The organism is Nocardia tengchongensis (assembly GCF_054781395.1).
The window spans coordinates 2,388,006-2,445,676 of record NZ_BAAGUM010000006.1 but is presented as its reverse complement, the minus strand read 5'-3'; the positions used below and the strand labels follow the sequence as shown (position 1 = coordinate 2,445,676).

Annotated in this window: 43 protein-coding genes, 1 tRNA gene and 2 pseudogenes (2 of these 46 cut by a window edge); 27 read left to right on the top strand and 19 right to left on the bottom strand. The window is 69.7% G+C overall.

Annotated elements, in window-relative coordinates:
- On the bottom strand, positions 1-1,681 hold the 5' portion of the coding sequence (locus tag ACYVKL_RS22275) for an IniB N-terminal domain-containing protein (RefSeq protein ID WP_379165595.1). It extends 368 nt beyond the left edge of the window; 1,681 of the gene's 2,049 nt are visible here — the first part of the coding sequence; it begins with the start codon at positions 1,679-1,681; its stop codon lies off the left edge, out of view.
- Positions 1,682-1,995: 314 nt separating this feature from the next.
- Between ACYVKL_RS22275 and ACYVKL_RS22270 the strand changes: the two genes are divergently transcribed.
- From ACYVKL_RS22270 to ACYVKL_RS22245, 6 genes are all read left to right on the top strand, one after another.
- Positions 1,996-3,807, top strand: a complete 1,812-nt coding sequence (locus ACYVKL_RS22270; RefSeq protein WP_379165593.1) for an Hsp70 family protein — start codon at positions 1,996-1,998, stop codon at positions 3,805-3,807.
- Between the two features lie 490 nt (positions 3,808-4,297).
- Entirely contained in the window at positions 4,298-6,793 is a 2,496-nt protein-coding gene (locus ACYVKL_RS22265; RefSeq protein ID WP_379165828.1) for a LuxR C-terminal-related transcriptional regulator, read from the top strand.
- A 43-nt stretch (positions 6,794-6,836) separates the two neighbouring features.
- Positions 6,837-7,979: a hypothetical protein gene (locus tag ACYVKL_RS22260; protein ID WP_379165592.1), complete on the top strand. Its 1,143-nt coding sequence runs from the start codon at positions 6,837-6,839 to the stop codon at positions 7,977-7,979.
- Between the two features lie 119 nt (positions 7,980-8,098).
- Complete coding sequence (locus ACYVKL_RS22255; RefSeq protein WP_379165591.1) at positions 8,099-9,448, top strand: S1 family peptidase; 1,350 nt, start codon at positions 8,099-8,101, stop codon at positions 9,446-9,448.
- Between the two features lie 169 nt (positions 9,449-9,617).
- Positions 9,618-10,961, top strand: coding sequence for a S1 family peptidase (locus tag ACYVKL_RS22250; RefSeq protein ID WP_379165590.1), 1,344 nt, complete (start codon positions 9,618-9,620; stop codon positions 10,959-10,961).
- Between the two features lie 163 nt (positions 10,962-11,124).
- Positions 11,125-11,949, top strand: a complete 825-nt coding sequence (locus ACYVKL_RS22245; RefSeq protein ID WP_379165589.1) for an NRDE family protein — start codon at positions 11,125-11,127, stop codon at positions 11,947-11,949.
- Positions 11,950-12,036: 87 nt separating this feature from the next.
- On the opposite strand, the gene ACYVKL_RS22240 is transcribed toward ACYVKL_RS22245, so the two are convergent.
- Positions 12,037-12,762, bottom strand: coding sequence for a DUF8020 domain-containing protein (locus ACYVKL_RS22240; protein WP_357189250.1), 726 nt, complete (start codon positions 12,760-12,762; stop codon positions 12,037-12,039).
- A gap of 376 nt (positions 12,763-13,138) precedes the next feature.
- Between ACYVKL_RS22240 and ACYVKL_RS22235 the strand changes: the two genes are divergently transcribed.
- The 3 genes from ACYVKL_RS22235 (at position 13,139) to ACYVKL_RS22225 (ending at position 17,634) form a co-directional block, all read left to right on the top strand.
- Positions 13,139-16,315, top strand: coding sequence for a (Fe-S)-binding protein (locus ACYVKL_RS22235; protein ID WP_379165588.1), 3,177 nt, complete (start codon positions 13,139-13,141; stop codon positions 16,313-16,315).
- A 223-nt stretch (positions 16,316-16,538) separates the two neighbouring features.
- Positions 16,539-17,300, top strand: a complete 762-nt coding sequence (locus tag ACYVKL_RS22230) for a copper homeostasis protein CutC (protein ID WP_379165587.1) — start codon at positions 16,539-16,541, stop codon at positions 17,298-17,300.
- Positions 17,301-17,349: 49 nt separating this feature from the next.
- On the top strand, positions 17,350-17,634 hold the full coding sequence (locus ACYVKL_RS22225; protein ID WP_379165586.1) for a carbohydrate-binding protein: 285 nt from the start codon (positions 17,350-17,352) through the stop codon (positions 17,632-17,634).
- A gap of 564 nt (positions 17,635-18,198) precedes the next feature.
- Here the strand turns inward: ACYVKL_RS22225 and ACYVKL_RS22220 are convergent.
- The 3 genes and pseudogenes from ACYVKL_RS22220 to ACYVKL_RS22210 all read right to left on the bottom strand — a co-directional run.
- A pseudogene (locus ACYVKL_RS22220) lies at positions 18,199-19,482 on the bottom strand (YibE/F family protein); the annotation flags it as partial.
- Positions 19,483-19,912: 430 nt separating this feature from the next.
- Positions 19,913-21,124, bottom strand: coding sequence for a pyridoxal phosphate-dependent aminotransferase (locus ACYVKL_RS22215; RefSeq protein ID WP_213560714.1), 1,212 nt, complete (start codon positions 21,122-21,124; stop codon positions 19,913-19,915).
- 76 nt (positions 21,125-21,200) lie between these two features.
- A complete protein-coding gene (locus ACYVKL_RS22210) occupies positions 21,201-22,562 on the bottom strand; it encodes an ABC transporter C-terminal domain-containing protein (RefSeq protein WP_213558466.1) in 1,362 nt (453 codons plus the stop codon).
- Between the two features lie 256 nt (positions 22,563-22,818).
- On the opposite strand from ACYVKL_RS22210, the gene ACYVKL_RS22205 reads away from it, so the two are divergent.
- Positions 22,819-23,268, top strand: coding sequence for a hypothetical protein (locus tag ACYVKL_RS22205; protein ID WP_379165585.1), 450 nt, complete (start codon positions 22,819-22,821; stop codon positions 23,266-23,268).
- A gap of 81 nt (positions 23,269-23,349) precedes the next feature.
- Here ACYVKL_RS22205 and ACYVKL_RS22200 read toward each other — a convergent pair whose 3' ends face one another.
- The 3 genes from ACYVKL_RS22200 to ctaD all read right to left on the bottom strand — a co-directional run bounded on the left by ACYVKL_RS22200 (position 23,350) and on the right by ctaD (position 27,289).
- On the bottom strand, positions 23,350-24,744 hold the full coding sequence (locus ACYVKL_RS22200; RefSeq protein WP_379165584.1) for an Hsp70 family protein: 1,395 nt from the start codon (positions 24,742-24,744) through the stop codon (positions 23,350-23,352).
- Between the two features lie 205 nt (positions 24,745-24,949).
- Positions 24,950-25,522, bottom strand: a complete 573-nt coding sequence (dcd, locus tag ACYVKL_RS22195; protein ID WP_357189261.1) for a dCTP deaminase — start codon at positions 25,520-25,522, stop codon at positions 24,950-24,952.
- Positions 25,523-25,537: 15 nt separating this feature from the next.
- Positions 25,538-27,289, bottom strand: a complete 1,752-nt coding sequence (gene ctaD / locus ACYVKL_RS22190) for an aa3-type cytochrome oxidase subunit I (protein WP_213558470.1) — start codon at positions 27,287-27,289, stop codon at positions 25,538-25,540.
- A gap of 259 nt (positions 27,290-27,548) precedes the next feature.
- Between ctaD and ACYVKL_RS22185 the strand changes: the two genes are divergently transcribed.
- Positions 27,549-27,622, top strand: a tRNA-Gly gene (locus ACYVKL_RS22185).
- 48 nt (positions 27,623-27,670) lie between these two features.
- Here the strand turns inward: ACYVKL_RS22185 and ACYVKL_RS22180 are convergent.
- The 4 genes from ACYVKL_RS22180 to ACYVKL_RS22165 form a co-directional block, all read right to left on the bottom strand.
- Positions 27,671-28,114, bottom strand: a complete 444-nt coding sequence (locus ACYVKL_RS22180) for a hypothetical protein (RefSeq protein ID WP_379165583.1) — start codon at positions 28,112-28,114, stop codon at positions 27,671-27,673.
- Between the two features lie 141 nt (positions 28,115-28,255).
- Complete coding sequence (locus ACYVKL_RS22175; protein ID WP_246598213.1) at positions 28,256-28,606, bottom strand: hypothetical protein; 351 nt, start codon at positions 28,604-28,606, stop codon at positions 28,256-28,258.
- 32 nt (positions 28,607-28,638) lie between these two features.
- The gene (locus tag ACYVKL_RS22170) at positions 28,639-28,935 is read right to left on the bottom strand and encodes a hypothetical protein (RefSeq protein WP_213558472.1); all 297 of its coding nucleotides are present in this window, start codon (positions 28,933-28,935) and stop codon (positions 28,639-28,641) included.
- Positions 28,922-29,146: a hypothetical protein gene (locus ACYVKL_RS22165; protein ID WP_357189266.1), complete on the bottom strand. Its 225-nt coding sequence runs from the start codon at positions 29,144-29,146 to the stop codon at positions 28,922-28,924. Before ACYVKL_RS22165 ends, ACYVKL_RS22170 begins: the two co-directional genes overlap by 14 nt.
- Positions 29,147-29,244: 98 nt before the next feature.
- Between ACYVKL_RS22165 and ACYVKL_RS22160 the strand changes: the two genes are divergently transcribed.
- From ACYVKL_RS22160 to ACYVKL_RS22145, 4 genes are all read left to right on the top strand, one after another.
- Positions 29,245-30,021 carry an alpha/beta fold hydrolase gene (locus ACYVKL_RS22160; RefSeq protein WP_379165582.1) on the top strand — a complete coding sequence of 259 codons (777 nt, stop codon included), beginning with the start codon at positions 29,245-29,247 and terminating at the stop codon, positions 30,019-30,021.
- A 3-nt stretch (positions 30,022-30,024) separates the two neighbouring features.
- Entirely contained in the window at positions 30,025-30,789 is a 765-nt protein-coding gene (locus ACYVKL_RS22155) for a crotonase/enoyl-CoA hydratase family protein (protein WP_379165581.1), read from the top strand.
- Between the two features lie 157 nt (positions 30,790-30,946).
- The gene (locus ACYVKL_RS22150) at positions 30,947-32,053 is read left to right on the top strand and encodes a DUF4185 domain-containing protein (protein WP_379165579.1); all 1,107 of its coding nucleotides are present in this window, start codon (positions 30,947-30,949) and stop codon (positions 32,051-32,053) included.
- 80 nt (positions 32,054-32,133) lie between these two features.
- Positions 32,134-32,862: a class I SAM-dependent methyltransferase gene (locus tag ACYVKL_RS22145; protein ID WP_379165578.1), complete on the top strand. Its 729-nt coding sequence runs from the start codon at positions 32,134-32,136 to the stop codon at positions 32,860-32,862.
- Here ACYVKL_RS22145 and ACYVKL_RS22140 read toward each other — a convergent pair.
- Positions 32,856-33,461, bottom strand: a complete 606-nt coding sequence (locus ACYVKL_RS22140) for an alpha/beta hydrolase family protein (RefSeq protein WP_379165577.1) — start codon at positions 33,459-33,461, stop codon at positions 32,856-32,858. The genes ACYVKL_RS22145 and ACYVKL_RS22140 overlap by 7 nt on opposite strands.
- Before the next feature lie 264 nt (positions 33,462-33,725).
- On the opposite strand from ACYVKL_RS22140, the gene ACYVKL_RS22135 reads away from it, so the two are divergent.
- On the top strand, positions 33,726-35,552 hold the full coding sequence (locus ACYVKL_RS22135) for an acyl-CoA dehydrogenase (protein ID WP_379165826.1): 1,827 nt from the start codon (positions 33,726-33,728) through the stop codon (positions 35,550-35,552).
- A gap of 58 nt (positions 35,553-35,610) precedes the next feature.
- Here ACYVKL_RS22135 and ACYVKL_RS22130 read toward each other — a convergent pair whose 3' ends face one another.
- Positions 35,611-37,314 (bottom strand): VanW family protein, encoded by a 1,704-nt coding sequence (locus tag ACYVKL_RS22130; RefSeq protein WP_379165575.1) that lies wholly within the window; start codon positions 37,312-37,314, stop codon positions 35,611-35,613.
- A gap of 353 nt (positions 37,315-37,667) precedes the next feature.
- Between ACYVKL_RS22130 and gnd the strand changes: the two genes are divergently transcribed.
- From gnd to ACYVKL_RS22110, 4 genes are all read left to right on the top strand, one after another.
- A complete protein-coding gene (gnd, locus tag ACYVKL_RS22125) occupies positions 37,668-38,696 on the top strand; it encodes a phosphogluconate dehydrogenase (NAD(+)-dependent, decarboxylating) (protein ID WP_379165574.1) in 1,029 nt (342 codons plus the stop codon).
- A 164-nt stretch (positions 38,697-38,860) separates the two neighbouring features.
- Complete coding sequence (locus ACYVKL_RS22120) at positions 38,861-40,027, top strand: glycoside hydrolase family 3 N-terminal domain-containing protein (RefSeq protein ID WP_379165572.1); 1,167 nt, start codon at positions 38,861-38,863, stop codon at positions 40,025-40,027.
- Between the two features lie 130 nt (positions 40,028-40,157).
- The gene (locus tag ACYVKL_RS22115) at positions 40,158-40,766 is read left to right on the top strand and encodes a TetR/AcrR family transcriptional regulator (protein WP_357189285.1); all 609 of its coding nucleotides are present in this window, start codon (positions 40,158-40,160) and stop codon (positions 40,764-40,766) included.
- An 84-nt stretch (positions 40,767-40,850) separates the two neighbouring features.
- Positions 40,851-42,137, top strand: coding sequence for a DUF5685 family protein (locus tag ACYVKL_RS22110; protein ID WP_379165571.1), 1,287 nt, complete (start codon positions 40,851-40,853; stop codon positions 42,135-42,137).
- A 215-nt stretch (positions 42,138-42,352) separates the two neighbouring features.
- Here the strand turns inward: ACYVKL_RS22110 and ACYVKL_RS22105 are convergent, their stop codons facing one another.
- On the bottom strand, positions 42,353-43,219 hold the full coding sequence (locus ACYVKL_RS22105; protein ID WP_379165825.1) for a MaoC family dehydratase: 867 nt from the start codon (positions 43,217-43,219) through the stop codon (positions 42,353-42,355).
- The gene (locus tag ACYVKL_RS22100) at positions 43,219-44,577 is read right to left on the bottom strand and encodes a 3-oxoacyl-ACP reductase (RefSeq protein WP_379165570.1); all 1,359 of its coding nucleotides are present in this window, start codon (positions 44,575-44,577) and stop codon (positions 43,219-43,221) included. The genes ACYVKL_RS22105 and ACYVKL_RS22100 overlap by 1 nt, the downstream gene beginning before the upstream one ends.
- A gap of 149 nt (positions 44,578-44,726) precedes the next feature.
- Between ACYVKL_RS22100 and ACYVKL_RS22095 the strand changes: the two genes are divergently transcribed.
- Positions 44,727-46,049 (top strand): acetyl-CoA C-acetyltransferase, encoded by a 1,323-nt coding sequence (locus tag ACYVKL_RS22095; RefSeq protein WP_213558483.1) that lies wholly within the window; start codon positions 44,727-44,729, stop codon positions 46,047-46,049.
- Between the two features lie 243 nt (positions 46,050-46,292).
- On the opposite strand, the gene ACYVKL_RS22090 is transcribed toward ACYVKL_RS22095, so the two are convergent.
- Together ACYVKL_RS22090 and ACYVKL_RS22085 are read right to left on the bottom strand one after the other, a co-directional pair.
- The gene (locus ACYVKL_RS22090; RefSeq protein ID WP_379165569.1) at positions 46,293-47,438 is read right to left on the bottom strand and encodes an ADP-ribosylglycohydrolase family protein; all 1,146 of its coding nucleotides are present in this window, start codon (positions 47,436-47,438) and stop codon (positions 46,293-46,295) included.
- Between the two features lie 10 nt (positions 47,439-47,448).
- Positions 47,449-47,889, bottom strand: a complete 441-nt coding sequence (locus ACYVKL_RS22085) for a hypothetical protein (protein ID WP_379165568.1) — start codon at positions 47,887-47,889, stop codon at positions 47,449-47,451.
- A 389-nt stretch (positions 47,890-48,278) separates the two neighbouring features.
- Here ACYVKL_RS22085 and ACYVKL_RS22080 point away from each other — a divergent pair, with 389 nt between their 5' ends.
- From ACYVKL_RS22080 to ACYVKL_RS22065, 4 genes and pseudogenes are all read left to right on the top strand, one after another.
- On the top strand, positions 48,279-48,773 hold the full coding sequence (locus tag ACYVKL_RS22080; RefSeq protein WP_379165567.1) for a universal stress protein: 495 nt from the start codon (positions 48,279-48,281) through the stop codon (positions 48,771-48,773).
- Positions 48,774-48,960: 187 nt separating this feature from the next.
- Complete coding sequence (locus tag ACYVKL_RS22075; protein WP_379165566.1) at positions 48,961-50,052, top strand: isochorismate synthase; 1,092 nt, start codon at positions 48,961-48,963, stop codon at positions 50,050-50,052.
- A gap of 80 nt (positions 50,053-50,132) precedes the next feature.
- The gene (locus ACYVKL_RS22070) at positions 50,133-50,303 is read left to right on the top strand and encodes a DUF2613 domain-containing protein (protein ID WP_071812209.1); all 171 of its coding nucleotides are present in this window, start codon (positions 50,133-50,135) and stop codon (positions 50,301-50,303) included.
- 88 nt (positions 50,304-50,391) lie between these two features.
- Positions 50,392-54,701 (top strand): annotated as a pseudogene (locus tag ACYVKL_RS22065) (alpha-(1->3)-arabinofuranosyltransferase).
- Here the strand turns inward: ACYVKL_RS22065 and ACYVKL_RS22060 are convergent.
- On the bottom strand, positions 54,602-55,753 hold the full coding sequence (locus tag ACYVKL_RS22060; RefSeq protein WP_379165565.1) for an acyltransferase family protein: 1,152 nt from the start codon (positions 55,751-55,753) through the stop codon (positions 54,602-54,604). The pseudogene ACYVKL_RS22065 and the gene ACYVKL_RS22060 overlap by 100 nt on opposite strands.
- A 187-nt stretch (positions 55,754-55,940) precedes the next feature.
- On the opposite strand from ACYVKL_RS22060, the gene ACYVKL_RS22055 reads away from it, so the two are divergent.
- Complete coding sequence (locus ACYVKL_RS22055) at positions 55,941-57,080, top strand: cell envelope lipid trafficking protein PgfA (RefSeq protein ID WP_379165564.1); 1,140 nt, start codon at positions 55,941-55,943, stop codon at positions 57,078-57,080.
- Between the two features lie 151 nt (positions 57,081-57,231).
- Positions 57,232-57,671 carry the 5' end (the start) of a polysaccharide biosynthesis protein gene (locus ACYVKL_RS22050; protein ID WP_460772590.1) on the top strand. Its footprint extends 919 nt past the window's final position, so 440 of the gene's 1,359 nt are visible here — the first part of the coding sequence; the start codon lies at positions 57,232-57,234; the stop codon falls past the right edge of the window.

The following is a 57,671-nucleotide window of genomic DNA, read 5'->3' as shown; positions in this document are numbered from 1 at the left end:
CATCCAGGCCCGACCCGATCTGCGTTCCGGCCCCGACCGCGCCGTGGAGTCCGGCATCGAGCCCGCCGCCGACCTGGGTACCGATCCCGGTCGCCGCACCGCCCACACCGGAAATGCCCGTCTCCAAACCACTTCCGACCTGCGCGCCCAGCCCGGTGCCCACATTCGCGGCACCACCCAGCCCGGTCTCCAGACCCGCGCCGACCTGAGTACCCGCCCCGATCGCGCTGTGCAGTCCGGTATCGAGCCCGCCACCCAACTGCGTTCCCAGATCCGCACCCGTGTGCAGACCGGCGTCGAGGCCGGTCCCGAGCTGTGCGCCCGCGCCGACGGCGCTGTTCACGCCCGCACCGAGCCCGCTACCCAGCTGCGCACCCAGATCCGCACCCGTGTGCAGACCAGCGTCGAGACCGGTCCCGAGCTGCGCGCCCGCACCGACCGCGCTGTTCACGCCAGCCCCCAGCTGCGAGCCCAGATCCGCGCCCGCGTGCAAGCCGGTGTCCAGACCGCCGCCGAGCTGTGCGCCCAGTCCGGCTCCCGCACCGGCGGCGGTGTTCAGGCCGGTCTGCAAGCCCGCGCCGATCTGGGTGCCCGCACCGATCGTGGTGCCGAGGCCCGCGTCGAGTCCGCCGCCGAGCTGGGTGCCGAGATCCGCGCCCGCGTGCAGGCCGGTGTCGAGGCCCGCGCCCAGTTGGGTGCCCGCGCCGAGGAGGGCGTCGGCCGCGCCGGACAGTCCGGTCTCCAGGCCGCTGCCGACCTGCGCGCCGAGGCCCACTCCCGCGTTGGCGGCGGTGCCGAGGCCGGTCTGCACACCGAGGCCCGCGTTGAGCGCGCTGTCGATACCGGTGGCGAGGCCCGCGCCGGAGCCGGTGTTCAGTGCACCCCCGAGGCCGGTCTGCAGGCCCGCGGCGGCGTTGACGGCGGCGTTGATGCCCGCGCCGAGGCCGGTCTCGAGATCGGCGGCGGTGGTGAGGGCGCCGGTCAGGCCGGTGGTGAGGCCCGCGCCGCCCTGGGTGACCGCGTCGATGGCGCCTTCGAGGCCGGTTTGCAGGCCCGCGCCCGCGGCCAGGCCGCCGGTGAGGGCGGAGGTCAGGTCGGCGGCGGCCTGGGCGCCGAGGACGCCGCCCAGGTTGGCTTCGACGCCGGTGGCGACGTCACCGGCCACGCCGAGCGCCCCGCCGAGCCCGGCGGTCAGGCCCGCGCCCAGGCCGGCGGCCGCGTCCACGACGCCGCCGATTCCATTGGAGATGCCCAGCTCGAGGCCGGTGCCGGCGTCGCCGGTCAGGCACACCTGGGTGGCGGTGACGGTGGCGGCGCCCAGGTTCAGGCCCGCGTTGTCGCCGACCGCGGCGGTACCGCCGAGGCCCACGTTCGCGCCGGCTCCGGTGGTCGCGCCGAGTCCGGCGCCCAGGCCGGCGTCGGCGCCGAGACCGGCATCTGTGCCGAGGCCCGCGCCCAGGCCGGTGGCGCCGCCCGCGGCGATGATGCTCGACAGCTGCGAACCTCCCGCAACCAGCGCGGATTCGGCCACCATCGGCGCGACGGCCGCGATGTCCTCCGGGGTCACGGTGTCCAGGCCGGCGGCGGTGAGGGCCGCGCCCGGGTTGTTGCAGTAGCTGACGGCGGCTTCGTGGTCGCGCAGCAGGTTGAGGATGAACTCGAGAATCGCGTTGGGGCTCATGTTGAATCGTCTCCCTGGTGGGGCGGGCCCCGCTGACCCGCACTGCTCGAATTGCCTTTCACGTTAGGAAGACGAGTTGTTACGCGTAAGGGGTGAACTCCCCCGATTTCCCCATCGCCGACCTTGGGGGTCGGGCAAACATTAGGGGAATTTCCCCAAACCTGCCGGGGAATCGGTAACGGTTGCCCCCCAGCTACCGACAGGCTCGGTGGGCCGCCCGGCCTAACAGCGGGTTTTCAGACATATCGGACCAAGAGCTTTCGAGCGGCACGCGAATCACCCACCGCGTGTCCGGTAATGACAGGGGAACTCGAATGAGTCAGGGGCTGGCGCTCGGCATCACGGTCGGGTCGTCGAACACGGTTGCCGTGACAACTTCGGGGGGACAACACAAGCTGCATACCCGGCCCAGCACGCTGGGCTCGGAGACGGAGCTTCCGGACAGTTTCCTGTCCCGGGTCGGGGATCCCGTGGACATCCGCACCAGCGACGGTTCCGCCGTCCGCGCCGCCGACCTGGTGGCGGGGGCCATCGGCCGCGTGGTGACGGACATGGGCCCGGCGGGCGCCGCGGTCGCCTGCTACCCGGCCTGGTGGTCGCAGCACACCGTGGAGGTGCAGCGGACCGCGCTCGATTCGGCGGGCCTGGAGGACGTGGCCCTGGTCCCGGAACCGGCGGCGGCGATGCGCTGGCTGCAGGATGTCCACGGGTCCAGCCGTGACGGCGCGATGGTGGTGTACGACCTCGGCGCGACCGGACTGACCGTCTCGGTGGCCCGGACGGGCGCCATGTCGGGCCTGCTCGGGGAGCCGGTCCGGACCACCACCGTGGCGGGTTCCGAATTCGATCTGCTGACGATGCGTTATGTCCTCGCCTATGCGGTCGGCGAAAAGGATTTCGATCCTTTCGACCCGGTGGTGGAACAAGAATTGTCGGAGCTCCGGATTCGCTGCAAAATTGCGAAAGAAACTCTTTCCACTAATACGGCAACCATGGTGCCGGTGCGTTTGCCCATGCTCGGTGTCGCCGATGTGCGACTGGTTCGCGACGATATCGAGGAGCTGCTGCGGGGTCCGCTCCTCGGTTCGACCGACCTGGTCCGCGAGGCGCTGCGCCGGGCCGGACTCACCACCGCCGACCTGGACGGTTTCCTGCTCATCGGCGGCGGCGCGAGCATCCCGCTGGTGACCGAGGTGCTGTCCACCGAATTCGGCGTCCCGGTCGCGGCCGCCGCCGATCCGGCGCACCTGAGCGCGCACGGCGCCGCCCTGCTGGCCGCCGACCTGCTCGCCGACATCACCGAAACCGAGGCGCACCCGGCCATCGCGATCGGCGGTCCGATCCACGCCGAGGCCGACACCGCCCTGGCGCCCCCACGCACCACGGCGGGCCTGCCCCGCCGCGTCCGGACCGGCTCCCTACCGGAGCCTGCCGCCGAACCGCCGACCGCGGCCCCCCGCGTCGAGCAGACCGCGGAAACCACTGCCGCGCCGCGCATTCCGGTGCTACCGGAACTGCCAGAGGCGGAAGCCGAGGGCGGCTTCCGGCACTGGAAGCGGCTGGCCGTGATCGGCGCCGCCGCCATCGCGGTGGCCGCGGTCGCGACCGGCTCGCTGGCCATGGGCACCGGCGCCCAGTCCACGCCCGCGAATACCGGAGGGACGCAATCCCCTTCGACCTCGGCGGTCGCGTTGAACACGCCCGCGCCGAACGGCGGGGTCACCCCCTCCGGCACGCCGGGCACGCCCGTGCAGGGCAGTCCGATCGCCGCGGTGAACTCGCCGCAACAGCCGGGGGCCACCCAGCCGGGCGGCACCCAGCCCGGCTCGCCCGCGCAGGCCACCCCCGCGGGCGCACCGGGCGGGCAGTCGGACACCCCTGCCCAGCAACAGAATCCGGCGCCCGAGCAGTCGCCCCAGACTCAGCAGACGCAACCCGCGCCCCAGCCGCAGCAGCCCGCCCCGGCGCAGCAGCAGCCGCCGGTGCAGACCATGCAGCTGCCGTCCAACCCGGTCCCCGCCCCCGTGCAGGTGCCGGCGCCCCAGCTCCCCACGGGAGCCTTGAACAACGCCGTTGACGGACTCGGGAACGCGATTCCCCCGATCGCTCCGCATACCGGCCGCTGAGAGTTGGTTCCTCGTGACAGGCGTTAACCCAGTCGCGCTCGATTCCCTTCCGGGCGCGCGAGAGATATTCCGGGACTTGGATTCCGGCGATTCCGGTGCGGTGCTGTATCTGATCCGCGGCCGCTCCGGCACCGGTAAGTCCACCCTGCTGGGCGCGATCCGGGCGCGGTTGCGCGCCCGCGGCGTCGCGCTCACCGACCATCCGGCGCAGGCGCCGCGCCCCTCGGGCGCGGACCGCGCCGAGGACCTCACCGGCCGCCCCCGGATCGCCCTGATCGTCGACGACGCGCACACGCTCGGCCCGGCCGAGTTCGATCAGCTGTGCGCCGCCGCCGAAGCCGGGGAGTTCCCGGTGGTGATCGGACTGCGTCCGCGCCCGCACGACCCGCGCCTGCGCGGGCTCACCGATCTGGTGGCCCGCCGCGGCCGGGTGATCGATCTGCGCGCCCTGGGCGCCACCGAGATCGCCCCGTTCGCACGGGAATTGGGCATGATGGTGCCGCGCGGCCTGGCGCAGCACATTCATCGGCAGACCGGCGGCATCCACGGCGGCGTGGTCGCCGCCCTGACCGCCGCCTGCGCGACCCGCCTGGACGCGGGCGTGACCGCCGTCGATCAGGCGGTGACGGCGTGGGCGCGGACCCGGCTCGACGACGCCGACCCCGACCTGCTCGACGCCCTGGTGGTCGCGGCCATCGGCGCGGGCCTGGACACCGGGGAACTGACCGAGGTGCTCGACATCGCCCCGGCCGCCGCGCAGGGTCTGGTGGACCGGGCCCGGGGCAGTGCCCTGGTCACCGACGCCGACCTGCTGCTGGCCCCGGCGGTCGCGCCGCTGCGCACCCTGGTGGGTGACCGCCGCTTCCTGACCGTGGCCCGCCGCCTGCTGCACGCCCGCCTGGACGCCGGACTGCTGCGCGACCACACCGCGCTGTTGCTCGCCGAATCCGGTGTCCGCGACGAGCGGTTGGCCGGGTTCCTGTGCGCCGCCGCGGAACGGGCCGGTGACGAGGCGGTCCGGTATTACGCGGCCGCGGCCGCCGCCGGCGCCGATCCGGAGGCCCTGGCCGTGCGCTGGGCCGATGCCGCCGCCCGCCACGGCGACGGCGACACCGCGCTGCGGCTGGCCGAACCGAGCCTCGCGAATCCGGCGATCGCGCCTGCCGACCTGGCCGTCGCGGTCCGCGTCTGCGCCGGCGTCTGGACCCGGCGCGGCCTGGCCGATCGGGCCGCGCAGCTCTACACCTGGCTCGGGCCCGCCCGGGTGGGCGCGGACTGGGCGGTCGCGGCAACCGTGCTCTACCTGTCCGGCGATGCCCGTGGCGCACAGGAGCTCTCGGTCAATGCCGGGCAGTGGCCGCCCACCGAGGCCACCTCGCGGGCCGGGTCCATCGCACACGCCCTGTCCGATTCGATCGGATTGCCCGGCGGTCCGGGGTCCCAGCGGACCGGCGCGACGCAGACCGGTGCGAACGCGCACGGAATCGGGCACGGCCACAACGGAATCCAGTACCCGACACCGTCCGGCGCTGCGGGCAACGGCCGCGGCGGCACCGGATACCCCGCTGCCCCAGGCGCTCTCGACCGCTCCCGGCCCGGGCCGAACCCGGCCACGACCGGGGCCTCCGAACGAGGAGCCTTCAACGCGGTCGCAGAGCGCAATGGCGGTACGGGCATGCCGGGCGGCGACGCGCGCCCCGCGGTCACCGCCGCGCCGTCCACCGCCACCACAACGCAGGCCAATGGCTTCGGTACCGCGTCGGCCCCAACCGGATTCACCGCCGAGATGCGGGCGGTCCCGCCCGCGACCCTGGCCGGTCAGCGTTTCGCGAACCCGGCGCAGGCCCGCCGCGGCGCGGCCGTGTCGGCGGCGTCGGCGCTGATTCACGCCGCGCACTCCGGCCCGGCGCCGGCCGATGACGGCGGCGATCGTTTCCTGCCCTGCTCGGCGGTGTCGATCGCGGTGCTGTTGTGCCTGAGCATGGGTGATCCGCGGCGCGCCGCCGACGCCCTGCGCGGCGCGTCCCGCGATCCGCAGTCCCTGGTACTGGGCGCGTGGGTCGCCATGCTGGGCGGCGACGAACACGGTGCGGCGACGCTGATGTCGGAAGTCCGGGTGGCGGAACTGGATCCGCGGGATCGGCTGCTGGCGCACGGCGTGATCGTCGGCCTGGCCCGCCGCAGCGGCGACCATGCCGCCCTCGCCATGACCTGGCAGGCGGCATACCCGCTGTTCGACGAAGTCGGCGCGGACCTGCTGGCGCTGCTGCCCATCGGTGAACTGTGGCTGGCCGGAATCCGTTTGCGGGACGAGGCGCGGATGACCGCGCTGGTGACCGCCGCCGACGAACTGCTGCGTCAGCTCGGCGAACCGCCGGTCTGGTCGAATGCCTTCCACTGGTACGCGATTCAGGCGGCCATCGCCCAGGAAAGCCCGGAAGCCCTGCTGCCGCACGCGCATCGGTTGAAGACGGCCGCGTCCGCGGGCGATCCGCAGGCCGCGGTGCTGGCCGACGCGGGCCGCACCTGGGTGCTGGTGTTGCGCGGTCAGGTGGTGCGGGATCGGGTGGAGGGCGCGGTGTCGCGACTGGCCGGGCTCGGCCTGCGCTGGGATGCCGCCCGGCTGGCCAGTGAGGCCGCGCTGGCGGCGGGCGATTCGGCCACCGCGACCGCGCTGCTCAAGCTGGCCCGCACGGTGCGTGCGCAGTCCCGGCCGTCGGAATCGCCGGTGCGGGCGCCCGAGCCCGCGGCCCCGCAGGCACGCCCGGAACCGGTCACCGATACCGTGCTGAGCGAACGCGAACGTGAAGTGGCCGAACTGGTGCTGCTCGGTTTGACGTACCGGGAGATCGGGGCTCGGCTCTACATCTCGGCCAAAACCGTGGAACATCACGTGGCCCGGATGCGACGTCGAATCGGTGCGAGCTCGCGTTCGGAGTTATTGTCAATGCTTCGCGCCATGGGTCACGGTTCACTCCTCGTCTGACCTCGGCGCGGAGAGACCGGACGCACCGAGTGAGGTAACGACGATGGCCACTGGCGTGGGCCTGCGGATCGCGGACGACGAATCCGTCGTCGCCGTGGTGACGGGCGACGACGCCACGCTCCCGGTGCACTACACCGTCCGCGAATCCGTGCTGCACATGTCCGACGACGGGGACGCCGTGCTCGGCGGCGAGGCGCCGGAAGGCTATACGCACTCCATTCGCGGCTTCGTCGGCGCGGTCGGCGACCCGGCCGGGCTGCCGGTCGACGACGGCGAGGCCTACCGCGCCGAGGACCTGATGGCCACCGCGGTCTTCTGCCTGATCAGCCAGGCCGCCGAGCATCTGAACGGTCCCGCCGAGTTCTATCTGGCCCACCCGACCGGCTGGACCGAGGCGCACGCGCGTTCGTTGCGCGAGGCACTCGACTATCTGGGCCTGAAGTCGGTGGTGCTGGTCAGCGAGCGCGACCTACCGCAGGCGGACGCGGAGACGGGCAAGACCCTCGCCTACAACGCGGCCCGTGCGGCCCTGGCGGCGGTGCTGTCCACCCCGGCCGGGCTGACGCCGCCCGATGCCACCGCGTCCGCCGTCAACGCCGCCGATGTCACCGATGTGCTGCCCGCGCTGAAGGCTTCCGACTCGATGGCCCAAGCGTATTCGGCCGCTGTCGCCGCGGTCCCGGCCGCGACCGCCGCCGAACCGGCGGTGACCCGTTCGATTCCGGCGCCCGCGGTCCGGCACGCGCCGCGCGCCAGTCGTGGCCCGTACATCATCGCCGGGATCGCCGCGCTGATCGGTTTGCTGCTCGGTGGCATCGGGGTGGCTGCGGTGTTGCGCCAAGACGACTCGACGCCCGGCCCGCCGCGCGGCGAGGTGCGGTCGGAGCCGGACGCCGCCACCGCGGGGGTGGCGCCGCCGCTGCTGCCGCCCACCGGTTCGCTGCATCCGACCGCGGCCGCGCCCGTCGATCCGGCCGACGCCCCCGCGACCTCCGAAGCGCCGGCCACCACCACCCCGCCGACCACCACACCGGAGCCGACCACCACCCTGCCGCCGGTTCCGGCGACCACGCCGCCCACCACGACCCGTCCGTATCCGCCGGTCTACCAGTACCCGCCGGTGCCGACCTTCGGTCTGCCGCCCGCCCCGGTGCTGCAGGACCCGTGGGGACAGAGTCAGCGCTGATTTCGTAGCGACCTTCCGAGGTTTGTGCCCTAAAGTGGTGCGCTGACCGACCTTCCGGAAGGTAACCGGATCCCGGGCCTGGAAGGGTCGGTCTGCTGGGTGCACTACGAAGGGACTCCATGCGCAAGTTCACGGCGCGCCGCGCCACGGTCCGAGCAGCCACCGTCGCCGTTGCCTCGACCGTCCTATTGGGTCCCCTTCTGAGCACCGCCGGCGCCGAGCCGGCGTCCCCGGATCAGCTTGCCGCCGAAAGTCTTCCGGCCGAGCTGGTGACCGCCATCCAGCGCGATCTGAAGATGACGCCCGCCGAATATCTGGACCGGTCGGCCAAGGCCCAGCAGTTGCGGAACTACGCGACCGACTTCCGCACCCAGCGCCCCGATGATTTCGCGGGCGCCTGGATGGGCACCGACGGCAAGCCGGTGCTGGCCGTCACCTCCCTCGACGCCGCCAAGATCGCGGCCGCCGACGGCTACCAGACCCGGCTGGCCCCGATCAGCGCGGACGGCCTGGAGAACTCGGTCGATCAGCTGAACCAGTGGATCACCGGGCTGCCGCGCGAGATCTCCGGCGCCATCAATTCGGTGGCCATCGACTTCCTCAACAGCCAGCTGGTGCTCAGTGTCGCCAACACCCCCGGCGGCCATTTGCTGAATCTGCCCACGCTGATCGCCAATATCAAGGTGATCCTGTCGCCGAACTCGGGCGGCCCGGTGGAGCGGCGGCCGATGGGCGGCGACACCTACATCACCGCGCCGACACCGCTCGACTCGTCGCTGCACGGCGTGGATGTGTGCTCGTTCGGATTCAACAGTGTCGATTCGGCCGGTAATGCCCTGAACATCAGTGCCGGGCATTGCAATCCGAATGTCGACAAGGGCACCGGCGCCGACGTGTATCTGCCGAATGTCAAAAACCTGTTGGCCAGCCCGAAGGTCGGCAGTTTCGTGACCGCGAACCTGGGTGGTCGCAGCGCGCTCGACTATTCGGTGATCAAGCTCAATGACGACGCGGTGCGGGCCGGCATGGATCAGCCGTCGGTGCGCGGCGCCAATGGCACCACCCTCACCATTACCGGTGTGGCCGACCCGATCACCGGCGCCCCGGTCTGCAAGTCGGGCCAGTCGTCCACCTTCACCTGCGGTTTCGTGGTGGCGGATCGGGTGGAGACGCAGCTGTACACCACCGAGGGCCAGTCGAAGACGATCCGCGGTTTCGCTTCCAGCGCCTGCACTCTGGGCGGCGACAGCGGTGGCGCGATCGTGACCGGCACGCTGGCGCTGGGAATCACCAGTGGTTCGAATGCGGCGGACGCTCCGAACTGCAACGAAGCCAACACACAGCTGGCGCAGTACGGCGGCACCGCATCGCTGGGTATCCCGCTGCGCCCGATTCTGACCGATATCGACGCCAATTCCGGTGGCGGTGTGGGCAGTGGAATTCAGGTGCGCACGCGCTCGCACGCGTGAGTGATCGGCACTGAGTCGCGGATTCGCGGCCCGCGGCGACGGGCCGCGAAAATCGGACATCCATCTCATTGGGTGTCAATCTGACATGCCCGCTGTTTGCCCTGCGAATACCGAAACGTCACCTGGCAATAAGTAGGCATAACGGTCCCGACACCATATAGTCGGGGCCATGCTCCTGCCACGTATGCGCTCCTCCATGCCTGCCGCGGGCCGACGGCCGCGGTCCCTTGTCCGAACTGCGGCGATCGCGGCCACCGCGGTACTCGTCGCCGGACCCTTGGCGGCGAGCGCGCACGCGGAGCCCGAAACCCCCGCGACCCCGAATCTGCCGGCCGAACTGGTGGCCGCGATCACCCGCGATCTCAAGATCTCTCCGCAGGACTACCTGAACCGCGCCGACGTCGCGCAGAAGGTGGCCACCTTCGCCACCACCGCGCAGCGGCAGTTCCCGGATGTCTTCGGTGGCGCCTGGCTGGACGAGACGGGCAAGGCGATCGTGGCGCTCGCTCCCGGCGATGCGCACGAGCAGGCCCGCAAGGCCGTGCAGGACGCCGGCTTCGTCGCCAAGGACGTCGCCAAGAGCGAGACCACGCTGCGCGGCGAGAAGAACGCCTTCCAGCAGTGGCTGAAGGATCAGCCGGAGTCGGTGTCGAAGTCGGTCCGAGGCGTGGCCGTCGACACCCTGAACAACAGCATCGCGGTGCGGGTCGACAAGGCCGACATCCCGCTGCCCGGTTTCGTGGACCCGGCCCGGGTCATCGTGATGGCCGCCCCGCCGGTCGGCGGCGAGGGCCAGGACGTGCCGAAGGCCGCCGAGATCGCCGGCGCCGGCCCGCGGGCCATGGCCGCCGGTGACGCGTTCGCCTCGGTCGCCGGTCGCATGTCGCTGCGCTGCTCGCTCGGCTTCAACGGCGTGGACGGCAACGGCAACGTCGTGAACATCACCGCGGGCCACTGCAACCCGAACATCCCCGCCACCGGCGGCGCGAACTCCCCGGGCGTGTTCCAGCTGGTCGGCGAGAGCCTGGGCCCGCAGATGGGCTCGTTCCAGAAGTCGGTGCTGGGCAACCAGGACTACTCGATCATCGGCATCAACGACCAGTTCCGGGACAGCTTCTCCAACCCGCTGGTGAGCGTCCCGAACGCGGCCCCGATCACCGTCACCGGTGTGGCCGTCCCGGTGGTGGGCGCTCCGGTCTGCAAGTCGGGCGCGCGCGCCGGCTTCAGCTGCGGCGTGGTGAACGCAGTCGACCAGTCCGTCCAGGTCGGCGACCGCCTGCTCACCCAGTCGTTCTCGTCGAATATCTGCGCCCTGCCCGGTGATTCGGGCGGCCCGCTGGTGACCGGCACCCTGGCCCTGGGCATCTCCAGCGCCTCCTCGGTCGCCGACTACCCGATCTGCGAGATCCCGAACCTGATCGGTCTGATCACCGGCAACACCCCGCAGCTGTTCGCGCAGCCGATCAGCACGGTGCTCTCCGACAACCCGGGCCTGCGGGTGCGCACCAGCTAGGCACAGCATCCTCGGAAAGGCCGGTAGCTCAACCGCTACCGGCCTTTTCGCATTCTTGGGTACGGGGGGTTCCCCGGAGGGCAGTGCTGGGGCGGCGGGCAAACAGTGGGACGGGAGTGGTCGGGCGTGGTGGCGGCGCCATCGGTTCGGGCATTCTGGAGTTATGTGTTTGGCGTTGCTCGGCTGGCGGGCGCATCCGGAATATCGGTTGATCCTCGCCGCCAATCGGGACGAGTTCTTCACCCGCCCAACGGAATCGCTGCGGCGCTGGGACGAGGTTCCCGGCCTGCTGGCGGGCCGGGACCGGGGCGCGCCGGGTCCGGTACCGGGAACCTGGCTCGGCGTGCTGCCCGACCGGCACCGGTTCGCGACCGTCACCAATGTGCGATTGCCCGGCGAATTCCGCACCGACGTCCGCTCGCGGGGCGCACTGCTGATGGACTTCCTGCGCGGCGATCAGGTTCCGGAGAAGTTCGCGCGCGGGATCGCCGCCGCCCCCGACGATTACAACGGCTTCAATCTGCTGGTCTCGGATCTGGAAACGCTGTGGTGGCACAGCAATCGGGGCAACGGCCCCCGGGAGCTGGCGCCCGGCTTCCACGGTGTGTCCAACAACGCACTGGTCGGCTCGCTGGCCCCCGACGGCGCCGTGTCGACGGACGCGGCCGGACCGGTGTGGCCCAAGGTCCGCGCGGGCGTGCGCGCCCTGGCCGCGGCCGAGCCCGGTGATGTCGCGGGCTATCTCGCGGTGCTGGCCGACCGCACCATCGCCCCGGCCGCCGAGCTGCCCCGCACCGGACTGGACCGGCTCACCGAGCGTTCCGCGTCGGCGCGTTTCGTCAATCATCCGATCCATGGAACCCGCTGCAGCACAGTCCTTCTGGTGCGCGAAGACGGCAGCTACACGATGACCGAGCGCACCTTCGCCCGCTTCGGCCGCCGCCGTGACACGGTGTCGCTCGAGGGCCGGATGGAACTCCCGGCCTGATCCCCCGGAAACGCGCTCGGCCCGCCTCCGACGAGCGAGGCGGGCCGAGCGGGTGGAGCATGCCGGGGTGGATACCCCGGCGATTCATCAGTTCGGCGTGACCGCCGGGGTGGTGGTGGCGGCGGGGGCCCACTTGGTGGTGCCGTCCGGCGCCTGCATGGTGTTCAGCAGGTCGATGCCCGCGGCGAGCAGGGTCGGGCCACCCGCGGCGATGGTGCCGAGGATGCCGCCGATGCCGGCGCCCGCGACCAGACCCGGCACGCAGCCGGCGACGATGGTCACAACGCAGCCGATGATCGCGCCGAGGGCGGTGCCCACGAAGCTGCCGATGCCCAGCGCGAGGCTGAACTGGGTGGAGAAGTAGCTCATCGCCTTCTGGTTCTCGTCAGAGGAGGCGATCGGCTTGGCCGAGGCGATCGGGGCGACGGCCAGCGGCTGGGCGGGGTTGAAGTCGGCCGGCTTCTCCGGAACGACCTCGAGCACCTTGCCGTCTTCCTTGACCTCGGACTTCACCGGAATCTGGGTGCCCGCGGCGGTGTAGGACAGCGGGAACGAGATCACGACGGCGCCCTGCTGGTCCTTGACGTTGACCACAGTCTGCTTCGGGTCCTCGGGCGTCGCGCCGTCCTGCTGCGCGAGTTCGAAGGTGCCGTTCTTCAGGGTGGAGACGATCGTCTTGCCGTCGACCAGCTTGGTGGAGTAGTTGATTCCAGCAGGCTGTGCGGGAGCATTGTCGGCGTGAGCGGTAGTCATCCCGATGGTCATTGCGCCGATGACCAGGGCAGCAGCCGCAGTGGTACTGCGAAGCTTCATTCGGTTGGTTTCCAATCCGTCATCAGGTATATCCGCTGTGCGCTCTTCGCCACGCGAGGCCCGGCTTCCCTCGGGCCATGCCTACGCGCTAGGACGAGTCCTCCCCGAGCATGTGAAGACGCGCACAGCTGTCGGACAGCGTGAGCCTAGTCGATCACATTACGATTTGCGAGATTCGTTTCTCTCTGCACGCCAGCACGTTTCGAAGTAAGCCTGCCCTTGGTTACGACTGCGATTTGCCGGGATTTACGGTGTGGGAAACCCTGGACAGTTAAGTTACCGGCGGGTAACTTACCGTCCATTAGGATACGAGCAACTCGAGGCGGAACCAGGCTGCCTCGCGAAACGCTCGTAGAACCGTAAGAGAGGTCGCGACATGAATGCCCTGACAGTGACACTGGGCACGATTGGGGCGGTGTTCACAGTCTTCTGTTGGGCATCGTTCATCGGAGGCGTGCGAAATATCGTGCGCACCGTCATGGTCGGGCAGTCCGCGCCCGATCGCTGGCGGCCGTTCTTCCCCCGCTTCAAGACCATGCTCGTGGAGTTCCTCGCGCACACGCGGATGAACAAGTTCCGCACGGTCGGCTGGGCGCACTGGCTGGTCATGATCGGCTTCCTCGCCGGGTTCATCCTGTGGTTCGAGGCCTACGGTCAGACCTTCGACCCCGAATTCCACTGGCCCATCATCGGTTCCTGGGGCATCTACCATCTGGTGGACGAATTCCTCGGCATCGGAACCGTGATCGGCATCGTCGTGCTGATCGTGATCCGCCAGCTGAACCACCCGCGCGTGCCGGCGCGGCTGTCGCGCTTCAGCGGTTCGAAGTTCGCGCCCGCCTATGTGATCGAATCCATCGTCCTCGTCGAGGGCCTGGGCATGGTCTTCGTGAAGGCCGGCAAGATCGCGACCTACCACGAGTCCCACACCTGGAGCGACTTCTTCACCGAGCAGGTCGCCAAGCTGCTGCCCGAGTCGATCGCCATGGTTTCGATCTTCGCGTTCATCAAGCTCTGCTCCGGCGCGCTGTTCCTGCTGCTGGTCGGCCGCAATGTCACCTGGGGTGTCGCCTGGCACCGTTTCGCGGCGTTCCCGAACATCTACTTCAAGCGTGAGAACGACGGCGACGTCGCGCTCGGTGCGGCCAAGCCGATGATGTCGAACGGCAAGCCGATCGAGATGGAGACCGCCGATCCGGACAACGACACCTTCGGTGTCGGCAAGTTCGAGGACTTCTCCTGGAAGGACATCCTCGACGTCACCACCTGTACCGAGTGTGGTCGTTGCCAGTCGCAGTGCCCGGCCTGGAACACGGGCAAGCCGCTCTCGCCCAAGCTGCTGATCATGTCGCTGCGTGACCACGGTTACGCCAAGGCCCCGTACCTGCTGGCCGGTGGCCGCAAGGACATGGGTGGCGACGAGATCGGTCTGGTCGACGCCGAGGGCAAGCCGAACGAGCGTGCGCTGGCGCAGATCTCGGAGGCCGCGCGCGCCGAGGCGGAGCGTCCGCTGGTCGGCGGCGAGGACGTCAACGGCATCATCGATCCCGAGGTGCTGTGGTCCTGCACCACCTGTGGCGCCTGCGTCGAGCAGTGCCCGGTGGACATCGAGCACGTCGACCACATCATCGACATGCGCCGCTACCAGGTGCTGATCGAGTCGGAGTTCCCCTCCGAGCTGGCCGGTCTGTTCAAGAACCTGGAGAACAAGGGCAACCCCTGGGGTCAGAACGCCAAGGACCGCCTGAACTGGATCTCCGAGGTCGACTTCGAGGTTCCGGTCTTCGGTAAGGACGCGGACAGCTTCGACGGCTACGAGTACCTGTTCTGGGTCGGTTGCGCCGGCGCCTACGAGGACCGCGCCAAGAAGACCACCAAGGCCGTCGCCGAGCTGCTGGCCACCGCGGGCACCAAGTTCATGGTGCTCGGCCAGGAGGAGACCTGCACCGGTGACTCGGCTCGCCGCGCGGGCAACGAGTTCCTGTTCCAGCAGCTGGCCATGCAGAACATCGAACTGCTGAACTCGGTGTTCGAGGGCGTCGAGCAGGCCAAGAAGAAGATCGTCGTCACCTGTGCGCACTGCTTCAACGCGCTCAACAACGAGTACCCGCAGGTGGGCGGCACCTACGAGGTCGTGCACCACACCCAGCTGCTGAACCGCCTGGTGCGGGGCAAGCAGCTGGTGCCGGTGTCGCCGGTCGCGCAGAACGTGACCTACCACGACCCCTGCTACCTGGGCCGGCACAACAAGATCTACAACGCGCCGCGTGAGCTGATGGAGGCCTCGGGTTCGACCCTGGTCGAAATGCCGCGGCACGCCGAGCGTTCCATGTGCTGTGGCGCCGGTGGCGCGCGCATGTGGATGGAAGAGCAGCTCGGCAAGCGCATCAACATCGACCGGGTCGACGAGGCGCTGGACACCCTGAAGGGCGGCAACGAGCCGTCCATGATCGCCACCGGCTGCCCGTTCTGCCGCGTCATGCTGACCGACGGCGTCACCGCCCGCAAGGACGGCGGCGAAGTCGGCCAGGGCGTCGAGGTCGTGGATGTCGCGCAGCTGATGCTGCAGTCCATCGACCGCGTGGACGCCGCGATCCTGACCGAGAACCTGAAGGTCGTCCAGCAGCCCAAGGCCGAACCGGAGCCCGAGCCCGAGCCCGTCAAGGTCGAGGCCGCTGTGGCCGAGGCGCCCGCCGCGGCCGAGCCGAAGGCCGCTCCGGCCGGTGGCGGCCTGGGTATGAAGGGTGGCCTGAAGCCGCCGGGTGGCAAGGGTCTCGCCATGAAGGGCGGGCTGAAGGCTCCTGGCGCGAAGGCTGAAGCCCCGGCCGCCGAGGCCGCTCCGGCCGCGGCCGAGGAAGCCGCCGCACCGGCGCCGGCCAAGGGTCTCGCCATGAAGGGCGGCCTCAAGGCTCCGGGCGGTAAGGGTCTGGCCATGAAGGGCGCCGCCAAGGCTCCCGGTGCGAAGGCCGAAACCGCTTCCGCCGCTGCGGCTCCCGCCGAGGCCGCGCCGGCCGAGGCCGCCGCCGCTCCGGAGGTCCCGGCCGCCAAGCCGGGCGGGCTCGCCATGAAGGGCGGCCTGAAGGCTCCCGGTGGCAAGGGTCTGCAGATGAAGGGCGCCGCCAAGGCTCCGGGTGCGAAGCCCGCCGCCGAGGCCGCTCCGGCCGAGGCTCCCGCTGCCGCCGCTCCGGCTCCGGCCGCGGAGGCTCCCGCCGCTGCGGCTCCGGCCGCCGAGGCCAAGCCGTCCATCGCGCCCAAGGGTCTGGCCATGAAGTCGGGCCTGAAGCGCCCCGGCCCGAAGGCTCCGGGCGCCGCGGCTCCGGCCGCCGCTCCGGAAGCGCCTGCGGCTCCGGCCGATTCGACTCCGGCTCCGGCCGCCGAGCCGGTCGCCCCGGCCGAGCCCGCCGCCCCGGTCGAGCCGGCCGCGACGGAGAGCAACGGCACGGCGGAAGGCAATGGCGTGGCCGAGGCCAACGGCGCCGCCAATCCGCCCGCCGCGAAGCCGGGTGGTCTCGGCTTCAAGTCGGGCATGAAGGCTCCGGGCCGGAAGAACTAGGCTCCCGGCCCGAAACACCGGGCTGCCGAACCTGATTGACCAGGGCGGCGCTACCGATTCGGTAGCGCCGCCCTGGTCGTTTCACCCCGCGGCCGCCGCTGCCGTCGCGGTGATCCACCGCCCGTCGCACGCGAGCGCGGTGTGGCACGGTTCACGCGGCGTTCACCGTCCTGGGGCAAATCTCGGGCAACAAACTTGGCGGGAGTTCGCCATACTGCAAGGTATGACGGATGCGCGGGCGGTGCGGGTCGAGATCGGGGTGGAGTCTCTGGGCGGGGTCCGGATCGCCGAACAGGCGGGGGCGGCGCGCGTGGAGCTGTGTTCGGGTCTCACGGTCGGGGGGCTGACACCGGGTCCCGCGCTCATCGAGGCCGCGGTGGCGGCGGCCGGGCACACGCAGGTGCATGTGCTGATCCGGCCGCGCCCCGGTGATTTCCGCTATACGGCCGACGAGGTGGCGCTCATGCGCGCCGATGTCGAGCGGGTGCGCGCGGCGGGCGCGCACGGCGTGGTGGTCGGCGTCCTCGACGAGGACGGTCACGTCGATCCGGCCGCGAACACCGAACTGCTGGCCGCCGCCGACGACCTGGAGGTCACCTTTCACCGCGCGTTCGACGTGTGCGCGGATCCGTACGCGGGTTTCGACCAGTTGCTGGAGTTGGGTTTCACCCGGCTGCTCACCTCCGGCCGCCAGGAGTCGGTGCTGGACGGCGCGTCGCTGATCGCCCGGATGGTGAGCCTGTCCGACGGCCGCATCGACGTGATGGCCTGCGGCGGCCTGCGCGCCGACAATGCCCGCCGGGTGATCGAGTTGACCGGGACGCGGGATCTGCATGCGGCCGTGCGCATTCCGGTGCCCGGTCGCGCGCAGCCCGATACCGAGGTCTCCTTCGCCGAGTTCGGGGTGCCGACCGGCTTCGATCATTTCGCCACCGACGCCGATGGCGTCGCGGCGCTGTGCGAGGCGGCGCGGACGTCGCTGTAGGAGCGTGGACAACGCCTCCGCCCCTTGACTTTTCCCGCCGATCCCTCCCGTGACCACCACCCCACCGGTCACGACACCGCCGGTCACCACGACCCAGTCGCCGCCGACCACCACCCACAGTCACCAGCCGCCGCCCAGCACGACCCACAGCCATCAGCCGCCACCCACCACCACCGGCCAACCGACCAGCGGCACATGGACGGTCGGCGCACACTACGGCGTGGGCGACATCGTCACCTACGACGGCAAGCGCTACCGCTGCCTGCAGGCGCACACGGTGTACGACCCCGGCTGGACGCCGACCGCCGCGCCCGCGCTCTGGCAGGCGCTCTAGACCCCCGCCGCCGCGGGTGACGGGTTCGGTTCCGCCGAATCCGAACACCGTGCACTCACGGAGACGGGTGAGGGGCGTGTTTCCTCGGAGCTGAACCGATGGAAACACGCCCCTCACAACATTTCTCGCTCAGGAGTCGGGCCGGGAGTGCCGTCCTCCGCCGCGGGGCGGCTCGGGCGGTCGACGCGGGCCCGGCATCCCCGGATCCGTCCACGGTTCGTCCGGATGGAACCAGGACGAGGTCGTGTACCGCGGATCCTGCTGTCCCCCACCGTCGAACTGGGGGGGATTCGCCGGTGCGGGCTCGACCGGCGTCGGACCCGGTTGCACCACACTGGTTCTCGGCACGGTCGGGTCGCCGTCCCTGGACCCGGACGGTGGCCGCGGCGTCACCGGCTGCGACCCCGTACGCGGATTGCCGGTGTCGCCGCCGACCCGCACCACGAACTGCGAGCCGGTGCGCGGACCGTTCGGGTCGCCGCCGCGCCGCGCGGCCGGCTGCGCACCCGTGCGCGGCCCACCCGGTCGGCGTGGCGTATTCCGTTGCGCCCCACCGCCGCGCGGCCGGTTGCCGCCCGCGGCGGCCGCCGCTCGCGCGGTACGCGGCGGCCGCGCCAGCAGCACCGCGATGGCGGTGGTCAGCGGCACGGACAGGGCCAACGCGATACCGCCGACCGCGGACCGCGCGATCTCGATGCCCACCGCGTCACCGGTCAGCACGTCCCGCATGGACCGTCCCGCCACGCTGAACAGCATCAGAAGCGGCAGTGCGCCACCGGCGTAGGCGAGCACCAGGGTGTAGACGGTGCTGGCGATGTGGTCGCGCCCGACCCGCATGGCGGCGGCGAAAATGCCGCGCCGGGTGGCCTTCTCATCGAGCTCGGCCAGTTCGAAGGCCGCCGACGCCTGGGTGATGGTCACGTCGTTGAGCACACCGAGGGAGCCGATGATGAACCCGGCGAGCAGCAGCCCGGTGATGCTGACATGCTGGAGATAGGTCGCGACGTTGGTGTTCTGTTCTTCCGAGAACCCGGTCAGATGGGTCATCTTCAAGGCCGCCCAGGACAGCACCGCCGCGACGATCATCGCCGACAGCGTGCCCAGCAGCGCCGAACTGGTGCGCAGGTTCACCCCGTGCGCGAGATACAGCACGGCGTAGAGGATCACCGCGCCGGCGACGAGAGCGGTTGGGATGGCGGGTTTTCCGTCCAGCAGCGCGGGCAGCAGGAATACCACCAGCACACCGAAGGCGACGACGAGTCCGAGCAGCGCCCGCAGTCCGCGCCACCGCGCGACGGCGATGATGACGACGGCGAACACGATGCCGATGATGGTCAGCGGCAGTCCGCGCGCGTAGTCGTCGAACGAGTAAGTGGTCACCAAGCTGGGGTCGGCGTCGGGGGCCGCTTTCGGATCCACCTGTCGCACGATGCGGATCTTGTCGCCCGCGCGCAGGTCGGGCTGTCCCGGCCCGGGTGCGATCTCGAACAGCGTCTTGCTGCCCTGGCTGGGCCCGGAGTCGATGGTGACGATGCTGCGCTGGCAGGTGTAGCCGTTGGCTCGGGGCGCCTGCGGTTCGTCGGCGAATACCCGTCCGTTGGAGGAGCTCCCGCACGGCCCGATGTCTTGCCTGACGACCGTGCCGGCCTCGGTCTGCACGGCTCCGCCGCCGCCGTTCTGCATGGGCAGCGGGATGTCGATGTGCTGAGCGCTCGGCCAGAGCCAGATGAGCCCCGCCACGACCACGACGCCGATCGCCGCCAGTAAGCCGACGACGACCTTGGCCGCGGTGGCGCCGATGGCGATGGGTCCGGAGTGGTCGTGATGGTGGTGATGGTGATCGCTCACGCGGAGAGCCTAAACGAAAACCATTTTTGACATGCTGAGAGGTCTCGGCATTTTGCCAGGTGAGGCGGTCGCGATCGCGAGAATTTTTTAGGGGGCGGCGGAGAGCAGGGGGATGTCTCCGCCGCCCGGGGTCAGCGGCCCAGGGGGGGTAGGCCGACTAACCAGGACCGGACGGCCCAGGGGGGGTAGGCGGTCCGGTCGGGCACTCGAAGTGCCGTGGCCTACTGTACACAAAAGTCGGTTCTTTGCGCTAGCTAAGTCTCTAAAAACCCAACTTTTTCGTACCAGCGGTTTGTTTTAGCCAGAGTCTCACCTGCGCCACACCCCGCGAGGGAGGGTGTCCGCTATTGGACAAGACCGCATAGGCGCAGGTCAATAGGGGTCAGGGGAACCTCCCCGAACCCTACCGCCCGATACTTCCGCCCGGAACCTATTGCCGATAGCTGGACAGGAAGTTGCCGAATCGTTCGATGGCGACCGACAGATCACGCGCCCACGGCAGCGTGACGATGCGCAGATGATCGTGGTGCGGCCAGTTGAACCCGGTCCCCTGCACCATCAGGATCTTCTCCTGCAGCAGCAGATCCAGCACCAGCTTCGAATCATCGTGGATCTCATGGACTTCCGGGTCCAGCCGCGGGAACGCGTACAGCGCGCCCTCCGGCTTCACACACGACACACCCGGAATCGTGTTCAACTTCTGCCACGCCACATCCCGCTGCTCCAGCAGCCGGCCGCCGGGCAGCACCAGATCGTCGATGCTCTGATGCCCGCCCAGCGCCACCTGAATGGCGTGCTGCGCGGGCACGTTCGGGCACAAGCGGGTCGAGGCCAGCAGGTCGATGCCCTCGATGAAGCCGCCCGCGTGCTCCTTCGGACCGGTGATGACCAGCCAGCCGGAGCGGTAACCCGCCACCCGGTAGGCCTTGGACAGGCCGTTGAAGGTGAGACACAGCAGATCCGGGGCCAGCGTGGCCAGCGACACGTGCTTGGCGTCGTCGTAGAGGATCTTGTCGTAGATCTCGTCGGCCAGCAGCAGCAGCTGATGCTTGCGGGCCAGGTCCACCACCTGCTGCAACACCTCCGCGGAGTACACCGCGCCGGTGGGGTTGTTCGGGTTGATCACGACAATCGCCTTGGTCTTGTCGGTGATCTTGGATTCCATGTCGGCGATGTCCGGCTGCCAGCCGTTGGACTCGTCGCACAGGTAGTGCACCGGGGTGCCGCCCGCCAGCGAGGTCATGGCCGTCCACAGCGGATAGTCCGGCGCCGGGATCAGCACCTCGTCGCCGTTGTCGAGCAGCGCCTGCATGACGATGGTGATCAGCTCGGAGACGCCGTTGCCCAGGTAGACGTCGTCCACATCGAATTCGGGGAAGCCCGGCACCACTTCGTAGCGGGTGAAGATGGCCCGGCGCGCCGACAGGATGCCCTTGGACTCGCTGTACCCCTGCGCGTACGGCAGTGCCGCGATCATGTCGCGCATGATGACGTCGGGCGCGTCGAACCCGAACGGCGCGGGATTGCCGATGTTCAGCTTGAGGATCCGATGCCCCTCGGCCTCCAACCGCGCCGCATGCGCGTGTACCGGCCCCCGGATCTCATAGAGAACGTTCTGGAGCTTGGTGGACTGCTCCAGCATGCGCGGGGACCGATGCGGTAGGTGACTCTGAGGGCTCACCCCGTCAATGGTGCCATTAGCCCGCAACCAGCTTTTTTCACCGCGAGGTATCGGGCGGCAACACGCTGCGGGCGGCGGTGGAGCCGCAGAAGTCCTCGATCCTTTCGTCCAGGTCGTGCGCCTCTCCGGCGTCGCGGAACTCGGGACTGGCCAGTCGCCGGCGGAGCACGGACAGGCGTTCCTCGAGCTGGGCGATGCGCTTGTCCTCGTCCAGTTCCAGGACCGGTTCCAGGGCCGCGGCCGCGCCGTCGAGGCTGCCGTTGATCAGGTGTGCGGCCGCGTTGTCCACCCGGGCCAGTGACTCCGCGCCGTAGGAGCGCTTGTCGATGGGGCCGTTCACGTACAGGTCGATGGCCCGCCGGGTGGCGTCCAGGGCGGGTCCGGCCTGGCCGAGGTGGATGTAGGTGGCGCCCGCGTAGTAGTGGCTCTTGGGCTGGTCGAAGCCGAAGACGCCGCCGACGTCGTCGTGCAGGGTGTCGCTGGACTCGCCGTCGCGGGCCTCGTCGGCGGCCCGGATGCAGCGTTCGGTGTCGGCGGTGCTGCCCAGCCGCGACCAGATCCGGGCCTCGATGTTCAGCAGCCGCACCTTCGAGGTCGCGGATTCGGTGTAGCGCTGGCCGCTCTGGGCCAGCAGCACCGCCCGGCGCGGCCGCTCGGAACGGTATTCGATGAGCGCCTGCATGCCGCGGGTCCAGGCGCGCAGCGGATTGTGCTCACACAGTTCGGCGTAAGCCCAAGCGGCCCTGGCTTGTTCACCCGCCGCGTCGAAATAGCCCAGATCGGTACTGGCATTCGCCAGCAGACCGGACAAAGTACCCGCCAAGAGGTAGAGGTGCGCGGTATCGGAGGGCCGTTGATGGCCTTCCAGCAACCGGTACACCCGGCGCCGCACCCGCAACATCTCCACCATCATGGGCACCGGCGGCATGTGCACATACTCGTTGGCGATGCGCGTGACATCGGCATCGAGCTGTTCCAGCAGGGTGGCACCCACATTGGTGCCCTCGGCCCGGCCGGCATGCTCGCTGGCTTCATGGGCAGCCGCCATGATCAGATCCCTCTCCGAAATCGCCGCTAACGCATCGCCCCTCATCGCACCCGTATCGACGAGTGCCAGCAGTTCCGCGTCGCTGGAATAACTGGCCTCCGGCGCCGGCCTGCCGCTCCACAACTCGGAACCGCCTTGGCGCACATCGAAACCGGGAACGGCGGGGCCACTCGAGGGCTGGTCGATCAAGGCCGCGAACCGTGCCCGCACCACATCGTCGGACCTGGCAAGGGAAGTATCGAGAGCCGCCTGATTGATGGGACGGGGATGCACCCGATCGCCCCCGGCCTCCCATTTCGAGACCAGCCGCTCGTGCACGCCCAGGTGGGCGGCGAATTCCCGGATACTCATGCGTTTGGCATCACGGAGGGCACGGGCCTCTTTGCCTGACCAGTGCCGGACCACGGTGCCATCCCTTCCGAACGAACTCCGAACTCCAGGGTACGAGCGGAAGGTGGCCGCGGCCACAGCCGAAACCCACTCGGTACCAGGCGTTATACGTGCAGGTAATAGTGGCGGTGAAAGGGCAGCGGAAGGCGGGTGTGCGGGCGTTCTCCAATCCGCCTCCGGCGCGCGACCCTGGTGACCAGGGGAAGGAGGCGGGGATGTGAACGCGGACAAGCTCAGAACAGTCGACGACTGGGTTTCCTACTACCGGCACGAGTTCGGGCTGCCGGTCACCGAACGCGGCGGATTCGTCATGCTTCCCGTCACCGCCGAGGTCGCGGTCGTGCACCTGCCCGTCGCCCGGGCCGAAAAGGTGCGCAGCGCACTGCAACAGCGCCGTACCGGGGGACCCATGCTGGCCCGGCAGATCCGCTGGAGCTTTCTGGCCGAACCGGATTCACGCCCCGAGGCCCAGATCATGGCGGTCCTCGACCGCCTCGACATCGGTATTCCGTCGGCGGGCAGCGCGGTCATGCTCCCCACCGGTCTCGGCCGCTGGACTCGCGAAGGCTGCCACTGGGTGACGCCACCCGCCCGGGACACGAAACTCCCACCCCTGTCGGCGATCATCACGACAGCTCTGGCGGTGGGAACCGGGAGCGAGGATTGAACGCAGCCATCCTCGCCCACCGAGTCCGCCCCCTCTTTGGCAGTCGACGGGGCGGACTCGTCGCGTCGAGTCCGGTGGCGCTTACTGCTGCGCGGGCGGCGGCGGGAACAGCGGCGGCAGCGTGGGAACGACCACCGGCGGGAGGCCGGGGATCAGCGTGATGGTGTTGGGGCCGACGGTGGTGGTCGGCGCCTCGGTGGTGGTCGTCGCGTTCTGCGGCTGCGGCACGGGGGCCAGCGATTCGTTGGTGGCGTCGGTGGTGCTGGGGGCGGCCGTGACCGGTTCGCTCGGGCGGGTGGTGCTGGTCGGCACCGAGCTGGTGACGGCGTCCTGGCGCTGCGAATCGTGGCTCAGCACTTGGGTTCCCCAGCCCAGGGTGATGCCGATGGCGGCCACCACGACCAGGGCGCCCACCGCGACACCGGCCAGGCTGACCTCGCGGCGGCGGCCGAACTTCTCGACAGTGCCCGAACCCAGCGGCCGCCCCGCGGCGGGCTCGGCGGGGTACGGCGCGGTCTCCTCGCGGGGCGCGGCGGGGAACGGGGCCGGTGCCGGGCGCGGCATGACCGGGCGGGCCAGCATGGCGGCGCCGCGGGTCACCACCGTGTCGGGTGCCGCGGGCACGATGACCGGGACCCCCAGCCAACGCCGCAAAACCCTTGCCACCAGCGGAATCTGGGCGCAGCCGCCGAGCAGGGCGACGGCCTGCACGGGCTGCTCGGAGCGCAGGATGACATCGCGGGTCATGCGCGCGGAGGACTCGACCGCCAGCATGATCAGGGCTTCGAAGTTCTCCTGCGACAGCAGCACCAGGCCCTCGGTGGAGGGCAGGGCCACCGCGCTGCTGCCGGACAGCTGTTCCTTGGCCTCGCGGCACAGCTTGTCCAGGGCGACGAGTCCGGTGTGGTCCGGCGGATGGGCGATCCGCCCGGAGGCGATCTGCTGTTCGCGGATCAGCGCGTCCAGGTAGTCGCCGCTGATGTCACTGGTGCGTTCGGTGAAGCAGACCTGGCGGGTGCCGATGTCGACCACCGTCACGGACAGACCGGACGCACCTAGGTCGTAGAGCGCGACGGTTCCGAAACCCTGCAGCTCACCGGAGTATTCGAGGAACTCCAGGGCCGCCACCACGTCCGGCACCAGCTCGTAGTTGGTGAACTGCCGCCGGGCCAGCTCGGCCCGGATGGCGCGGGCGTGATTCTCGTCGCGGTAGGCGATGGCGGTGGCGCTGATGCGCGAGTCGGCGGCCAGCACGGCCCCGACGGCGTCGGCGACCAGCTCGTCGACCCGGCGTTCGCCGACCGGCACGGCCTGCACGTCGAACGCGTCGGGGGGACCGTCGAATCCGCTGCGCGCGCGGGCGTATCGGGGCTGCGCGGCGGCGAAATTCCTGGTGGGATCGGCGGAATCACCGGTGAACGGACGTGCGACGCGAACCGCGCCCGCCCCCACCGACACTCCCAGAACCGAACTCATCCGCAGCCCATCTCGTTCACATACACCTGTCGCCGTCACCTTACGACGTGCCGGGCCATCCGTACACCCGGCGAACCCGCCCACCGGACGGCGTAATAGCGCCATTCCATGACAGTCAACTGTCCAGGCAGCGGCCGATTTCCGCCGGACGCCCGGCCGAAACCACTACCGGGTAGCGCAACTCACTCTCGCGCGCTTTCCCGGCCTACTGCGGGGTGGCGAAATTCAGGTACGCCTTCGACGGTGTCGGCCCACGCTGCCCCTGATATTTGGAGCCCACGTTCGCGCTGCCGTACGGGTGCTCGGCCGGACTGGTGAGCCGGATCAGGCACAGCTGGCCGATCTTCATACCCGGCCACAGCGTGATCGGGAGGTTGGCCACATTGGACAGCTCCAGCGTGATGTGACCGCTGAACCCCGGATCGATGAACCCGGCGGTCGAGTGGGTCAGCAGACCGAGGCGGCCCAGGCTGGACTTGCCCTCCAGCCGTCCGGCCAGATCGTCGGGCAGCGAGCACACCTCGAGCGTGGAGCCGAGCACGAACTCGCCCGGATGCAGCACGAACGGCTCGCCGGCGGCGGGCTCGACCAGCGAGGTCAGCTCGTCCTGCCGCTGGGCCGGGTCGATATGGGTGTATCGGGTGTTGTTGAACACCCGGAACAAACTGTCCAGCCGGACATCGATGCTGGACGGCTGCACCAGCTTCTCGTCGAACGGCTCGACCCCGAGACGCCCATTGGCGATTTCCTTGCGGATGTCCCGATCACTAAGCAGCACGGGCAAGAGCGTATGTCAATGGTCGGTCGGCGAGTCGACTGGCCCGGCCTCGGTGACCTGCTTCGGCTTGCGCACTCCCCAGGTGGCGTGAGCCTCGGCGCGCATGCGCGGAACCATGTGCGGGTAGTGCAGCTCGAAGGCCGGGCGTTCGGAGCGGATGCGGGGCAGCTCGTAGAAGTTGTGCCGCGGCGGCGGGCAGGTGGTGGCCCATTCCAGGGAATTGCCGGAGCCCCAGGGATCGTCCACGGTCGCGAGTTCGCCGTAGCGGAAGGATTTGAAGACGTTCCAGACGAACGTGATCATCGAGAATCCGAGAATGAACGAGCCGATGGTGGAAATGGTATTCAGCGTGGTGAATCCGTCGCTCGGCAGATAGTCCGCGTAGCGGCGCGGCATGCCCTGGTTTCCGAGCCAGTGCTGCACCAGGAACGTGGTGTGGAAACCGAGGAACGTGGTCCAGAAATGCAGCTTGCCGAGCCGCTCGTCGAGCATGCGCCCGGTCATCTTGGGGAACCAGAAGTAGATGCCCGCGAAGGTGGCGAACACGATCGTCCCGAACAGCACGTAATGGAAGTGCGCCACAACGAAATACGAGTCCGACACGTGGAAGTCCAGCGGCGGCGAGGCCAGGATGACGCCCGACAGCCCGCCGAACAGGAAGGTCACCAGGAACCCGACCGAGAACAGCATGGGCGTCTCGAAGGTCAACTGCCCGCGCCACATGGTGCCGATCCAGTTGAAGAACTTCACCCCCGTCGGGACCGCGATCAGGAACGTCATGAACGAGAAGAACGGCAGCAGCACCGATCCCGTCGCGTACATGTGGTGCGCCCACACCGCGATCGACAGCGCGCCGATGGCCAGGGTCGCGTACACCAGGGTGGTGTAACCGAACAGCGGCTTGCGACTGAAGACCGGGAAGATCTCGGTCACGATGCCGAAGAACGGCAGCGCCACGATGTACACCTCGGGATGCCCGAAGTACCAGAACAGGTGCTGATACAGGATGACCCCGCCGGAGGACGAGTCGAAGACGTGACCGCCCAGGTGCCGGTCGAACTCCAGGCCCATCAGCGCCGCGGTGAGAATCGGAAACGCCAGCAGCACAAGCACACTGGTGACCAGGATGTTCCAGGTGAAGATGGGCATGCGCCACATGGTCATGCCCGGGCAGCGCAGGCAGATGACCGTGGTGACCATATTGACGCCGCCCAGAATGGTGCCGACGCCCGACACCGCCACGCCCATGATCCACAGGTCCGCGCCCATGCCCGGCGCGTGTTCGGCGAGGCTGAGCGGGGTGTAGGCGGTCCAGCCGAAGTCGGCCGCGCCGCCCGGGGTGATGAATCCGGCCGTGGCCATGGTGGCCCCGAACAGGTACAGCCAGTAACTCAGCGCGTTCAGCCGCGGGAACGCGACGTCCGGGGCGCCGATCTGGAGCGGCAGCACCGCATTGGCGAATCCGAACACGATCGGGGTCGCGTAGAACAGCAGCATGATCGTGCCGTGCATGGTGAACAGCTGATTGAACTGCTCCGGCGACAGGAACTGCATGCCGGGCCGGGCCAGTTCCGTGCGCATCAGCAGCGCCATCAGGCCGCCGATCAGGAAGAACGCCATGGCTGTGAACAAATACATGTTCCCGAGCATTTTGGGATCGGTGGTGGTGATGGCCTTCCATAGGTACGAGCCCTGCGGGTTCGTCCGGCGTGGAAATGGCCGCACGGGTTCTAGCTCGGGAACCTCACGAGCGGGCACCGCGGTCATACGTCCTCCTCGACCGCCGAGCAGGACGCACCGAACCAGCGCCAGCTATCGTTCAGCGCATCCAAACTTCCAGTGGTGGACGGGTTTTCGACCCTGCGGGCCAGTGTATGACCGCCGGTGCGCGGAACTCGGTGCTTCGGCGAAAGAGCTCGGCGATCTTCGGCGAGTCGGCGGCGACACGGGCGGGATCGGGCGCGGCCCACGAATTTGCACCGGCCGAGAAGTGGTCTGATAGAGTCGCGTGCGCAAGCAAGACCGCGCCGGTGTGGTGTAGTGGCAACACGCTACCTTCCCAAGGTCGAATTGCGGGTTCGATTCCCGTCACCGGCTCCATCAGAAAGCCCCGCCCGATCCGGGCGGGGCTTTCTGCATGTCAGCGCTCTATTTGACGCACTCGGTGGCGATCCGCTTGCCGGCCTTGCCCGCCTTGAGGAGATCGTCGGTGCCGAGGCTGACCTTGGTGGGGTTGGTGCCGTTGGCGCTCTCGATGATCTTCTGGATACCGCTGTCCGACAGGCCTTCCTGCAGGTAGATCCCGGCCACGCAGTCCGCGGTCTGCTGGTTGAGTTTGCCCTTGTCCTGCAAGGCTTTCGAGATCTCGGCGGCGGTCAGGGCGCCGACCGCGCCGCCCGGCGTGGTGGCGCCCGGGGTGAGTCCGGGAATGGTCACGCCCGGCGACAGGCTGGGCAGCCCCGACCCGCTGATCGGCGCGGCCGAGGTCGGCGCGGCCGAGGGGGTGGGCGTGGCCGCCGTCTGGTCGTTGTTGCAGGCGGCGGACAGTAGGGGCAGCGCGAGCAGCGCCACCACGACGACGGATTTCCGCATGATGTGTGATCCCTCCCGGATACCGGGTCGATCCCGGTCGATTCAGAAATCACACACCGGCACCCGAGAGTTAACAAGGGGAGCGCGGAAACCGTACGCCGCCAAGGCCCCTGGCGGTCGCGACCGCCCCGGGGAAGCGCGCTACTGCTGCTTGAGGCAGTCGGTCACGATCTTGCTGGTGGCCGCGCGCGCCTTCTCCGCGTCCTCCTTGCTCATGCCCAGCGACTCCGGATCGGTGGCGGCCGCCGACTTGGCGTCGTTCTTGATCATGACGCGCAGACCGGCCTGCGAAATGCCCTGACCCACATAGATCTTCGCGGCGCAGTCGGCGAGCGCGGCGTCCTTGAGGCCACCGTCCTGCAGCGCCTTGGAGACGTCCGCCTGACTTACGTCGGCAGGCTTGTCGTCCCCGCCGCCACAGGCGGCCAGCAGGGGAAGCGCGACAAGCGCGGCGGCCAACAGGGAGATACGCACCGGTGCCTCGACTCTCATGATTCGTTGGGAGAAATACCGCTGGCACCCTCTCACAGATCCATGGCGGCGCGCAGCGCTGTGTCGATTCGCTCGGCGGTCTCGCTGTCCAGCTCCGCGATGCGCTCGGCCAGCCAGCCGCGATAGATGCGGCCCAGATTGCCGGCGTGCACCCAGCCGTGACCGGGAATCGGCACGGCGAGAATGTCCTGCGGGTCGGCCGCCTCGACTTCGGCGGCGATCAGCCAGGGACGCGGCGACTCGTTGATGCCGTCGCTGGAGATGAGAACGATGGTGCGGGTTCGGGTGGTGCCGTGCGGGTGGTAGACCCAGAGTTCACCCCTGCGCACGCAGCTCCTTCTCGGCGGCCAGCAGTTCCGCCTCGTCGGCCGCTGCGAGTTCGACCGGGTCCGATGCCGGGCCGCATCCCAGGCGCACGGCTTCGCGGCGGGCGGCGCGGGAGATCCACGCCGACGGCGACATGCCCGCGCGGGCGGCGGCATCCTGGGCGTATGACCAGGCGGCCTCGTCCAGCGACAGGGTCACTTTCCGGGTTGCCATACCTTTTATCGTACCGCCGGAGCTGCCATTTCCACCCTGTTGGCGACACGTCAACAACTGTAGGGTGAGCTCCACAATCGGCGCCTGGGGAGTGACAGATGACCACGTTGAACCATCACCGCACCGGCAGCGGCGACCCGCTCGTCCTGGTGCACGGCGTCGGCAGCCGCTGGGAGGTGTGGGAGCCGATCATCGGCGCCCTGGCCGAATCCTTCGACGTGATCGCCGTGGACCTGCCCGGCTTCGGCGGCAGCGCGCCGCTGCCCACCACCACGGTCACCACCCTCGCCGACGCCCTCGCCGATTTCCTCGCCGCCGAGCGCATCGAGAATCCGCACCTGGCGGGCAATTCCATGGGCGGCGGCATCGTCCTGGAACTGGCCGCGCGCGGCCTGGCCCGGTCGGCCACCGCCTTCTCCCCCATCGGATACTGGGACACGCCCGGCCGGATCTGGTGCCAGCAGGCGCTGGGCCGGGCCAAACAACTGCTCACCGCGCTGCGCCCGACCCTGCCCACCGTGCTCGGCACCACCGCCGGCCGGTCCGCCCTCGGCCTGGTGTTCGGCAAGCCGTGGCTGCTCGACACCCGGATGGCCATGGACACCGCGGACGGCCTGCTCGACGCGACGGGCTTCGACGCCGCGCTGGCCTCGTTCACCGACTTCCGGCTGCCCGACCCGAGCGCGCTGGCCGATGTCCCGGTCACCATCGCGTGGGGCAACCGTGACATTCTGCTCACGTACGCCACCCAGGCCCGCCGCGCCCGCGCGCTGCTGCCCGGTGCGCGGCACCTCACCCTGCACGGCAGCGGCCACACGCCCTTCTCCGACGATCCGGCCGGCTGCGCCCGCCTGCTCCTGGACCGACTCGGATAAGGAATGACCGTGAGCCACAACGTTTCCCTCACCATCGACGGCGATCGGGCGCATGTGGCCCTGGACCGGCCGGACAAGCACAACGGCCTGACCATCGACATGCTGAACGAGCTGGTGCGGGTGGCGGGCGTGATCGGCAAGCGCTCCGACGTCCGCACGGTCATCCTCTCCGGCAACGGGCCGAGTTTCAGCTCCGGCCTGGACGTCGCCAAGGCGATGGGCAATCCGCTGGACGTGGTGCGCAACTTCGTCCCGCTGCCGTGGCGCGGCACCAACACCTTCCAGGAGGCGTGCTGGGCGTGGCGGCGGCTGCCGCAGCCGGTGATCGCCGTGGTCCACGGCCGGTGCTACGGCGGCGGACTGCAGCTCGCGCTGGCCGCCGATTTCCGGTTCGTCACACCGGATTCGGAGTTCTCGGTGATGGAGGCCAAGCACGGGCTGATCCCGGACATGACCGGCGCGGCCACCCTGTCCCGGTTGATCGGCATCGATCAGGCGCTGCTGCTGACCATGACCGCCGACCCGGTGGACGCCGCCTACGCCGAGCGGATCGGGCTCGTCACCGCGGTGTCCGCGGACCCGCGCGCCGCCGCCGAGCAACTGGCCGACCGGATCACCGCCCGCTCACCGCACGCGGTGGCCGCCGCCAAGAAGCTTTTCGACCGCACTTGGCAAACATCGGCGCGGCGAACTCTTTCAATTGAACGCGCGACGCAGCTGCCTCTTATCGTTCGACAGGCCCTCGGGCGTGATAGGAATGCCAAGTAAGCCAATTTTCGGCAAACACACTGGCGTGCAAACTCGAACGACCCGGTATCACTGTTAGCATTTTCACACTTTGCCAACGAGTCGAACGCATTGTGCGGCCTGTCACATACCGTTTGGTCCGCGCATTATTCGGCGAGACCCGGAGGACGCAACGCAATTGACCAAGACCGCCCCGCTGCTGCTGTCCGCTGTGGCCGGTGCCACGGCCTTGCTCCTGGCGATGACATCACCGGCCGCAGCCAACCCCAACGCCATCAACCCGATCCCGGTGCTCAACGGCACCAATGGTCTGCCACAGCTACCGGGCCGTACCAAGGCGGTCTTCCAGGTCACCGGTATGGCGAGCCCCAACAACACCCAGGCCTACAACGTGCTCGGCACCGACCTGGGCATCATGTGGGACAACGGCAACGGTGAGATGCTCACCGCGTTCGGTGACACCGCCGGACTGGGCCTGCCGAACCTGCTGGTCGGCAGCACCTGGGCGTGGCGCTCCAACATCCTGGTGCGCTCGCACACCCAGGACCCCGCCAACGGCATCTACTTCGACTCGGTGGTGCGCGACATCTTCGGGCAGGCCCGGGACCTGATCCCCAGCCCCAAGATTCCGTTCATCGAGATCAGCCGCATCCCGACCGCCGCCATCTCGGTCGGCGGCACCCAGATCATGAGCCTGATGTCGGTGAAGAGCTGGGACGACGTCGGTCAGTGGACCACCAACTACTCCAGTCTCGCCGTCTCGAACGACAACGGTGAGAACTGGGCCGAACTGCCGGCCACCCGCCGCCCCGACGACGGCGGCAACTCCAACTTCCAGATGAACGCCTTCGTCAAGCGCGGCGGCTTCCTCTACGACTTCGGCACCGACTCCGGGCGCAATCACCCGGCCTACGTGGCCCGCGTCCCCGAGGGAGCGGCGACCGATCTGGGCGCCTACGAGTACTGGGACGGCGGCCGTTGGCAGAAGGACGTCAATGCCGCCCAGCCCGTCGTCGGCGGCGGCGTCTCCGAGATGTCGGTGCAGTGGAACGACTACCTGGGCCAATACATCATGCTCACCACCGACCCGTGGAACTCGGTGGTCATGTACACCTCGCCCAGCCCGGAAGGCCCGTGGAGCCCGCCGTCGGTGCTCATCGACACCCGCGAACTCCCGACGGCCTACGCGCCCTACATCTTCCCGTACCAGACCGGGCGTGACCTGTACTTCCTCACGACGGTGCACACCCAGTACAACGTGCTGCTCATGCACACCACGCTCTGAGAACGAGCTCGAGACAGCCGGCCGCGAACGCACAGCGTTCGCGGCCGACTTCGTCTGCGCCGACTTCTAGACTCGTCCCCATGGACGCCGCCGCATGGGACGAGCACTACGCCGCCACCGAACTGGTGTGGGGCGCGCCGCCCAACGACACCGTGGTCGAGCAGGTCTTCGGGCTGGAACGCCGGGTGCCGGTCGGCGGGTTCGGGATCGGCGAGGCGCGGCCGGAGCTGCCGCGGGTGCTGGACCTGGGCTGCGGTGAGGGCCGCAACACGCTGTGGCTGGCCACCCACGGCTGGCAGGTGGACGCGGTCGACTTCTCCCAGACCGGCATCGACAAGGGCCGCACCGTCGCCGCCCGGCTGTCCCGCTCGGTGCGGGGCCGCATCCACTGGGTCCACGCCGACGTCACCGCCCTGGACCGCGCGGGCATCACCGGCCCGTACGAACTGATCCTGGTCGCCTTCCTGCACCTGCCCGCCGCGGAACGCCGCGCGCTGCTGCTGCGCGCCACCGAGATGCTCTCCCCCGAGGGCACCCTGCTGGTCATCGGCAACGACACCCTCAATCTCGCCGAAGGCTATGGCGGCGAACAGGATCCGGCCCTGACCTTCACCCCTGCCGACATCCTGGCCGATCTGGCCCCCGCCGAACCGAACATCCGCGTTCGCATCGCGGATCGGGTGCACCGCCCGACCGAGGACCGCGACGCCATCGATGCCCTGGTGGTCGCCACCCGGCCGCCCCTGGACGCCCCGGAGGAGCCGCTCGCTCTCGAGGTTCCCCAGCCCCCGGCGCTGGATCATTACTGAGTGGACCAGCGCTCCAGCCACGGCTCGAACGTCGCGACGATCTCCTCGAAGCCCGCGCGATACGAATGCGCCTGTCCCGCAATGACATGCACCTCGGTCGCGTCGGCGGCGTCCGGAATGCCGAAGGGATCGCGCGCGCCGTTGACCACGACGACCTCGATATCGCCGGCGGCGAGCAGTTCGTCGCGGCGTGATTTCTCCGGCTTACCCGGCGGATGCAGGGGAAACGACAGCGCGACCACACCGCGGGCCCCGGCTTCGCGGGCGGTCCGGCACGCCACGCGCGCGCCATTGCTGCGCCCGCCCTGGATCACGGGTACGCCGCGCACCTTCTTCCGCAGGGCCGCAATGATTTCCAGCCAGGCCGCATCCTGCACGTCCGCCTTGCCGGGGGCGCGGCGGCCCGCGACGCGGTACGGCTGGGTCACAAGCGCCACCGCTCCACCCATCGCGACGCCCGAATCCCGTACGGCCAGCAAATCTTTCGCATCGACCCCGCCGCCGGAGCCGTGGGTGAGCACCAGCAGGAATCCGGGCTTGTTCCGGCCCCGCCGGTCGATCTCCACCTCCGCCGGTCCGGCACTCGTCTCGATCCGCATGCACGCACCGTAATCACGGTCGCGGGCCGGTTCGGCGCGGCACACCGGAGAGTGTGCGCGGGGGTTGCCCATCCGGCCGACAACCCGCGTGCTTTCGGTCACATTCGACCTCGATCGGGTTGGCGGGCCCCCTACCGGTCGGTAACATGGCGCATAAGTTACCCGCTAGTAGCGCTGCTTTACGGTGTCTACCCGGTGGAGACCTTACGGGCGGGAACGGCACACACCGAACCGCACCCATCTCAATGGAGAGTGAGTACGACCATGGGTCACTACAAGAGCAACGTTCGCGATCTCGAGTTCAACCTCTTCGAGTTCCTGGGCATTCAGCAGCTGCTCGACGCGGGCGCCTACGGCGACCTCGACGCCGACACCGTCAAGGAAATGCTGAGCGAGGTCCGTCGCCTGGCCGAGGGCCCGCTGGCCGAGTCCTTCGCCGATGCCGACCGCAACCCGCCGGTGTTCAACCCCGACACCCACACGGTCACCCTCCCCGAATCCTTCAAGAAGTCCTACCGTGCCCTCGAGGACGGCGGCTGGTCCAAGGTTCCGGTCCGCGAGGAGCTCGGTGGCCTCGGCGCCCCGTCCGTCGTCGGCTGGGCCCTGGGCGAGATGGTGCTCGGCGCCAACCCGGCCGCTCAGATGTACGCCGCCGGTGCGGGTTTCGCGCAGGTCTTCTACAACAACGGCACCGATGAGCAGAAGCAGTGGGCGCAGAAGATCGCCGACCGCAACTGGGGCGCCACCATGGTGCTGACCGAGCCCGACGCGGGCTCCGACGTCGGCGCCGGCCGCACCAAGGCGGTCCAGCAGGAAGACGGCACCTGGCACATCGAGGGCGTCAAGCGCTTCATTACCTCGGGCGACTCCGACGACCTGTTCGAGAACATCATGCACCTGGTGCTGGCCCGCCCCGAGGGCGCCGGCCCGGGCACCAAGGGTCTGTCGCTGTTCTACGTGCCCAAGTTCCACTTCGACTTCGACACCGACACCCTCGGTGAGCGCAACGGCGTGTTCGTCACCAACGTCGAGCACAAGATGGGCATCAAGGTCTCGGCCACCTGTGAGGTCACCTTCGGCGGCCACGGCGTGCCCGCCAAGGGCTGGCTGGTCGGCGAGGTCCACAACGGCATCGCGCAGATGTTCGACGTCATCGAGAACGCTCGAATGATGGTGGGCACCAAGGCCATCGCCACCCTGTCGACCGGTTACCTGAACGCGCTGGACTACGCCAAGACCCGCGTCCAGGGCGCCGACCTGACCCAGATGACCGACAAGGCCGCCCCGCGCGTCACCATCACCCACCACCCGGACGTGCGTCGTTCGCTGGCCATGCAGAAGGCGTACGCCGAGGGCCTGCGCGCCGTGTACCTGTACACCGCCGCGCACCAGAACGCCGATGTGGCCGAGCTGGTTTCGGGCGCCGACAAGGACACCGCGTTCCGCGTCAACGACCTGCTGCTGCCGATCGTCAAGGGTGTCGGCTCCGAGCGCGCCTACCAGTACCTGACCGACTCGCTGCAGACCTTCGGTGGCTCCGGCTTCCTGCAGGACTACCCGATCGAGCAGTACATCCGCGACGCCAAGATCGACTCGCTGTACGAGGGCACCACCGCCATCCAGGCGCAGGACTTCTTCTTCCGCAAGATCGCCCGCGACCGCGGTGTGGCGCTGGCCCACGTGGCCGGCCAGATCCAGAAGTTCATCGAGCGCGAGGGTGGCAACGGCCGCCTGAAGGCCGAGCGCAAGCTGCTCGCCACCGCCCTCGAGGACGTGCAGGGCATGGCCGCCACCCTGACCGGGCACCTGATGGGCGCCCAGCAGGACCCGAAGGAGCTCTACAAGGTCGGCCTGGGTTCGGTCCGCTTCCTGCTGGCCGTCGGCGACCTGATCATCGGCTGGCTGCTGCTGGCCCAGGCCGAGATCGCCATCAACGCCCTCGACAACGGTTCGAACGAGCCCTTCTACCAGGGCAAGATCGCCACCGCGCAGTTCTTCGCCCGCAACGTGCTGCCGGAGCTGACCTCGGTCCGCACCGTCCTGTCCAACCTGGACAACGACATCATGGAGCTCGACGAAGCTGCCTTCTGATAGCTGAATGACCGAAGGGGCCCGGGTGATTCACCCGGGCCCCTTTGCTATGTCGGAATCACTGGCACCGTACGACCGGGATCGGGTCGTATTTCACGGTGCGGGTGTTGCGCGAGATCTCCTTGCCCGACTTGGCATCACGGATGACGCGGGTGTCGGAGGCGGTGAAGCCGGTGCCGCCGCTGGACGGGACGCAGTCCCTGCCCGCGGGGAGCGTGATCGTCTGGGGGTCGGTGTATTTGGAGCGGTCCCCGGTGATCGATTCGACCTCGACGGTCTTGGTGCTCCACATCCGGACCGTTACGTTCGAGTTGTCGGCGGAGGCGTCGATGACCACGCCGTAGGGCGTGTTGTTGCGGAACTTCAGGTCGATCGCCCCGTCGAAGACCGTGGCCTCGCGGGCGGCCGGGTAGCGGGAGATGTAGTAGCTGTGCTCGGTGTGCCCCGCGTCCTCCAGGCCCGCGAAATAGGCGGCGTTGTAGAGGGTGGTCGCGAACTGCGAGATGCCGCCGCCGACGGCGTTGGCCGGGCGACCGTTGTTGATGATGCCGGATTCGACGTAGCCCTCGGCGAGGCCGCGGGTGCCGGTGAAGCCGTTGAGCGAGAACGTCTCTCCGGGCCGCACCAGCGCGCCGTTCACCTTGCGCGCGACCACGCCGATGTTCACCCCGGACGGTCCGCTGAAGCCGCCGGTGGTGAAGGACCCGACCACCTCGGTGATACCCAGCTTGCCCGCGTCCTCGGTGCTCAGCTTGGGCTGAACCTCTTTGTAGGCCACCGGCTCGACCCGCATGCCGGGCGAAGTCAGCACGGCGGGAAGGCCTTCCAGGGTCTTTTCCCAGTCGACCAGGAGTCCGGCGACGGCGGGCCGCACGCTCGCGCGGGTTCCGGTCAGGTCGAAGCTCGCGTCCTGCGGCTGGGTCTCGGTGGCCTGCAACTGCGGGGCCAGTACCGCGATCAGGGCGTCGTGGTTGATCGAAAGGGCCAGTCCGCCTTGGCCGTCCGGATGAAAGGAGAGGGCGCTCGCGATCTGCTCCGGCTCCACCGTGGCGTCGCCGCCCTGCCCGGTGAAGGTGATCGGGGCGCGCACCGCCGGTTCCGCGACCAGTTGCAGGGTGCGGTTGACGCTGTCGGCGTTCACCTTCGCGGGGGTCTGCACCATGGGCAGTTCCAGTGTCGAACCGTCGGACCAGTTTTCGGTGAGGACGGTGCGGGCGGCCGCGGCATCGAGCGTGAGTCCGGGCACCGGGCGGACGGCGACGGGCTTCGCGCCCTCGAAGGCGATACCGCCCTCGACCGGTCGCCGATCGTTGGCGCGCAGGGCTTCCAGTTGCCGGTCCATGGCCGCGGTGTCGACGGTGGCGGCGGGCTCCACGCGCCGGGTGGTGAAGAACGACGCCAACCGGGTGAACGGATTGACCGGCTGACCACCCACCCGCTCCCAGGTGCCGTCCCAATCCACCCCGATGCCGGCTGTGCGTGGCGTCACAGTCGTGGTCGTGTCGCCGGTGCGGACCGTGAGCGGCTGCGCCACCCGCTGATCGAGCACGGGCTCCAGCCGCGCCCGCGCGGCGGCCCGGTCCTGGCCTCCGACATCGATGCCGGCAACCTGTGTCCCGCGCGGCAGTTGCCCGGACGACAGTGACAGATCAACCAGATATCCCACGCCCGCGGCGGCTACCAGCACACCCGCGGCGATCCCGGCTCGACGACCCGTCTTCGAGGTCAGAAATTGACGTACGCGTGCGATTCCACCGGTCACGAGCTATCTCCCCAGATTTCAGCAAACCTGCCGCAACGATACCGGGGAGGCGTTGCCACCGGGCTGGGGACGCAAAGAGCTCCGTGCGGTTGCCGGGTCGGGGGTCTGGCAACAGCACGGAGCCACCCCGTGTATCGACACCGGTTCCCGGGCGTTACACACCTGTTCCACGAACCCGAAAATTCATCCCGGAGAGCTATCGTCATAGGTGCGAAAGCGACACCTGATCTCGTGAGATGCGGGTAACTCACCGGGTACGACCAGAATCGGTCCGGCTCTCAGCCGCCGGCACGGGTTGCCCGCAGTGAACGGCTCCCGGCCGCCCGCTGAAGGCGCGGAGAGGCGGTATAGGCATGCAGCTAGGGATGATCGGGCTGGGTCGGATGGGCGCGAACATCGTGCGCCGGATCGTGCGCGACGGGCACACCGCGGTCGGCTACGAACGCCGCACCGAGCACATCGACGAACTCGCCGCCGAACTCGGCGACAGTTTTCAGGGCAGCACCGAACTCCCCGAATTCGTGGCCATGCTCGACGCCCCCCGGGTGGTGTGGGTGATGATTCCCGCCGGGGCCACCGGCGCGGTCATCGACAGCGTGGCCGACCTGCTGGAACCCGGCGACATCATCATCGACGGCGGCAACAGCCGCTACCACGAGGACATCGCACGCGCGGAGGCGCTGCGGCCCAAAGGGATTCACTACGTGGACATCGGCACCTCGGGCGGCGTGTTCGGCCTGGACCGGGGCTTCTGCCTGATGATCGGCGGAGAACCGGACGCGGTCGCGCACCTGGATCCGCTGCTGAAGTCCATCGCTCCCGGGGTCGACGCCGCGCCGCGCACCCCCGGGCGCACCGGCGCACCCTCCGAGGCCGAGCAGGGCTACCTGCACTGCGGCCCCGCCGGCGCGGGGCATTTCGTGAAGATGGTGCACAACGGGATCGAATACGGCGCGATGGCCGCCTACGCCGAGGGCCTCAACATCCTGCACCGGGCGAACATCGGCACTGAGCAGGACGGCGAGCATTCCGCCGAGGTGTCCCCGCTCGAACACCCCGAGTACTACCGCTACGACATCGACATCCCCGAGGTGACCGAGGTGTGGCGGCGCGGCTCGGTGGTCGCGTCGTGGCTGCTCGACCTCACCGCCGCCGAACTGTTCGCCGACCCGAATCTCGATTCCTTCGGCGGCCGCGTCTCGGACTCGGGTGAGGGCCGCTGGACCGTGGACGCCGCCATCGACGAGGGCGTGCCCGCGCCGGTGCTGTCCGCGGCCCTGTTCCAGCGCTTCGCCTCCCGCGGTGAGTCCCTCTACGCGGACAAGACGCTCTCGGCCATGCGGCAGGCCTTCGGCGGGCATCACGAGTTGCCGAAGCAGTAGTGGGATACGAAAGGCGGCAACCGATTTCGCGAGTTTCGCGGTAACTCGTCGGGTACGTCCGGAATCGGTTCGGCACCCAGCCGCCGGCACATGTGCGAATCCGGCACCCGGCTCGCGGCCGCCCGCCAAATATTCGGGGAGGCGGAGCAGCTACCGTCGAAGACATGCGCCTTGCACCGGGGATCGTAGTCGCGGTAACTGCCCTCGCCCTGACCGCCTGTTCGGGCGGTAAGGACTCCACTGACGCGGCGCCGAGCAGCAGCGCAGCGCCGAGCAGCACCACCGTCGACGCACCGCCGTCGACGACGCCGAAACCGCAGGACTGCGCGGCCGGCTACCTCTCCCAGTTCACACTGCGGCAGAAGCTGGCACAGCTGCTGACCGTGGGTGTCACCGGTGAGGCCGACGCCGAGAACGTGGTGAAGACCGAGCAGATCGGCGGCATCTTCATCGGCAGCTGGACCGACAAGGCCATGCTGGCGCAGCATCAGGTGGATGGGGCGCAGCAGGCGTCGCGGATCCCGCTGATGGTGACCATCGACGAGGAGGGCGGCCGGGTCTCGCGGGCCAAGGACCTGATCGGGGTCGCGCCCTCGGCCCGGGTGATCGCCCAGACCATGAGCCCGGACGAGTTCTACACCTTCAGCCTGGACCGTGCGAAGAAGCTGAAGGCGCTGGGCGTGACGGTGGATTTCGCACCCGATGTGGACGTGAGCAGCCAGCCCGACGATTCGGTGATCGGCGACCGCTCCTTCTCCGACGATCCGGACGTGGTGACGCAGTACGCGGGCGCGCAGATCCGGGCGATGAAGGAGGCCGGGCTGGGCAGCGTGATCAAGCATTTCCCGGGTCACGGCTCGGGTTCGGGCGACTCGCACACCGGCGCGGTGCGCACGCCGCCGCTGGATCAGCTGCAGACCAAGGACCTGGTGCCGTACCGCGGCCTGGTGGATTCGGGTGCCGCGGTGATGGTCGGGCACCTGGATGTGCCCGGACTGACCACGCCGAATGTGCCGGCCAGCATCAGCCCGCAGGCGATGGCGCTACTGCGCCAGGGCACCGGTTACGGCGCAGCACCCTTCGACGGCGTCATCTTCACCGATGATCTGGGCGGCATGGCCGCGATCACCAATCGGATGAGCATCGAGGACGCGGTGGAGGCCGCCCTGATCGCGGGGGCCGACAATGCCCTGTGGATCACCACGGACGCGGTGCCGAAGGTGCTGGACCGGCTGGTGGCCGCGGTGGACAGTGGCCGCTTACCGGGATCCCAGGTGGATGCCTCGGTACTGCGCATGGCAAAGTTCAAGGGCTCCGCGCCGCACTGCTGAGTCTCGGCTCGACGCCGCCGCTACGGGCTGGCGAATCACCGGCAATTCACACTGGCGGAACTTACCATGGAGTAAGATAAGGACTTCGGCGCTCGCTATGCGCGCCGACTGTCCGGTCCGAGGAGAGTGAATGGCAGGCGGAACGAAACGGCTTCCTCGCGCGGTGCGCGAGCAGCAGATGCTCGACGCCGCCGTGGAGGTCTTCTCGCGCAAGGGATATCACGACACCTCGATGGATGCGATCGCCGCCGAGGCGAAGATCTCCAAGCCGATGCTGTACCTCTACTACGGCTCCAAGGACGAACTCTTCCGCGCCTGCATCCTGCGCGAGAGCGCGCGATTCATCGAAGCGGTCGCGGTGGCGGGCAATCCCAAGCTCACCCCGCACGAGCAGCTGCGCGCGGGCCTGGAGGCGTTCCTCGCCTACGTGGACCAGAACCGGCTGTCCTGGCAGGTGCTCTACCGGCAGGCGCTCGGCCAGCAGCCGTTCGCCTCGGAGATCGCCAACAGTCGCGACCGGGTCATCGAGCTCACCGCCAAACTGCTGGAGTCCAGCGCCAAGTACGCCGAGCCGGGCACCAACTTCGAGGTGGTGTCGGTAGCCGTGATCGGCGCCGGCGAGGCCATCGCGGACCGGGTCGCCAGCGGGCAGATCGACATGGACGTGGCCGTCGACCTGCTCGACGATCTGGCCTGGCGCGGCCTGTCCGGCAACAAGAAGAAGGCCGAACCCGCCTGAGACTTGCCGTCCCCGCGATCACCTGCGACAGTTCGCAGCGATCGTGTTGCAGGACGGCCCTTCCGGCCGGGGAACGGGGACATCGTGTTCGGGCTGTTGAAGCCGTGCGCGCACAGTGCGGCACGGCACGGTATCGATCCCTCCGCGTGGCAGGCCCATATGTGCGGCCTGTGCCTGGGCCTGCGTGACGGGCACGGCCAGCTGGCCCGCGCGGCCACCAACACCGATGCCATCGTGCTCGAAATCCTCACCGAGGCACAGCAATCCCAGCCGTCCGACCGCACCGCCGCGGGCCCCTGCCCGCTGCGTGGCATGCGGCGGGCCGACGTGGTCGCCGCCGACGCGCCGGGCGTGCGGCTGGCCGCCACCGCCTCACTCCTGCTGGGCGCGGCCAAGATTCGCGACCACGTCGACGACGGCGACGCCCACCGGCTGGCCCGGCGCCCGCTCACCCGCGTCTCCACTCGCTGGCACGCCGGGGCCCGCGCCGCCGCCGCACCCCTCGGCCTCGATGTCGAACCCCTGCTCGCGGCCATCGAATCGCAGCTCCGGCTGGAGAATTCCCCCGGCAGCTCGCTCGCGGAGCTGACCGAACCGACCCAGCTCTGCGCCGCGGAACTGTTCGCGCACACCGCGATCCTTGCCGATCGCCCCGAGAATGCGGGCGCACTGCGGGAAGCGGGATGGCATTTCGGCCGCATCGCCCATCTCGCCGACGCCCTCGAGGACCTCGACGCGGACCGCGCCGCCGGCCAGTTCAACCCGCTGCTCGCCACCGGCACCACGCCCGCGCAGGCGCACGCCCTGGTGCGCGAATCGAATTCGCTGCTGCGCGCCGCCCTCACCCGGGTCGCGCTGGACCGCACCGCGACGGTTCGCTGGATCCTGCTGGATCCGCTCGGCGGCGTGGTCAACCGGCTGGGCCGGGCGGCGGGCGTCGCCCACGCGTGCGGCACGCGTGCCTGTCGTGCAGACGCCGTGGAGAAGTCACCGGCATCGACCGTCACCACGCTGACCGAGACTCGTCCGGGTCTGTTCGAAGGCGGCGATCACGCCGGATCACACCGGCGTTCCCCCGCCGCGTCCTTCACGCCGCAGCCGGGACCGGATCCGCTCGGACCGGGCCTGTCCCCCGACAAACGGCCGAGCCTGCTCGAGGGGCTGGGGATCATCTGCACCCAGTACTGCACCGGGTACGCGTGCTGCGCGGAGCACACCGGCCCGTGCAGCGGCCGCCGCAAAGAGCCGTGGATCAACTGCTGCGACGGCTGCGGGAACTGCGGCTGCGGCGACTGCGACTGCGATTGCGGTGACTGCTGCGACTGTGACTGCGACTGCTGTGATTGCGGCGGCTGCGACTGCAGCTGCTGACGCCCTGACCCTCACGGCCCCGGAAATGCAAGAGCCGCACGCCGTTCCGTCTCGGATGTAGAAACCCCTGCGTGGCGACATCCGAGATAGCGAACAGCGTGCGGCTCCTCACCCCCTTCGGGCGAACCGCGATCCGCGGTCCGGCCCGAGTCCGTGGGTGCCGAGCTCAACACATCCTCACCCGGCGGAGCTGACACCGCCCCGTATTGCGAGGATCAGCGCAGCGTAGCCGTCAGGTGCGGGTAGCCCTTCTTCGGGTTCTTCAAGGACAAGTCCCACCCACCGGACGCCTGGTCGGCGTACACGTTCACGGTGGACGGCAGCAGGATCGGCTTGCCGAATTTCACCGCGTACGTGGTCTGCTCGGGGATCCGGCCCTCGATCGCGCCGAGAATGGCGGCCGCCGACCACATGCCGTGGGCGATGGGCTTCGGGAATCCGAAGGCCTTGGCGCCCAGGGCGGAGGTGTGGATCGGGTTGTGGTCACCCGAGGCGGCGGCGTAGCGGCTGATCATCTTCTGATCGACCCGCAGCGTGCGCAGCGGCGCGGGCGGCACCTCGTCCGGCTTGGGTTCGGGCTTGGGGCCGCCGGACAGCGAGGTGCGCTGCTGGTGCAGGAAGGTGGTGACCTGACGCCACACCAGTTCACGGCCGACGCTCACCTCGGTGATCGCGTCCACGAGCAGGCCCTTCGGGTGCTCGCGCAGGTTCTCGATGTGGGTCTCGAAGTCCAGCGGCTCGGCCACCGAGATGGCGCGGGTGCGCTCGATGACGTTCTCCGCGTGCACCGCGCCGACCGCCACGAACGGGAAGTCGCGGGCGACGACCAGCTGCATGGCCAGCGGGAAGCTGAGCACGAACGGGTAGGTCAGCGGCAGCGAGTCGCTGAAGCGCAGCCCGGTGGCCCGGCAGTAGGCGGCCAGGTGATCCGGGTTCACCCGGAAGCCCGAGAGCCGGACGCTGCGGTCGGGCAGGGTCGGCTTGCGGGCCGAGAGTCCCGGCACCGGCAGCGCGCCGAGTGCGGCCTTGACGAACAGGCCGCCGTTCTTCGGCACCTCGGACAGAGTGATGGTCTGCGACATCATGCTCCGATCATGGCCTGGCCGCAGACGCGAACGATGTTGCCGTTCACCGCGTTCGAGGCCGGGGAGGCGAAGTAGGCGATGGTCTCGGCGACGTCCACGGTCTGACCGCCCTGCAGCAGGGAGGACAGCAGGCGGCCGCCCTCGCGGGTGGCCAGCGGGATGGCGGCGGTCATGGCGGTCTCGATGAAGCCGGGGGCCACCGCGTTGATGGTGATGCCCTTCTCGGCCAGCTTCGGGGCCTCGGCGTTCACCATGCCGATGACACCGGCCTTGGACGCGCCGTAGTTGGTCTGGCCGCGGTTGCCCGCGATGCCCGCGATGGAGGACACGTCGATGACGCGGCCACCGGCGCGCAGCGCGCCCGCGGCGACCAGTCCCTCGGTGATCCGGTGCGGCGCAGCCAGGTTCACGTTGATGACCGAGTTCCAGCGACCCTCGTCCATGTTGGCGAGCAGCTTGTCGCGGGTGATGCCGGCGTTGTGGACCACGATGTCGATGCCGCCGAAGCGCTCGGTGGCGAAGGCGGCCAGCTTCTCGGCGGCGTCGGCGGCGGTGACGTCCAGGGCCAGGGCGGTCGCGCCGACCTTGTTGGCGGTCTCCGACAGCGCCTCACCGGCGGCCGGGATGTCGGCGACGATCACGGTGGCGCCGTCCCGGGCGAAGACCTCGGCGATGGTGGCGCCGATGCCGCGGGCGGCGCCGGTGACCACGGCGACCTTGCCCTCGAGCGGCTTGTCCCAGGAGGCGGGGGCGACGGCGTCGTCGTTGCCGACGCGGAAGACCTGGCCGTCGACGAAGGCCGACTTGCCCGACAGCACGAAGCGCAGGGTGGACTCCAGACCCGTTGCGGCGGTGGCGGCCTCGGGGTGCAGGTAGACCAGGTTCGAGGTGGCGCCGCGCAGCAGTTCCTTGCCGACCGAGCGGGTGAAGCCCTCGAGCGCGCGCTGCGCGATCTGCCCGTCGACCGAACCGGCCAGCTCCGGGGTGGTGCCGATGACCAGCACGCGGCCGGACGCGGCGATGCTGCGCATGGCGGGCTGGAAGAACTCGAACAGCTGCTGCAGCTCTTCGATGGTCTTGATGCCGGTGGCGTCGAACACGAGCGCGCCGAACTTCACGCCCGGGGTGACCGCGTCCACGAAGGTGTAGTCACCCAGCAGGTTTCGCACGGCGTCGGCGACGCGGCCCTTGCCGCCCAGCAGCACGGGGCCGGGGAGGGCGGCCTCACCCGCCTTGTAGCGGCGCAGCGTCTCCGGCTGCGGCAGGCCCAGCTTCGAAGCCAGGAACGCGCCGGGGGCGGAGTGAACGAAAGATCCGTAGAGGTTGGGAGCGCCCTTGCTCTTGCTGGCAGCCACGTTTCCTACCTTCTCCTTGTCTAGGCCCGCGGACGGTGGATTCTTCAAGAGCGGCATTGCGCACATCTGCGGGGTACGGTGTCGACAATGAACTTACTCCAGAGTAAGTTTAATGTAAACCGACTGACGTCACCCCTCAGGAGACTCGTGTGACCACCAAAGCCCGTTCGGCGAAGGCCGCGGCCAAGAACACCAAGCAGGCGCGCCCGGTCGCCATCCTCGGCGGTAACCGCATTCCGTTCGCTCGTTCCGACGGCAAGTACGCCCACGCCTCCAACCAGGACATGTTCACCGCCACCCTGAACGGCCTGGTCTCCCGCTTCGGCCTGCAGGGCGAGCGCCTCGGCATGGTCGTCGGCGGCGCGGTGCTCAAGCGCGTCGGTGAGCACGGCATGATCCGCGAGAGCGTGCTCGGCTCGACCCTGTCGCCCTACACCTCGGCCCACGACCTGCAGCTGGCCTGCGGCACCGGCCTGCAGTCGATCGTCACCGTGGCCGACGGCATCGCCCTCGGCCGCATCGAGAACGGTATCGGCGGCGGCACCGACACCACCTCCGACGCGCCGATCGGCGTCAGCGAGGGCATGCGCGAGTGGATGCTCGACGCCAACCGCGCCAAGAAGAACTCCGACTACGTGAAGCTGGTCGGCCGCCTGCGCCCGTCCATGGTCGGCATCGAGATCCCGCGCAACGCCGAGCCGCGCACCGGCCTGTCCATGGGTGACCACGCCGCCATCACCGCCAAGGAATTCGGCATCTCCCGCGAAGCGCAGGACGAGCTGGCCTACCTGTCGCACAAGAACATGGCCGCCGCCTACGACCGCGGCTTCATGGATGACCTGATCACCCCGTTCCTGGGCCTGACCCGCGACGACAACCTGCGTCCCGGCTCCACCCTGGAGAAGCTCGCCACCCTGAAGCCGGTCTTCGGCAACAAGCTGGGCGACGCCACCATGACCGCCGGCAACTCCACCCCGCTCACCGACGGCGCGTCCGCGGTGCTGCTCGGCTCCGAGGAGTGGGCGGCCTCGCGCAACCTGTCACCGCTGGCCTACCTGGTGGACTCCGAGGTCGCCGCGGTGGACTACATCCACGGCCCCGACGGCCTGCTCATGGCCCCCACCTACGCGGTGCCGCGGATGCTGGCCCGCAACGGCCTGACCCTGCAGGACTTCGACTACTACGAGATCCACGAGGCGTTCGCCTCCGTGGTGCTCGCCACCCTGCAGGCGTGGGAGTCGGACCAGTACTGCAAGGAGCGCCTGGGCCTGGACGGCGCGCTCGGCAAGATCGACCGTTCCAAGCTGAACGTGAACGGCTCCTCGCTCGCCGCGGGCCACCCGTTCGCCGCGACCGGCGGCCGCATCATCGCCCAGACCGCCAAGCAGCTGGCCGAGAAGGGTGGCGGCCGCGCGCTGGTCTCCATCTGTGCCGCGGGCGGCCAGGGCGTCGTCGCCATCGTCGAGCGGTAGGTCACCGCGGGTAACCCGCGAAAACCGCCAGGCGGTGCCGGTCCACGGATCGGCACCGCCTGCGCCGTTCCAGGCCACGAAAAACCTGGCGCCGCAGCGATCCCACCCGCTGCCATCGCCGGACCAGGCCAGCCGGCATCGATGGCGGCACCCTGCGAGCTGCGTTCGGGGGAGGCCGATCCCGCAACGAGGGCGCGGTGGCGAGCCCGAGGCCACGGGCCCGATCCCGGTCCGCGCGGCCCCTCACCCCACGAGTCGCGCGGTGCGACTGGCGAAGTCGTGGATGCGGGTGCCCTCAGCGCCCGCGACGGCGTGATGGAACGGCGCGGTCCGCGCGGCGCGGATCCCGGCCGCGCCGACCCGGATGCCGGATACCGAACCCGCGATCGCGGCGTTGGCGTCGGCGTCCCCTCCGCCTTGCGCTGCCAGCTCGACGGTTCGGGTGAAATCGCCTTCGCCCCAGAGCAATCCGGCAGCGATGAGGCAGGAGTTGCCGATGGCGTGCAGCCGGTTGTAGTGGGCGTGGCGGGTGTGGATGGCGGTCGCCGCCTGCTCCCAGGAGTCACCGCGGGCGCGGTCGGCGAGGACCTCGGACAGGGCCACGGCGAGGCGGGAACGGGCCGGGATGACCGTGGCGGCCGTGGCCAGCGCCGCGGCCGGCGTCGGGTCGGTGAACGCTGCCGCGATCAGCGCGGCGGCCCACATGGCGGCCCAGGAACCGTTGCCGGTGTGCGAGATCGAGGCGTCGCGGGCGGCTGCGGCGGCGGCGCGGCGGGGCCGGCCGGGGTGGGTGTAGCCGTGGATGTCGGCGCGCGCGAGCGCACCGATCCACTCGCGGTAGGGGTTTCGGTAGGTGGCGGTGTCGGGCGGGGCGAACCCGTCGATGAGGTTGCGGTAGGCGACGCGTTCGGCGGTATAGGTCTGCAGGAAGGGCAGCCGTTCGAGCCATTCGGCCGCGACGTCGTCGGGGTCGAAGTCGAGACCGCGGCGCTCGAGCAGGTGCAGGCCCAGGACGGCGTAGTCGACCTCGTGATCGGTGGTGCGGCCGATGCGGCGGCCCAGCCAGCCGCCGTGGATACGATCCAGCAGTTCGTGATCCGGCAGGATGGCCGAATCCTGTTCGCTCGCAGCCGTGTTCCCGGGCCGCGGTGCGTCGCGCCACTCGGTGTACGGCCAGTCCGCCAGCCGGGGTGCGCGTTCGATCTTGTCCAGGAGTCGCCAGCAGGCCGCCGGAACCGGCCGGTCGGTGCGGGCCAGTTCGTGCACTTCCTCCTCGAAATCGGCTACCGCGTAGCCGGATTCGACGCGCTGACACCACTCGTAGTACAGCAGGGCACGCGGATCGGCCTCATGATGGCCGAAGTGGGCCGCCTCGATCATCACATCCATGCCGCAGGGGTCACAGCACCGCTCGAGTGGCCGCGACCACCTCGGAGAGCAGCGGCAGGGATTCGTCGCGCTGCGGCTCCCGCGCCCACCACCTGCCCTCGTGGGTGTGGCGGCCGAAACCGGTGGGCAGAATGACATTACTGCGATGCGGGCCGATGTCGACGCTGTTGCGCTCGAGCAGTTCCAGGCACTCGTCGGAGGGATAGCCGTCGAAGACCGCGAGGAAGGTGCGGCGCGGCGGCTTGTCGCGCACCAGCACCGGACCCGCCAGCCCACGACCGACCAGTTCGTCAAGAATCAAGGCGCCCAACGGTTCCGGCGTATTCAAGGCCGCGATGGTGTCGTTGAGCGGTAACACCACGAAACCCGGGGTGGTCACGTGTACGTGGGGGAGACCGAACAGGGAGCGGTAGACACGCGCCCACTCCTGAGGGGTCGTCAGCTCGTCCAACCGCACAATCCACCCCTCGTCCGGGCCCTGCTCCAACGACGGCGATGTCGATCGTCGGCGAGAGCCGACGTTTTCAGTGAAAACCCGTAGCCCCCACCGCACCACCGGTTTGGGTGAATCGTTCGCAAACTGTGGAGAACTTGCGACTGTGTCTGATTGCCCTCCGCTTCGCTAGGGGCGGGTTCGCGGCCCCGAGGTCTCGATTCTTCCCTCCCTCCGCTCCGACAAGGCGCAGGTCTATCGAGCCGTTCGCTCCCCCGCTCCAAGGCGGAGGTCTATCAAGCCGCAGTCCAGAATCGAGACGGCCGCGAACACCTGGTTCAGGCTCGACGGGCGGTTTCGGGGGTACTGTCAGGGGACGGAGAGGCGTTCCTACCAGGAGGTTCGTCATGCCCTGCGATTTGATGCTGATCACTTACGACGGGTCCGAGAACGCCCGGCGGGCCGTCGAATACGCGGGACGGTTCCTGGCCGCGAACAGAGCCGTGGTGCTGACGGCGTGGGAGCCGATGGTGCGGCAGGCCGCGCGGCTGTCGGGGCTGTCCGGCGTCATGCAGCCGGAGTGGGTGACCGACGACGAAATAGAGGACGTCGCGTTCGTGGACGCCCGGAATATCAATGCCGAAGGTGTGCGGCTCGCCAAACTGGCCGGTCTCAACGCTGAGGCGCGCACCGTGGAGTGCACCACCACCATCTGGAACGCCATCGTCGAGACCGCCGACGAACTCGATGTGGACATCATCGTGGCCGGCACCCGCGGGGCCACCGGCATCCGCGCCCTGATGCACTCCAGCGTCGCCGACGCCGTGCTCAAGCACTGTCACCGGCCGGTGCTGATGGTGCCGCCCGGCCGCGAACCCGCACCCAAACCCGCCGGTCGGTGAGCTCGGGCCACCGGCCGGACGCCTGCTGCGATACCGCCGGAGCACCGCGTACGGCACTGGCCGAGCACCGTTTGCGGGAAAGCTGCTGGGCCGCAGTGTGATACCCCGCACCACCCGTGCGGGCGGGTGAGAGATGCGTCGCTCTCCGAGGCTCGGCGCCCGGGCGCGGGTCTATGGTCGATCCATCATGGACGGATTTCTGCTCGCGACGCCGGACGGTGTCCTCCGCACCTCCGGTACCCGGGCCGCCTTCGATTCCGCGGCGGCCGCGAGCTCGGCGCTACGATCCGGCACCGCCGACCTGATCGTGGGCGCACTGCCCTTCGATCCGCGTCGTCGCGCCGCACTGGTGGCGCCCGAACAGGCCCTGCACACCGCCGGAGCCTGGCGTCCGGCGGCGCTGCCGGAACTGCCCGAGGTGCGGATCGTCTCCGAAATACCGAGTGCCGCAGAACATGTCGCGCGAGTCACCAAGCTGGTCGAGCTGCTGAACGATCCCGCGCAGCCGCTGCGCAAGGTGGTGGCGGCCCGCTCGCTGCTGGCCGAGGCGCAGGCCCCCCTCGATGCCGAGGTGGTCGCCGCCCACCTGGTGACCGGGCATCCGCGCGCCGCCGTCTACGCCGTCGACCTGACCCCGGCGGGCCGGCCGGGCGAGACCCTGCTCGGCGCGACGCCCGAAACGCTGATCTCCCGGCACGGCCGCACCGTGACCCTGCACCCGCTGGCCGGCACCGCACCCCGGCTCGCCGATCCCGCGGCCGACGCCGAGCGAGCCCGGGATTTGCTGGCCAGCACCAAGAATCGCGACGAGCACGCCTACGTCATCGACTGGATCCGCGAGCTGCTGGGCCCCGTCTGCACCGGCCTGTCCATCCCCGACGGCCCCGAACTGCTCGCCACCCCCGAGGTCTGGCATCTGGCCACCCCCATCCGCGGCGAACTCCGCGACCCCGCCACCACCGCCCTCGACCTGGCCGTCCTGCTGCACCCCACCCCGGCGGTCTGCGGCACCCCCACCGATCTGGCGCTGGACGCCATCGCCGACCTCGAGGGCGACCGCGGCTTCTACGGCGGCGCGGTCGGCTGGTGCGACGCCGCCGGCGACGGCGACTGGTTCGTGGCCATCCGCTGCGCCGAACTCGCCGCCGACGCCCGCACCCTGCGCGCCTACGGCGGCGGCGGCATCGTCGCGGCCTCCGACCCCGCCACCGAACTCCGCGAAACCACCGCCAAACTCCGCACTTTCCTGGGCGGACTGCACTGCGCCGTCCCCGAATAGCGGCGGGGCAGACAATCCCCTGGGCAAAACCTGCTAGGTTGGCCCACGTTACGCATGCGTCCGATGTTGGGAGTACCGCGATGAAGTTTGCCGTTCCTGGTGCAGCGAGTGCTGTCGGTGGGGCCCTGGTCGGGCTGGCGGCGGTCCTGGTCATCACAATGGCGGCCTCGCAGGACAAGCGGCCCGATATCGACCGCAGCGGCGACGCCTCGTCGTCGCTATTGAACAACGTTGAGTACGGCTCGCGCTGACCGGACGACCTCCGAACCAGGCCAACCCGAAGACGCACAGTCCACCGCGACCGGTCCGGGCGAGGACCGGTCGCCGATAACCGCGCCGCTGGGCCGCCGCTGGCTGCTCGGCAGCGTGCTCGTCGCATTCCTGCTGACCTTTCTGCAGGCACCCGGGCAGACCGTCGCCGATACCAAATACGATCTGGCGCAGAATCCGCTCGGCTTTCTTTCCCGCGCCTCCCATCTGTGGAGTAGCCAGGCCCCGATGGGCCAGGTACAGAACCAGGCCTACGGGTACTTCTTCCCGCACGGGGCGTTCTTCTCGCTCGGGCATGTGCTGGGGCTGCCCGGCTGGGTGACCCAGCGCATCTGGTGGGCGCTGCTGCTGCTCGCCGGTTTCTGGGGCATCATCCGGCTCTGCGAGGCGCTCGGCATCGGCAGTCGCGGGTCGCGGGTGATCGCGGCCGTCGCGTTCGCGCTGTCGCCGCGTGTGCTCACCACCCTCGGTTCGATCTCCTCGGAGACGCTGCCGATGATGCTCGCCCCCTGGGTACTGCTGGCGCCCGCCGCGCTCGGCGTGGCGATGAAGCGCCCGAACGGCGGGAATTCGACCGCCGCCGACCAGGACTCCGCAAGACCCGCGCGGCGGGGAATGGCGACGCCGGCCGGCAGCGCCCTCGCCCTCGCCCTGATGGGTTCCGTGAACGCGGTGGCCACGGCCGCGGCCTTCCTGCCCGCGGCGTTGTGGTGGATCTCGTACAAGCCGAATCGCGCGTGGTGGCGGTTCACCCGCGCCTGGATTCCGTTGCTGGCGCTGGGCACCTTCTGGTGGGTGGTGCCGCTGCTGTTGCTGGGCAAGGTGAGTCCGCCGTTCCTGGACTACATCGAATCCTCCGGCGTGACCACGCAGTGGGCGTCGCTGGGCGAGGTGCTGCGTGGCACCGACAGCTGGACGCCGTTCGTGTCGCCGGAGCGGATCGCGGGCGCGGTGCTGGTCACCCAGCCCGCGGCGGTGCTGGCCACGGGTCTGCTGGCGGCGGCGGGCATGGCCGGTCTGGCCATGCGGTCCATGCCGCATCGCGGCCGGCTGGCCTTGATCCTGCTCGTCGGATTGACCGGCATCTGCGCGGGCTACGCGGGTGAGCTGGGCGGCCCGTTCGCCGAGCAGGTGCGGTTGTTCCTGGATTCCGGCGGCGCGCCGTTGCGGAACGTGCACAAGCTGGAGCCGCTGATCCGGTTGCCGCTGATGCTCGGGCTGGCGCAGCTGCTGGCCCGGGTGCCGCTGCCGGCTTCGGTGCCGATGCCGGTGTGGCGCAGGGCCTTCGCGCATCCCGAGCGGGATCGCATGGTGGCGGTGGGCGCGCTCATCCTGACGGCGCTGGCCCTGTCCACGTCGCTGGCCTGGACCGGCAAGCTGGCGCCGCGCGGCAGCTACCGCGAGGTGCCCGCGTATTGGGAGCAGACCGCGGACTGGCTGGCGCACAACGCGTCCGACACCCGGGCGCTGATCGTGCCGGGCGCGCCGTTCGCCTCCCAGGTGTGGGGTCTGACCCGTGACGAGCCGATGCAGGCGCTGGCGAGTACGCCGTGGGCGGTGCGGGACGCGGTGCCGCTGAATCCGCCCGGTGCGATCCGGGCCATGGATTCGGTGCAGCGGCTGATCGCCGACGGGCGCCCGTCTGCGGGCCTGGCGGCGAAGCTGGCCGGGCAGGGCATCGGAATCCTGGTGCTGCGCAACGATCTCGACCCGGAGACGTCCCGGTCCACCCGGCCGATGCTGGCCCATCGCGCGCTCGAGGGTTCGCCGGGCATCCGGAAGGTCACCGAGTTCGGGGATCAGATCGCGACCGGCAAGGTGGAGGGCCTGGTCGCGGACGGGGATCTGCGGCCCGGATATCCGGCCGTCGAGATCTATCGCGTCGAATCCCCCGCGCCCGGCACGCCCGCTCAGGTGCGCGGCGGCGTCGGCGCGCCGGATGCGTTCCCGGGCGCGTTCACGGTTCCCCTGGCGGGCCTGCCCGTGATCCAGGGCGGTCCCGAAGTGGTGGAACGGTTGCGGCGCAATCCGAACGCGCCCGCCGGACCAGTTCTGCTCGCCGCCGACGCGGTCACCGCGGGCCTGCCGCAGAACGGCGTCACGATCACGGACACGCCGATGGACCGCGAGGCCGACTTCGGGCGCGTCGACAACCACAACTCGGCGGTGCGCGCCCCCGGCGACGCCCGCCGCACCCACAATCTGGTGCCCGACTATCCGGTGCCCGGCGCGCCCCTGGTGGAGGGCGAATGGTCCGGCGCGACCATCACCGCCTCCAGCTCCGCCGGCGACGCCACCCAGCTGGGCGGGGCCGCACCCGGCAGCTCCACCGCCGCCCTGGTGGACGGCGACACCGCCACCGCCTGGATCAGCAACGGCGCCGAACACGCTGTCGGCCAATGGCTCCGGCTCGACCTGGACAAGCCGATCAGCTCCGCGGTGCTGCGCCTGACCACCAGTGCGGCCGCGATCGGCAGCCCGATCAAATGGGTGGAGGCGGAGACCGCGAAGGGCACGGTCGCGGCGCGCATCACCGAACCCGGTGCACCCGTGGCGATCTCGCTGCCGCCGGGCCGCACCGACTGGATCAAGATCACCGCCGTGCACACCGAGGATGGCAGCGCCGGTGGGCAATTCGGGGTCAGCGAGCTGAGCCTGGACGACTACGCCGACCGCGAGAACCCGGTCACCGTCGATATCCGGCACCGCACCGTGCTGCCCGCCGCCCCCGCCGGCGCCACGGTGCAGAGCTGGGACCTCGGACAGGAATTCCCCGGCCGCAGCGCCTGTTTCGACTCCCCCGACCGGATCCGCTGCAGCAAGGGCCTCGCCCTGGCCGCCGAGGAGCCGAGCCTGTTCGAACGCACCCTCCAGGTGCCGCAACCGATCACGGTCGCCCCCGGCCTGACCGTGCACACCCGCCCCGGCCCCGCGCTGGAGGCCCTGCTCACCGACCCGGACCGGCCCATCGCCCGCGGCCGCGCCGATGTCGCCGACCCGCGCGGCTCCGCCCTCGCCGCCACCGACGGCGACCCGCTCACCAGCTGGACCGCCCCCGAGACCACCGTGCGCAACCCGGCGGGCCCCAAACCCACACTCACCATCGAACTTCCGGCACCGACCCTGGTGACCGGGCTGACCGTGACACCCTCCCGCGGCGACCTGCCCGCCCATCCCACCGCCCTCAGCATCAACCTGAGCGACGGCCCGCAGGTGCGCGAGGTGAACCCCGACTCCGGTGTCACCAGCACCCTGGAGCTGCACCCCGCGGTCACCAGCCGCATCGAGATCTCCCTGCAGAGCTGGGACGGCGTACTCGACCGCACCGCACTGGGTTTCGCGCAGGAGCAGCCGCCCGGCCTGGCCGAGGTGACGGTGCTCGGCCCCGACTATCCGGCGCCCGCCGATCCGGACCGGCTCATCACCATCGACTGCGCGCACGGGCCCACCATCGCGGCCGCGGGCCGCACCGTGCACACCACCGTCACCGGCACCGCCGCCGAATTGCGGTCCGGCGCACCGCTGCCCGCCACCGTGTGCGCGGTGGACGACAACGGCGGTGGGGCCGAGGACAACGGGTTCGAATTCCCCTCCGGGCGGGTGGATGTCGCGGTCGCGCCGACCGACCTGTTCACGGTCGACGAATTGCGCCTCGCCCGCACCATTCCGCTGCCCCCGGCCTCCGACGCGACCGGCACGCAGGTGCTGGTGCTGCCGCTCAGCACGAATGTCGGCTGGCAGGCGAAGACCGCCGACGGGACCGTGCTGAAGCCCGTCGTGATCAACGGCTGGCAGCAGGCGTGGCTGGTGCCGGCCGGGTCCACCGGGCCGATCACCGTGGAGTTCCCCACCGACCGCTGGTATCGGCTCGCCATCTTCGGCGGTCTGCTACTGCTGATCCCATTGCTGGTGCTGGCATTCCGGGGCGCGCGCTCCCCCGTCCGCGACGACGGACCGCCGCCGCGCACCTGGCACAGCCGCACCGTCGCCGGGCTGGGTCTGGCCGCCGCGGCCGGACTCATCGCGGGCCCGGTCGCGTTGGTGCTCACCGTGTTCGGCTTGGTAGGCGATTACCTGCGCCCGCGCGGATGGTCGCGCATTCTGGTGGCGCTGGCGGGCGGCGGCACGGCCGTCTGCGCGGCCGCGCTGTCCACCGGACCCTGGCGCTCGTTCGAGGGCTATGTGGGTGGTTCGCTGTGGGTGCAGTTCCCGGCGCTGGTCGCGATCATCGCGGTCGGGATCGCCGCGCTGCCCCCGCGACGCTGAATCAGGCTGCCGCTCAGCCGAAGCGGCGGCGCGTCCACTGCCGGACCGGCTCCTCCACGAGGGCGAAACTGGCCGCGGCCAAGGGCAGCGTGAACACCACCGTCAGCAGGTAGACCACGACGAAATGGCCCCGGAACGGGATGATGCCGAACACCGGGAAGACGATCGAGAGCACGGCCAGGTGCCAGATGAAGATGCCGTACGACCAACGTCCGAGGGTGGCCGCGACCCGGCTCTGCAGGAAGCGGTGCGGCCGGTCCGGCCGCAGCGCCAGCGGGGCCAGCAAGCCGAAGCCGACGATCGCGCCGAGCGCCATCTTGGCGGCGTACTGCCAGGGCTGCCCGTGCACCAGCCCGCGCGGCCCGGCCAGGTCGGTGGTCGCCGCCAGCATGGCGACCGCCGCGAGCGGCCACATCAGCCACTGGTTTCCGGCGATCCGCCGCCACCACGGGGACGGCTGGTCGGCGAGTTCGGCCAGCAGCATGCCGACCGCGAACCAGGGCAGATACCCCGGCAGCCAGTTGTCGGAGTGAATGCCGTCCGGGGTGGGGACGGGCAGGAAGTTCCAGCCCAGGCTGAGCAGCCCGAGGCCGAGCACGACCGGCACCCGCAGTCGCGCCCGCTGCCCGCGCAACCACACCAGCGCGACCGCCAGCAGTGGAAGCACCAGGTAGAAGGCCATTTCCACCGACAGGCTCCACATCTGGGTGAGACCGTCGGTGAGGGTGAACGGCACGAACACTTGCAGCAGACCCAGATTCGACAGCCACACCCGCAGTCCCGCGGTGTGCGCCGCGCTCGGCAACAGGATCAGCACCGCGCACACCACCACCCAGTAGGCGGGCAGGATGCGGGCCGAGCGATGCAGCAGGTAGCGTCCGGCGCTCGGTGCCACCCCCAAGCCGCGGGCCGCGGCGGCGTGCGGCCGCCACAGCAGGAATCCGGACAGCGCGAAGAACACCGCGACCGCGAGATCGAATCGCTCCCACACCCGGCCCAGCACGGGCTGACCGGTCGCGCCGGTCTGGAAGGCCACGTGGGTGAGCACCACCCCCAGCGCCGCGAGCGCGCGCATGCCCTCGAGTGCCGGGACGAAGCGGCCGGGACGGAGTGGTGTCCGGTCCGGGTCGGCCGTCTCCGCGGTGGTGAGGGTGGTGGTCGTCATCGGGTCCCAGTCTGCCTTGCGGCCCATCGCTGGATCACCCGGCTTTTGAATTGGGGGTGTTTCGGGAGGTTTTCCTGCCTCGGCCGCACTCAGGGACCGCTCGGACTGTTAGTGTCTGGGCTCACGAGTGCTGCGCGGCGACCGCAGTACGGGACGAAACACGCGTTCGACGACGAGGAGAACCTGCATGGCACTCAGTGCCGGTACCAGAAGGACGGTTGCCTGCGTACTCGTGGGGCTCGGCGCGATGTTGCTCGTCGCCGCCATCATGATTCCCACGTACACGGTCAGCCGCCTCGCGAAGACGCCGTTGGATCTGGAGATCACGACCGTCGCGAGCAACCCGCAGACCGGAGCGCCCAGCGAGGTGCTGGACTCGAAGTCGCTGACTTCGGCGACCGGTTCGGCGAAGGTGGACCAGAACGTCCCGCTCGTCTCGCAGCGCTTCCTCACCGTCGAAAACCCGTCCGACGCCTCGGAAATGACCATTCAGGCCGGTCAGACCCTGCGCCGCACCGACAAGCAGGGCGACACCGGCCTGCTGACCGCGACCATCGACCGGGTCACCGTGGACCGCAAGACCGGTCACCCGGTGGACGCGGTGGACGGCGGCCCCAACGGCGCGATCGCCGTGACGGTCGACAAGAAGGGTGAGGCGGTCATGGACCCGGTGCAGCACACCGGTCTGCAGTACCGCTTCCCGATCGGGACCGAGAAGAAGACGTACCCGTACTTCGACCTCAACACCCGTAAGTCCTACGACATCAACTATGTCGACGAGGCCGAGATCAACAGCCTGAAGACCTACCACTTCCAGATGACGGCGCCGGTCACCGACCTGTCCACCGTCGCGAACTCGCCGACCAACAAGCTCACCCTGCCCGCCGCCAAGTGGGGCGTGGAGGGCGACGGCGACATCACCATGCCGCGCTTCTACACCAACGTGCGCGACCTGTGGATCGAGCCGGACACCGGCACGGTCATCAAGGGCCAGGAGCAGATTCACCTGTACTACGCCCGCAGCGGCGACAAGCCCGAGGTGACCGCCCTCAAGGCGACCCTGGTGTTCGACGAGCCCACCATCGAGTCGCAGATCTCGGTGGCCAAGGAGAACATCGACAAGCTGTCGCTCTACGGGCGCACCCTGCCGATCATCTTCGGCGTCCTGGGCCTGCTGTTCCTGATCGCCGGCATCGTGCTCGGCCTGCTCGGCAAGAACGGCAACGGCCAGCCCCCGTTCCGTCGCACCCCCGCCCCCGCGGGCGGCCCGAACGCCGGCGGCTTCGACGCCCCGACCCAGCAGATCGACATGAACAAGCGCCCCTGACGGCACCGGTTCCGCACAGCGGCCCAGCATCTCTCGAAGATGCTGGGCCGCTGTCGTTTCCCGGGCTGGTCTGACCAGCGAAGGGGGTGGATGGTGCGGGCGGCAGGGGTGCGCAGGCGGGGTGGTCGGCCCGGATGGGAGCATTGCGGGCGTGTCTGTTGTACGCCGTCTGCCCGTGGTCAAGGACCTGACCTTGGTGACGGCGGGGGCGATGACCGCGAATGTGGCGGGCTATCTGCTGCAACTGTTCGCGAGCCGGTGGCTGGGCGTGGCGGGATACAGCTCGTTCGCGAGCCTGCTGGCCGTGCAGATGCTGTGCGCGGTCCCCGCCCTGGCGCTGCAGAACGTGATCGCGCGCGAGGTGGTGCGCGGCGCGCCCGCCGCGGCCGCGCGGACGCTGGCATTGCGCTGCGCGGGCTGGGTGACCGCTGCGGCGCTGGTACTGGTGCCGCTGGTCAGCGCGGTGCTGAAGGTGGGCGTCGCCGCGTCGGCGGGAGCCATGTGCACGGCGCCGCTGCTGGTGCTGCTCGCCGGTGAACAAGGGATCGTGCAGGGGCGCAGCAGGTTCCGGGAACTCGCGACAGTGCTGGG

Bases quoted from the DNA above. Each gene is read 5' to 3' on its own strand.
- ACYVKL_RS22255 (WP_379165591.1), top strand. From the start codon at position 8,099: ATGCGCAAGTTCACGGCGCGCCGCGCCACGGTCCGAGCAGCCACCGTC.
- ACYVKL_RS22230 (WP_379165587.1), top strand. From the start codon at position 16,539: ATGACGGATGCGCGGGCGGTGCGGGTCGAGATCGGGGTGGAGTCTCTG.
- ACYVKL_RS22245 (WP_379165589.1), top strand. From the start codon at position 11,125: ATGTGTTTGGCGTTGCTCGGCTGGCGGGCGCATCCGGAATATCGGTTG.
- ACYVKL_RS22210 (WP_213558466.1), bottom strand. From the start codon at position 22,562: ATGAGTATCCGGGAATTCGCCGCCCACCTGGGCGTGCACGAGCGGCTG.
- gnd (WP_379165574.1), top strand. From the start codon at position 37,668: ATGCAGCTAGGGATGATCGGGCTGGGTCGGATGGGCGCGAACATCGTG.
- ACYVKL_RS22160 (WP_379165582.1), top strand. From the start codon at position 29,245: ATGACCACGTTGAACCATCACCGCACCGGCAGCGGCGACCCGCTCGTC.
- ACYVKL_RS22115 (WP_357189285.1), top strand. From the start codon at position 40,158: ATGGCAGGCGGAACGAAACGGCTTCCTCGCGCGGTGCGCGAGCAGCAG.
- ACYVKL_RS22235 (WP_379165588.1), top strand. From the start codon at position 13,139: ATGAATGCCCTGACAGTGACACTGGGCACGATTGGGGCGGTGTTCACA.
- ACYVKL_RS22250 (WP_379165590.1), top strand. From the start codon at position 9,618: ATGCTCCTGCCACGTATGCGCTCCTCCATGCCTGCCGCGGGCCGACGG.
- ACYVKL_RS22265 (WP_379165828.1), top strand. From the start codon at position 4,298: ATGATGGTGCCGCGCGGCCTGGCGCAGCACATTCATCGGCAGACCGGC.
- ACYVKL_RS22270 (WP_379165593.1), top strand. From the start codon at position 1,996: ATGAGTCAGGGGCTGGCGCTCGGCATCACGGTCGGGTCGTCGAACACG.
- ACYVKL_RS22180 (WP_379165583.1), bottom strand. From the start codon at position 28,114: ATGCGGAAATCCGTCGTCGTGGTGGCGCTGCTCGCGCTGCCCCTACTG.
- ACYVKL_RS22240 (WP_357189250.1), bottom strand. From the start codon at position 12,762: ATGAAGCTTCGCAGTACCACTGCGGCTGCTGCCCTGGTCATCGGCGCA.
- ACYVKL_RS22200 (WP_379165584.1), bottom strand. From the start codon at position 24,744: ATGAGTTCGGTTCTGGGAGTGTCGGTGGGGGCGGGCGCGGTTCGCGTC.
- ACYVKL_RS22165 (WP_357189266.1), bottom strand. From the start codon at position 29,146: ATGGCAACCCGGAAAGTGACCCTGTCGCTGGACGAGGCCGCCTGGTCA.
- ACYVKL_RS22145 (WP_379165578.1), top strand. From the start codon at position 32,134: ATGGACGCCGCCGCATGGGACGAGCACTACGCCGCCACCGAACTGGTG.
- ACYVKL_RS22135 (WP_379165826.1), top strand. From the start codon at position 33,726: ATGGGTCACTACAAGAGCAACGTTCGCGATCTCGAGTTCAACCTCTTC.
- ctaD (WP_213558470.1), bottom strand. From the start codon at position 27,289: ATGACCGCGGTGCCCGCTCGTGAGGTTCCCGAGCTAGAACCCGTGCGG.
- ACYVKL_RS22060 (WP_379165565.1), bottom strand. From the start codon at position 55,753: ATGACGACCACCACCCTCACCACCGCGGAGACGGCCGACCCGGACCGG.
- ACYVKL_RS22140 (WP_379165577.1), bottom strand. From the start codon at position 33,461: ATGCGGATCGAGACGAGTGCCGGACCGGCGGAGGTGGAGATCGACCGG.
- ACYVKL_RS22120 (WP_379165572.1), top strand. From the start codon at position 38,861: ATGCGCCTTGCACCGGGGATCGTAGTCGCGGTAACTGCCCTCGCCCTG.
- ACYVKL_RS22155 (WP_379165581.1), top strand. From the start codon at position 30,025: ATGACCGTGAGCCACAACGTTTCCCTCACCATCGACGGCGATCGGGCG.
- ACYVKL_RS22175 (WP_246598213.1), bottom strand. From the start codon at position 28,606: ATGAGAGTCGAGGCACCGGTGCGTATCTCCCTGTTGGCCGCCGCGCTT.
- ACYVKL_RS22090 (WP_379165569.1), bottom strand. From the start codon at position 47,438: ATGGATGTGATGATCGAGGCGGCCCACTTCGGCCATCATGAGGCCGAT.
- ACYVKL_RS22075 (WP_379165566.1), top strand. From the start codon at position 48,961: ATGGACGGATTTCTGCTCGCGACGCCGGACGGTGTCCTCCGCACCTCC.
- ACYVKL_RS22080 (WP_379165567.1), top strand. From the start codon at position 48,279: ATGCCCTGCGATTTGATGCTGATCACTTACGACGGGTCCGAGAACGCC.
- ACYVKL_RS22070 (WP_071812209.1), top strand. From the start codon at position 50,133: ATGAAGTTTGCCGTTCCTGGTGCAGCGAGTGCTGTCGGTGGGGCCCTG.
- ACYVKL_RS22215 (WP_213560714.1), bottom strand. From the start codon at position 21,124: ATGCTGGAGCAGTCCACCAAGCTCCAGAACGTTCTCTATGAGATCCGG.
- ACYVKL_RS22260 (WP_379165592.1), top strand. From the start codon at position 6,837: ATGGCCACTGGCGTGGGCCTGCGGATCGCGGACGACGAATCCGTCGTC.
- ACYVKL_RS22055 (WP_379165564.1), top strand. From the start codon at position 55,941: ATGGCACTCAGTGCCGGTACCAGAAGGACGGTTGCCTGCGTACTCGTG.
- ACYVKL_RS22105 (WP_379165825.1), bottom strand. From the start codon at position 43,219: ATGTCGCAGACCATCACTCTGTCCGAGGTGCCGAAGAACGGCGGCCTG.